Source organism: Xaviernesmea oryzae (assembly GCF_900109605.1).
GTDB lineage: Bacteria > Pseudomonadota > Alphaproteobacteria > Rhizobiales > Rhizobiaceae > Xaviernesmea > Xaviernesmea oryzae.
Map to the genome: position 1 here is coordinate 1 of NZ_FOAM01000021.1, position 57,671 is coordinate 57,671.

General features: G+C 62.3%; 49 protein-coding genes (1 of these 49 running past the window's edge). 26 read left to right on the plus strand and 23 right to left on the minus strand.

All coding sequences use genetic code 11. The features are described from left to right. The coding region (locus BMX61_RS20880; RefSeq protein ID WP_139198957.1) for a transposase at window positions 1–319 on the plus strand (319 nt) is incomplete at its 5' end. A gap of 169 nt (window positions 320–488) precedes the next feature. Here the strand turns inward: BMX61_RS20880 and BMX61_RS20885 are convergent. Together BMX61_RS20885 and BMX61_RS20890 are read right to left on the minus strand one after the other, a co-directional pair. Further along, window positions 489–1,220, minus strand: coding sequence for a CatB-related O-acetyltransferase (locus tag BMX61_RS20885; RefSeq protein WP_075625521.1), 732 nt, complete (start codon window positions 1,218–1,220; stop codon window positions 489–491). 74 nt (window positions 1,221–1,294) lie between these two features. Further along, window positions 1,295–2,674 carry a hypothetical protein gene (locus BMX61_RS20890; RefSeq protein ID WP_075625522.1) on the minus strand — a complete coding sequence of 460 codons (1,380 nt, stop codon included), beginning with the start codon at window positions 2,672–2,674 and terminating at the stop codon, window positions 1,295–1,297. A 417-nt stretch (window positions 2,675–3,091) separates the two neighbouring features. Between BMX61_RS20890 and BMX61_RS20895 the strand changes: the two genes are divergently transcribed. Then, entirely contained in the window at window positions 3,092–4,657 is a 1,566-nt protein-coding gene (locus tag BMX61_RS20895; protein WP_075625523.1) for a helicase HerA-like C-terminal domain-containing protein, read from the plus strand. Between the two features lie 526 nt (window positions 4,658–5,183). Here BMX61_RS20895 and BMX61_RS20900 read toward each other — a convergent pair. Further along, complete coding sequence (locus tag BMX61_RS20900) at window positions 5,184–5,609, minus strand: organic hydroperoxide resistance protein (RefSeq protein ID WP_075625524.1); 426 nt, start codon at window positions 5,607–5,609, stop codon at window positions 5,184–5,186. A gap of 174 nt (window positions 5,610–5,783) precedes the next feature. Here BMX61_RS20900 and BMX61_RS20905 point away from each other — a divergent pair, with 174 nt between their 5' ends. From BMX61_RS20905 to BMX61_RS20915, 3 genes are all read left to right on the plus strand, one after another. Continuing rightward, entirely contained in the window at window positions 5,784–6,221 is a 438-nt protein-coding gene (locus BMX61_RS20905; RefSeq protein ID WP_075625525.1) for a MarR family winged helix-turn-helix transcriptional regulator, read from the plus strand. 525 nt (window positions 6,222–6,746) lie between these two features. Next, window positions 6,747–8,696: a PAS domain-containing sensor histidine kinase gene (locus BMX61_RS20910; RefSeq protein WP_075625526.1), complete on the plus strand. Its 1,950-nt coding sequence runs from the start codon at window positions 6,747–6,749 to the stop codon at window positions 8,694–8,696. Then, a complete protein-coding gene (locus tag BMX61_RS20915) occupies window positions 8,693–9,094 on the plus strand; it encodes a response regulator (RefSeq protein ID WP_075625527.1) in 402 nt (133 codons plus the stop codon). The genes BMX61_RS20910 and BMX61_RS20915 overlap by 4 nt, the downstream gene beginning before the upstream one ends. Before the next feature lie 213 nt (window positions 9,095–9,307). On the opposite strand, the gene BMX61_RS20920 is transcribed toward BMX61_RS20915, so the two are convergent. The 6 genes from BMX61_RS20920 to BMX61_RS20945 form a co-directional block, all read right to left on the minus strand. Continuing rightward, entirely contained in the window at window positions 9,308–9,961 is a 654-nt protein-coding gene (locus BMX61_RS20920) for a dihydroxyacetone kinase family protein (protein ID WP_075625528.1), read from the minus strand. Window positions 9,962–9,964: 3 nt separating this feature from the next. After that, window positions 9,965–10,966, minus strand: coding sequence for a dihydroxyacetone kinase subunit DhaK (locus BMX61_RS20925; RefSeq protein ID WP_075625529.1), 1,002 nt, complete (start codon window positions 10,964–10,966; stop codon window positions 9,965–9,967). A gap of 20 nt (window positions 10,967–10,986) precedes the next feature. Next, complete coding sequence (locus BMX61_RS20930) at window positions 10,987–12,018, minus strand: ABC transporter permease (protein WP_075625530.1); 1,032 nt, start codon at window positions 12,016–12,018, stop codon at window positions 10,987–10,989. Then, window positions 12,015–13,568 carry a sugar ABC transporter ATP-binding protein gene (locus tag BMX61_RS20935; RefSeq protein WP_075625531.1) on the minus strand — a complete coding sequence of 518 codons (1,554 nt, stop codon included), beginning with the start codon at window positions 13,566–13,568 and terminating at the stop codon, window positions 12,015–12,017. The genes BMX61_RS20930 and BMX61_RS20935 overlap by 4 nt, the downstream gene beginning before the upstream one ends. A gap of 85 nt (window positions 13,569–13,653) precedes the next feature. Continuing rightward, a complete protein-coding gene (locus BMX61_RS20940; protein ID WP_075625532.1) occupies window positions 13,654–14,664 on the minus strand; it encodes a substrate-binding domain-containing protein in 1,011 nt (336 codons plus the stop codon). A 31-nt stretch (window positions 14,665–14,695) separates the two neighbouring features. Beyond that, window positions 14,696–15,715, minus strand: coding sequence for an ABC transporter permease (locus BMX61_RS20945; protein WP_075625533.1), 1,020 nt, complete (start codon window positions 15,713–15,715; stop codon window positions 14,696–14,698). Window positions 15,716–15,907: 192 nt separating this feature from the next. On the opposite strand from BMX61_RS20945, the gene BMX61_RS20950 reads away from it, so the two are divergent. Beyond that, window positions 15,908–16,987: a LacI family DNA-binding transcriptional regulator gene (locus BMX61_RS20950; RefSeq protein ID WP_075625534.1), complete on the plus strand. Its 1,080-nt coding sequence runs from the start codon at window positions 15,908–15,910 to the stop codon at window positions 16,985–16,987. Window positions 16,988–17,211: 224 nt separating this feature from the next. Beyond that, complete coding sequence (locus tag BMX61_RS20955) at window positions 17,212–17,835, plus strand: alkylhydroperoxidase domain protein (protein WP_075625535.1); 624 nt, start codon at window positions 17,212–17,214, stop codon at window positions 17,833–17,835. Between the two features lie 232 nt (window positions 17,836–18,067). Here BMX61_RS20955 and BMX61_RS20960 read toward each other — a convergent pair whose 3' ends face one another. From BMX61_RS20960 to BMX61_RS20980, 5 genes are read right to left on the minus strand one after another with little or no spacing between them, the layout of a single operon-like run. Continuing rightward, entirely contained in the window at window positions 18,068–18,973 is a 906-nt protein-coding gene (locus BMX61_RS20960; RefSeq protein ID WP_075625536.1) for a homocysteine S-methyltransferase family protein, read from the minus strand. Window positions 18,974–18,993: 20 nt separating this feature from the next. Beyond that, on the minus strand, window positions 18,994–19,683 hold the full coding sequence (locus tag BMX61_RS20965; RefSeq protein ID WP_075625537.1) for an ABC transporter permease: 690 nt from the start codon (window positions 19,681–19,683) through the stop codon (window positions 18,994–18,996). After that, complete coding sequence (locus tag BMX61_RS20970; protein ID WP_075625538.1) at window positions 19,680–20,420, minus strand: ABC transporter permease; 741 nt, start codon at window positions 20,418–20,420, stop codon at window positions 19,680–19,682. The genes BMX61_RS20965 and BMX61_RS20970 overlap by 4 nt, the downstream gene beginning before the upstream one ends. A 9-nt stretch (window positions 20,421–20,429) precedes the next feature. Beyond that, a complete protein-coding gene (locus BMX61_RS20975; protein ID WP_075625539.1) occupies window positions 20,430–21,203 on the minus strand; it encodes a transporter substrate-binding domain-containing protein in 774 nt (257 codons plus the stop codon). Between the two features lie 39 nt (window positions 21,204–21,242). Beyond that, window positions 21,243–22,022: an ABC transporter ATP-binding protein gene (locus BMX61_RS20980; RefSeq protein WP_075625540.1), complete on the minus strand. Its 780-nt coding sequence runs from the start codon at window positions 22,020–22,022 to the stop codon at window positions 21,243–21,245. A gap of 163 nt (window positions 22,023–22,185) precedes the next feature. Here BMX61_RS20980 and BMX61_RS20985 point away from each other — a divergent pair, with 163 nt between their 5' ends. The 7 genes from BMX61_RS20985 to BMX61_RS21015 all read left to right on the plus strand — a co-directional run bounded on the left by BMX61_RS20985 (window position 22,186) and on the right by BMX61_RS21015 (window position 29,163). Further along, entirely contained in the window at window positions 22,186–22,677 is a 492-nt protein-coding gene (locus tag BMX61_RS20985) for an Lrp/AsnC family transcriptional regulator (protein WP_075625541.1), read from the plus strand. 324 nt (window positions 22,678–23,001) lie between these two features. Beyond that, complete coding sequence (locus BMX61_RS20990; RefSeq protein ID WP_170854992.1) at window positions 23,002–23,721, plus strand: FadR/GntR family transcriptional regulator; 720 nt, start codon at window positions 23,002–23,004, stop codon at window positions 23,719–23,721. Continuing rightward, the gene (locus BMX61_RS20995; RefSeq protein ID WP_075625542.1) at window positions 23,718–24,893 is read left to right on the plus strand and encodes a PLP-dependent transferase; all 1,176 of its coding nucleotides are present in this window, start codon (window positions 23,718–23,720) and stop codon (window positions 24,891–24,893) included. Before BMX61_RS20990 ends, BMX61_RS20995 begins: the two co-directional genes overlap by 4 nt. 37 nt (window positions 24,894–24,930) lie before the next feature. Further along, complete coding sequence (locus BMX61_RS21000) at window positions 24,931–26,190, plus strand: ABC transporter substrate-binding protein (RefSeq protein ID WP_075625543.1); 1,260 nt, start codon at window positions 24,931–24,933, stop codon at window positions 26,188–26,190. Window positions 26,191–26,317: 127 nt separating this feature from the next. Further along, window positions 26,318–27,250, plus strand: a complete 933-nt coding sequence (locus tag BMX61_RS21005) for a carbohydrate ABC transporter permease (RefSeq protein WP_075625544.1) — start codon at window positions 26,318–26,320, stop codon at window positions 27,248–27,250. A 22-nt stretch (window positions 27,251–27,272) separates the two neighbouring features. Continuing rightward, window positions 27,273–28,085, plus strand: coding sequence for a carbohydrate ABC transporter permease (locus BMX61_RS21010; protein WP_075625545.1), 813 nt, complete (start codon window positions 27,273–27,275; stop codon window positions 28,083–28,085). 4 nt (window positions 28,086–28,089) lie between these two features. Further along, complete coding sequence (locus tag BMX61_RS21015; RefSeq protein WP_075625546.1) at window positions 28,090–29,163, plus strand: ABC transporter ATP-binding protein; 1,074 nt, start codon at window positions 28,090–28,092, stop codon at window positions 29,161–29,163. Between the two features lie 75 nt (window positions 29,164–29,238). On the opposite strand, the gene BMX61_RS21020 is transcribed toward BMX61_RS21015, so the two are convergent. After that, window positions 29,239–30,165, minus strand: a complete 927-nt coding sequence (locus BMX61_RS21020; RefSeq protein ID WP_075625547.1) for a cation diffusion facilitator family transporter — start codon at window positions 30,163–30,165, stop codon at window positions 29,239–29,241. Between the two features lie 213 nt (window positions 30,166–30,378). Further along, complete coding sequence (locus BMX61_RS21025) at window positions 30,379–31,380, minus strand: LacI family DNA-binding transcriptional regulator (RefSeq protein ID WP_075625548.1); 1,002 nt, start codon at window positions 31,378–31,380, stop codon at window positions 30,379–30,381. A 293-nt stretch (window positions 31,381–31,673) separates the two neighbouring features. Between BMX61_RS21025 and BMX61_RS21030 the strand changes: the two genes are divergently transcribed. From BMX61_RS21030 to BMX61_RS21050, 5 genes are all read left to right on the plus strand, one after another. Continuing rightward, window positions 31,674–32,930: an ABC transporter substrate-binding protein gene (locus BMX61_RS21030; protein WP_075625549.1), complete on the plus strand. Its 1,257-nt coding sequence runs from the start codon at window positions 31,674–31,676 to the stop codon at window positions 32,928–32,930. Between the two features lie 353 nt (window positions 32,931–33,283). Next, the gene (locus BMX61_RS21035; protein WP_075625588.1) at window positions 33,284–34,168 is read left to right on the plus strand and encodes a carbohydrate ABC transporter permease; all 885 of its coding nucleotides are present in this window, start codon (window positions 33,284–33,286) and stop codon (window positions 34,166–34,168) included. After that, entirely contained in the window at window positions 34,168–35,037 is an 870-nt protein-coding gene (locus BMX61_RS21040) for a carbohydrate ABC transporter permease (protein WP_075625550.1), read from the plus strand. Before BMX61_RS21035 ends, BMX61_RS21040 begins: the two co-directional genes overlap by 1 nt. 83 nt (window positions 35,038–35,120) lie before the next feature. After that, entirely contained in the window at window positions 35,121–37,052 is a 1,932-nt protein-coding gene (locus tag BMX61_RS21045) for a glycoside hydrolase family 127 protein (RefSeq protein WP_075625589.1), read from the plus strand. Window positions 37,053–37,063: 11 nt separating this feature from the next. Further along, window positions 37,064–38,161: an ABC transporter ATP-binding protein gene (locus tag BMX61_RS21050; RefSeq protein WP_075625551.1), complete on the plus strand. Its 1,098-nt coding sequence runs from the start codon at window positions 37,064–37,066 to the stop codon at window positions 38,159–38,161. A 97-nt stretch (window positions 38,162–38,258) separates the two neighbouring features. On the opposite strand, the gene BMX61_RS21055 is transcribed toward BMX61_RS21050, so the two are convergent. The 3 genes from BMX61_RS21055 to prmB all read right to left on the minus strand — a co-directional run bounded on the left by BMX61_RS21055 (window position 38,259) and on the right by prmB (window position 42,479). Continuing rightward, on the minus strand, window positions 38,259–40,193 hold the full coding sequence (locus BMX61_RS21055; RefSeq protein WP_075625552.1) for a putative bifunctional diguanylate cyclase/phosphodiesterase: 1,935 nt from the start codon (window positions 40,191–40,193) through the stop codon (window positions 38,259–38,261). Between the two features lie 489 nt (window positions 40,194–40,682). Continuing rightward, window positions 40,683–41,051 carry a hypothetical protein gene (locus BMX61_RS24915; protein ID WP_075625553.1) on the minus strand — a complete coding sequence of 123 codons (369 nt, stop codon included), beginning with the start codon at window positions 41,049–41,051 and terminating at the stop codon, window positions 40,683–40,685. Window positions 41,052–41,564: 513 nt separating this feature from the next. Then, window positions 41,565–42,479: a 50S ribosomal protein L3 N(5)-glutamine methyltransferase gene (gene prmB, locus BMX61_RS21065; RefSeq protein WP_075625554.1), complete on the minus strand. Its 915-nt coding sequence runs from the start codon at window positions 42,477–42,479 to the stop codon at window positions 41,565–41,567. A gap of 218 nt (window positions 42,480–42,697) precedes the next feature. Between prmB and BMX61_RS21070 the strand changes: the two genes are divergently transcribed. Next, entirely contained in the window at window positions 42,698–43,561 is an 864-nt protein-coding gene (locus tag BMX61_RS21070; protein ID WP_407703810.1) for a pseudouridine synthase, read from the plus strand. A 71-nt stretch (window positions 43,562–43,632) separates the two neighbouring features. Here the strand turns inward: BMX61_RS21070 and BMX61_RS21075 are convergent, their stop codons facing one another. The 4 genes from BMX61_RS21075 to BMX61_RS21090 all read right to left on the minus strand — a co-directional run bounded on the left by BMX61_RS21075 (window position 43,633) and on the right by BMX61_RS21090 (window position 48,037). Further along, window positions 43,633–44,643 carry a LacI family DNA-binding transcriptional regulator gene (locus BMX61_RS21075; RefSeq protein ID WP_075625555.1) on the minus strand — a complete coding sequence of 337 codons (1,011 nt, stop codon included), beginning with the start codon at window positions 44,641–44,643 and terminating at the stop codon, window positions 43,633–43,635. A 186-nt stretch (window positions 44,644–44,829) separates the two neighbouring features. Continuing rightward, window positions 44,830–45,840, minus strand: coding sequence for a zinc-dependent alcohol dehydrogenase family protein (locus BMX61_RS21080; RefSeq protein ID WP_075625556.1), 1,011 nt, complete (start codon window positions 45,838–45,840; stop codon window positions 44,830–44,832). Window positions 45,841–45,854: 14 nt separating this feature from the next. After that, window positions 45,855–46,625, minus strand: a complete 771-nt coding sequence (locus BMX61_RS21085) for an L-iditol 2-dehydrogenase (RefSeq protein ID WP_075625557.1) — start codon at window positions 46,623–46,625, stop codon at window positions 45,855–45,857. A gap of 98 nt (window positions 46,626–46,723) precedes the next feature. Then, entirely contained in the window at window positions 46,724–48,037 is a 1,314-nt protein-coding gene (locus tag BMX61_RS21090) for an ABC transporter substrate-binding protein (RefSeq protein WP_075625558.1), read from the minus strand. A 339-nt stretch (window positions 48,038–48,376) separates the two neighbouring features. Between BMX61_RS21090 and BMX61_RS21095 the strand changes: the two genes are divergently transcribed. The 6 genes from BMX61_RS21095 to BMX61_RS25415 form a co-directional block, all read left to right on the plus strand. Beyond that, on the plus strand, window positions 48,377–49,360 hold the full coding sequence (locus tag BMX61_RS21095; protein ID WP_075625559.1) for a tagatose kinase: 984 nt from the start codon (window positions 48,377–48,379) through the stop codon (window positions 49,358–49,360). 120 nt (window positions 49,361–49,480) lie between these two features. Further along, window positions 49,481–50,764 (plus strand): D-tagatose-bisphosphate aldolase, class II, non-catalytic subunit, encoded by a 1,284-nt coding sequence (locus BMX61_RS21100; protein ID WP_075625560.1) that lies wholly within the window; start codon window positions 49,481–49,483, stop codon window positions 50,762–50,764. Window positions 50,765–50,876: 112 nt separating this feature from the next. Continuing rightward, window positions 50,877–51,104, plus strand: coding sequence for a hypothetical protein (locus tag BMX61_RS21105; RefSeq protein ID WP_075625561.1), 228 nt, complete (start codon window positions 50,877–50,879; stop codon window positions 51,102–51,104). A 414-nt stretch (window positions 51,105–51,518) separates the two neighbouring features. After that, the gene (locus BMX61_RS21110) at window positions 51,519–55,541 is read left to right on the plus strand and encodes a Pls/PosA family non-ribosomal peptide synthetase (RefSeq protein WP_075625562.1); all 4,023 of its coding nucleotides are present in this window, start codon (window positions 51,519–51,521) and stop codon (window positions 55,539–55,541) included. Beyond that, window positions 55,538–56,185: a 4'-phosphopantetheinyl transferase superfamily protein gene (locus BMX61_RS21115; protein ID WP_075625563.1), complete on the plus strand. Its 648-nt coding sequence runs from the start codon at window positions 55,538–55,540 to the stop codon at window positions 56,183–56,185. The genes BMX61_RS21110 and BMX61_RS21115 overlap by 4 nt, the downstream gene beginning before the upstream one ends. A 269-nt stretch (window positions 56,186–56,454) precedes the next feature. Further along, a protein-coding gene (locus tag BMX61_RS25415) for a methyl-accepting chemotaxis protein (protein WP_324610599.1) crosses the window boundary here: on the plus strand, window positions 56,455–57,671 show its 5' portion. It continues 1,093 nt past the right edge of the window; only the first 1,217 of its 2,310 coding nucleotides appear in the window; it begins with the start codon at window positions 56,455–56,457; the stop codon falls past the right edge of the window.

Consider the following 57,671-nt stretch of genomic DNA (forward strand, 5'->3'; position numbering starts at 1 on the left):
TCCGGACCTGCTGGCGATACCTGTCGGCAAGCCGAGACTGTTCCTCGCCGACAAAGGATATGACGGTGATTTCCTGCGCGAGGAACTCCTGATCCATGGGATCAGGCCAGTCATTCCGCCGAAGGCCAACCGGAAGAACCCGCCTGCCTGTGACTTCCGGGCATACAAGGATCGAAACCGCATTGAGCGGATGTTCAACCGCCTCAAGCAGTTCCGTCGCGTTGCGACCCGATACGACAAGACCCGAAAATCCTTCTCAGCATTTCTCGCCCTGGCTGCCGCTAAGATATGGCTGCCATACTTTGTCAACAGGACCTAGGGCGCATGCTGCGAACAAGTCTCGGAGAGCTTCTACATGAAGTGGAATGATTTATTAAAGCAATCCGTCCTAAGGGCGCTTTCAATGCCTGAATATACGGCTTATACTGGGCGGAAACCAATTCGAATTTTGCACCGATACGCTGCTGGATCGGCTTACCTGGAACTCGTTATGTGAAGTCATCCGGAAATCGAATCTGCGGCGCAACATAAGGTTCGAATACGCCCCGTGCGACCCGCTTTTCGAATAAGTATAAAAACTTCTCTACGTGGTTTACGGCCATGCCTTTGAAGTCCAAATAAGAATATTCATGCCACTTGCTCTCTAAAAGACGTTGGATGATCTCGTCCGTAAAACGCATCTTTACGACCCGCCCGGGATTGCCGACGACTATCGCGTAGGCAGGTACATCCTTCGTTACCACGGCATTAGTGCCAATAATGCAACCGTCTCCCAAGTTTACCCCGCCTCGAATATAGGCTCTCTCGCCGATCCAGACATCGTTTCCGATTGTGATATCCTGCCGCTTTTGTTCGCTTCCATCCAGGCTGCGGATTTGAAATGCGCTATCGGACGGAATGAAACCGCCGCCCAGAAAGTGCCGGTCATACAGGGCGCCCGAAGTGCTCAGCCAATCCGTAGGATGCTCTACAGCGCCAAAGCTGACATTTGCGGCAATCGAGCAATAGCGACCGATCTTCTTGATGCGGTTGAGTGACGACCACGAATACGAGAAGGCACCGAGATGCGCGGCGTTTTCGAACGAGCAGCCAGCAAACAGGCCGAACGGCGCGTGGATCTCGAAACCTTGAGGCGCGTAAACATGCGCACCAGCGGGAACGATAACGTTCTGAGCTTTGAGTCTTGCTTCGATGTCGTCTGTTACGCGAATATATATCATGCGGCTATCTCGAAAACCTGATCCCTACCGCACATGATAAGCTGCGCGTCTATGCGGCCGATGCGGGTAATGATTCAATTCAGTCTCAGCGTCCGTTCACGAAGTTTGACCAGAGCCGACCTGCGGGAGGCGTCTTCAAGTTGTAAAAAATGCTCAAAAGCAGCGGTCGAAATGAGCGTTCGAAATTGCGTGGAAAATGCTTCTGGTAAATCCTGGCCCAGTTGTTTTCGGGCCAACGCCAGCAATTGTCCGAGAGACGCGGATTTTACAGTCATCCCTTCCACTGTCTCGTCTGCAAACCCGGCAGGATTGTCCACTGCCAACAAGTCCTCTAGGCGGACACAAAGCTTGACGACGCGTCTGGAAACCTCCCAATGCTGATCGGCATCAATCGCACGACGGCTTGCCGAGCTTAGCACGATAAGCACCAGGGCCTGTGCGACATTGCCAATTTTTCCTTCCAGCAACGCGGCACTGAAAAGCAGGCCGTCGCACTGAAGCGACTCTGACGCGCACACTTCAATGGCCTTGGCCAAGCTTTGCTCCGCCAGTGAATGTTTACCGCGGCGGATGTGGTTGATGGTCTCCAGGCTCAGCAGGGAAATTTCCTGAACACCCGTCCAGGAGTGCCCCGACGCTTGTTGTTTTTGGAGGCAGGCTATTGTCTCCACCAGTGTCAAGGTTTTGTCCGGAGTGATGTATCCATGATGACCGTAGACGCTGAAGGAAATGCTGTTTTCTTCCAAATGTCGCGCCAAGTCCCGATGAATATAATCCCAGCGAGACCGCTCGCTGATGGCGCGGCCAAAAAGGGACGCGTAGATATCGATCGCCTCGGAAGTGCCGATCGCAAGGCTGTCATCCGCCCAGAGCGTTCCCGGGATACGGCCATCGACGAAAATGTGCGTGTCTGTGCACTTTCGGCGAATGAGGTCTTCATCCAGATAGTTGAGACGGAAGTCGGACCGCATCCTGACCACATAATCGAATTTCTTACCTGTTCGAGCTTCGATTTTGCGTTTGATTTCATTGGCGCGCCATACTTTGTACAGCATCCGCAAGCTGTTCATGTCCTGGCGGACTTCGTTAAAGGAGAGATCCAGTTCGTCAGGCTGCTCGACATCAATGACAGCGTCGGGAAAGTAGCCGCGTATAAGATCGGCGACGGGCGTGCGCGCTTGAATATCCGCCTGAGCCTCCACGTAGTGGAAAATTTCAGGACTGAAGTCCGTAATCCGTCTCGACAGCCACGACCATGTCATTGCCCAGCAAACATCGATATCAAACATCCGGAATAACTGAGCCGAGGAAACAAATCCGTCAGACCGACGCCCGATTTTGGACCAAACCGAAAAGACAAAGGTGACGTCTGAGCCCTTTGTTGCCTCGAGAAGGTTTCGGAAGGACGCATCGGGAGCCCGGATCTGACCAGAGACGCAGATGCAGATCGACATGACAACTTCCTTCAAGCTTCCAGACCGCGGCGCCGGATTATAGCGCATGTGCAGCAAGGCGTTCCGCCGCGCGAGGAATAGCGGACGGATGAAGCGCTGGCAACAAGCGGCCCTTGCGGCGCTGTTTGCCGACTATCAATCCGGTAACCAGCAATCCGCCGGTGTTTTTCAGAGCCGTTGATCGTGCTGTCAAGCTTGCGCCATACCACACGCGAACCTCCCTCAATCTGGCCTGAGACCCATTGCCTGCCACCGCAGCCGGCAATTTCCCCGGCCATCCACTCTTGCCGGCATGTCCGCCACCCTCTTCGCGCGAAAGCAGTGGTCAGCAAGAGGAAATTTGCGTTAAACCTGTGCTCGGTGCCATCGGGCGCTGACGTCGGTGCGGCGTGAAAACAAGGCAGGGAGGCAGGCGGCATGCTGGAGACCGGAAAGATCTTTATCGGGACGAGCGGCATGGGGCATCAGCCGCCCGGCGGGAGCGAGGCGGGGGAGGGCGAGTATCTGGATCTCCGCTTTGCCAATCGCCACGGGCTGATCACCGGCGCGACCGGCACCGGCAAGACGGTGACGCTGCAGGTTCTGGCCGAGGGCTTTTCCAAAGCGGGCGTGCCGGTCTTCTGCGCCGATATCAAGGGCGATCTCTCGGGCATCGCGGCCGAGGGCGTGCCGAAGGATTTTCTGCTCAAGCGCGCGGCCGAGATCGGGCTGCAGCCCTATCTCTTTGAAGCCTTTCCGGCGATTTTCTGGGATCTCTACGGTGAGAAGGGCCACCGGGTGCGGGCCACCGTCTCGGAAATGGGGCCGCTGCTGCTGGCCCGGCTGATGGATGCGAGCGAGGCGCAGGAAGGCGTGCTCGCCATCGCCTTCAAGATCGCCGACGAAGGCGGCCTCCCCCTGCTCGACCTGAAGGACCTGCAGGCGCTTTTGACCTATATGGGGGAGCATGCGGGTGAGCTGTCCACGCGCTATGGGCTGATCTCCAAATCCTCGCTCGGCTCGATCCAGCGCGCGCTTCTCGTGCTGGAGGGGCAGGGCGCCGACCAGTTCTTCGGCGAGCCGGCGCTGAAGATCGCCGATCTCATGCGCACGGATGCGGAAGGGCGCGGCATCGTCTCCGTGCTCGCCGCCGACAGGCTGATGATGAATCCGCGGCTTTATGGCACTTTTCTGCTCTGGCTGCTTTCGGAGCTGTTCGAGGAACTGCCCGAGATCGGCGATCCGGAAAAGCCGCGCCTCGTGTTCTTTTTCGATGAGGCCCATCTTCTGTTCAAGGATGCGCCCCGCGTGCTTCTGGAGCGGGTGGAACAGGTGGTGCGCCTGATCCGCTCCAAGGGTGTCGGCGTCTATTTCGTCACGCAAAATCCGCTCGATGTCCCGGAAACCGTGCTCGCTCAGCTTGGCAACCGGGTTCAGCATGCCCTGCGCGCCTATACGCCGCGCGAGCAGAAGGCGGTGAAGACGGCGGCCGAAACCTTTCGCCCCAATCCGGCTTTCGACTGCGCCGAGGCGATCACGGAACTCGGCACCGGCGAGGCGCTGGTCTCCACGCTCGAAGGCAAGGGCGCGCCTTCCATGGTCCAGCGCACGCTGATCCGTCCGCCGTCCGGCCGCGTCGGGCCGATCAGCGATGACGAGCGCCGGCAGCTGCTGGCAACAAGCGTCGTCGCCGGGCTTTATGATCGCGATATCGACCGTGAGTCGGCCTATGAGATCCTGAATGCCCGTGCCGCCAAGGCACAGGAACAGGTCCAGGCAGAAAAGGCGGCCCGCGAGGCCGAGGCCGATCCGCCGCCTAGCCGTTGGACATTGCCCGGTTTCGGCCATCAGGAGGAGACGCAGGCCAAGACCTCAAAGCCTAGTCGGGCCGGCTATCAGCGCGAAACAGTAGCCGAAGCGGCCATGAAGTCCGTCGCGCGCACGGTCGCCTCTTCGCTCGGGCGCGCGCTAGTTCGCGGCATTCTCGGCAGCCTCAAGCGGTAGAAACTTGGCGCGCAAAACCCTCTCATCTTCGCCATAGCGCCGGCGGGCGCATCTTGACGAGGCCATGCGTCGACGCATGCGGCATGGTGGGGCGATTTAGGGTTTCGAGAGCGGAAGCAGTAGGCGCCTGCCAGCCGGCGCATCGGGGACGATGAGCCTCCCCGACCCAAGGCAAGGGCTTTGCTCTCGAAAGGAGTGACGCAAATGGGGTTTTTCCCTGTGAGCATCACGCTTAGCATAAGGAAAACCCGCACGGGCTGGCAAGCATACGTGCGGGTCACATTCCTCGTCTAAGCGCAGGCCACCGAGGCTCGAACTTCGGTGGCCACTCCTTGATATTACCGTCGGGCGCCGCCTTTTTCAAGCGGCGCCCATGTGGCGCATCACGCATGACACCGTTCCCTAACGCCAGGCCATCGCCGAGCTTTCGCGGAAGAGTATTCCGCAAAAACCGTCTGCCTCTCCTATCGTCGAACCCCGCCGGCATGTCTTTTAAGAGGCTGGCGGGTGGCGCGAGCACGCCGGCTCAGGCGAGCGAGACGTCGACTTCGGTAGCCGTGCGCATGGCGTGGCTGTAGGGGCAGACGATGTGGGCGGCGGCCACGAGTTCTTCGGCCTGGCTGCGTTCGACACCAGGCAGGTCCACCAGAAGCGACACCTCGATACCGAAGCCGGTGCCGTCATCACGCGGACCGATGCCGACGGTCGCCGTTACCTTGGCGTCGTCGGGAACCTTGATCTTCTTCTGGCCAGCAACGAAGCGCATGGCGCCGAGGAAGCAGGCGGAATAACCCGTGGCGAAGAGCTGTTCGGGATTGGTGCCGGTGGCGCCGTCGCCGCCCAGCGCCTTGGGCACCGTCAGCGTAACGTCGAGAACGCCGTCTTCGGTGGCGGCGTGGCCGGCGCGGCCGCCGCCGGTTGCGGTGGCCTTGGTGGTGTAAAGGATCGGCATGGTCAACTCCTGAGGTTCAACATGGATAATGATTTTCTGATAGCGCAAAATTAAATGATGCGCAATCCAATTTTGCAAATTGCCGCGATGGTCTGAATTTGCGATAAGAAACTTATGACAAAGCCAGACGCCCCTGCTGACCGACCTGACGCCGAGGACGGCGCAAGTGCGCCTATGCCCCGGCTGGCGGATCATCTCTGCTTTTCGGTCTATGCGCTGGCCCACGCCTTCAACCGCGCCTACAAGCCGCTGCTCGACAAGGTCGGGCTGACCTATCCCCAATATCTCGTACTCCTGACGCTGTTCGAGGAGGGGAAATTGACAGTCAAGGCGATCGGCGAGCGGCTGAGCCTGGATTCCGGCACGCTTTCGCCCTTGTTGAAGCGGCTGGACGCGGCTGGGCTGGTTACGCGGCTGCGCGATGCGCGCGACGAACGCCAAGTGCTGATTCAGCTGACGGAGAAGGGTGAGCGTCTCCGGCCGGACATCGGGGCGATCCATCAGGCCATCGGCGCTGCGGTCGGCTGCAGTCTCAGCGATACCGAGGCGTTGCAGCGCCAGCTTCGGGATCTGACCACGCAACTCGGCGCGGCGGCGCCATCGATATCCTGAGACGTCGCCTGCGCGTGCACGTCTCCGAACTCAACCTTAAGGATACAGCGGCTTGAAGTGCAGCCTGGCGCCCTCGACGATCACAAAGGGCTAAAACCTGCTAGACGACGTGTCCGCGCCGCCCATGCAATTCAACGTCTATTTCTGTTTTAAGTCAAAGACTTAAGTCGCCTGACACCTGGCCTGTCCGCGTTTTCCGGTCGCCTTCCCATCCTTTGCTTCGCCCTTCGTCGATCTTTCCTTCTTCAAGCCCTGCGTTACTCTCAAAGGCGGGATGATTCGGGAGGGGCACAATTCTGAGATTTAGATATGAGGCATTTGCGGCCTACGCGTTGGAGAGCGGGGCTGCGACGGACCGAACGGCATGAGGACATATGCCGACCGACCCAGCAGGATGTTATCGGGGAGAGCGCCGGGTTCCACAGCGCGCCCATCCTCACCGCGCGCGTCCTACGCCATCGCGCATAGGGGCGAGAGACGCGAGCGGATGGTGCGGAGCTCGGGTGACTTGGGGGACGGCCTCCTATGTCCGTAACCACGCTTGCCCAGACGCCCGGTTTGGGTGGGCGGTTGATGTCGATCAGTGGCCATGCTGCCGCCGTCCTCTGCATCATGCTGGGCGGCGTGGTTCTTCTGCTTTGGATTGTGCAGCCTGCCGCCGTCGTTGCTGATTATCCGGCGATCTTCGTCACCGAACTGATCTCGGCCCTTTGTTTCGTGCTTACGGGCCTTGCCCTCTGGATGATGCTTGCGGATGCCCGCAAAGCCGGAACGATATTTTGCCTGCTGTCGATCGCGATCGCCGGCGACTCGCTGATTTTCGATGTTTTCAACTGGGATCCAGGTCTCGATGCGCTTCTGCCGCGGCTCTTTGCCCACGCGGCACGGCAGCCGAAACATGTCGTCGGCGGAACGGCGCTCTGTTTCATCCTGATCGACCTGGCGATCCTGCGCACGATCTTGAAAGGCGGCCCGTCGCATTGGAGCATCGCGCTGCCGGCGCTTGTGTTCATGATCGCCGCCGGCACCATTCTGACCTACGCGCTGCATCTTGGCGTCGAGCCACGCTGGCTGCCGCTGAAAGTGGTCTCGCCCTATACGACGCTCTGTTTTCTCGCTTTGTCGCTGGCGCTGATCTTTCATCATGTGCGCCTGCTCGATTATCACCGCCAGACGGTTGCGGCGATGCTCGCTTCGGCCACCTATGTTCTCTTGCTGCTTCTCACGCTGCTGGGGCTGGAAAGCAGTGCCGAAGGCGCGGTGCCGCTGCTCTCGGGGCCGGAAACGCATGATATTCTGGCCGCCGTCCTGCTCGCATCCGGCGTCATTTTCACCGTGCTGGTGGTCTACGCCTTCCGCAACGCCCAGCGTCATGCCGATGTGGCGGCCCAGCTTTCCGAGAGCCAGCAGCGCCTTGCGGCCATCATCGAGACGGCGGTGGACGGCTTCATCACCATCGACGAGCGCGGGACGATCCTGTCGATCAACGCCGCCTGCGAGCGCATCTTCGGCTATCCCGCGCGCGACATGCTCGGCCAGAATGTCCGCATGCTGATGCCGGACCCTTACAGGCGCGACCATGACGGCTATATGCGCAACTACCACGCGACCGGCCGGGCCAAGGTGATCGGCATCGGTCGCGAGGTGGAAGGCCTGCGCCGCAACGGGACGACCTTTCCGCTCGATCTTGCCGTCACCCGCATCGAGCTGCCGCATCAGGTGATCTATAGCGGAATCGTGCGCGATATTTCCGAGCGCAAGCGCCAGGAACGCGCGCTGCTGGAGGCCAATGCCGAGATGGAGGAATTCTCCTACCGCACCTCGCATGATCTGCGCTCGCCCATCGCCTCCGCGCTGGGCCTCGCCGCCATCGCCCGCGAGATGACGCAGGATGGCGCGCCGCCCGAGGCCGTAGCGCAGGTGATCGAACGCATCGATGGCGGGCTGCGCCGGTTGGACCGGCTGATCCAGGACATCATCGCGCTGACCCGTACCAAGCTTCTGGAGGAGCCGGCGGCCGAGCTGGCGCTGGCGGATGCCGTGCGCGAAACGATCGAGCGGCTGCGCTTCATCGGCAGCGGGCGCCGCATCGCCTTTTCCGTCGAGGCGGACAAGGATCTGGTGATCGCCACGAAGATCTCCCGCGTGCAGATGATCCTCGACAATCTGATTTCCAATGCGATCAAATATTCCGATCCGCAGGAAGAGGCGCCCTATGTGCGGGTTCTCCTGCGTCTGGAGGGCGATATGATCTCCATTACCGTCAGCGACAACGGGCTCGGCATCGATTCCGAACAGCAGCGCCACCTGTTCCAGATGTTTCGCCGGTTTCACCCCGGCCACAGCCAGGGCAGTGGGCTGGGCCTTTATATCCTGCGCAAGAGCGTCGAGCATCTGGGCGGCTCCGTGGCCTATCACCCGCTCGACAAGGGCAGTGCTTTCGTCGTACGTTTTCCGGCAAGGACCTGCCCATGACGCTTGCCTCCATTCTGATGGTCGATGACGACGAGTCCGACCTTTTCATTGCCGGCTACACGATCCGCAAGTTCAACCCTGACATCGCGGTTCTCCAGGCGCGAAACGGTCGCGAGGCGCTCGACGTGGTGCAGGCCGGCAGACCCGACGTGATCCTGCTCGACGTCAACATGCCCGTGATGGACGGGTTTGAATTTCTCGAACATCTGGCCCGCCTGCTTAAGGATCGCAGCCCCATGGTGGTCATGCTCACCAGCTCCCACCTGCCGGCCGACCGAAAGCGAGCCCATAGCTATGACTTCGTGCGCGCCTATGTGGAAAAGCCGCTGAAGGGCGAGGACATGGCCATGCTGGCCGGGCTGGCAGCAGAGGGCGACGGCGAAGCCGCAACCGGCTGACGCCGCCGTGCCGTTGGCGCTGTTGAGGCGTACAAGGAGGGCATCGTCCCAAACCCGGTAAGTAAGCGCCGGGGTGCATGGGACGTCCTGTCTTCGCTCGGCCCGCATGCTGGATCCTGTATCCTGAAGTCACCCGCCTGAGCGTGTCGGCGGCCAGGAGTTTATCTGTGCGGAAGCATGGAAAACCGAGCCTCCGCACAAAAACTCCGGCAGTCAGATGCCTTGGCCCGATGCGAATGTGGCCATATGCCGGATCAGCATGACGCCGACGGTCGCGCCAGCATCCTGAAGGCCGATGGTCTTTTGCTGGAAGGCGGCGGCCTTGCCGTGCTGCGCCAGCATGGCTTTCGTTGCCTCCAGTGCTGCGTCCGCCGCATCCGCCGCCCGGTTCAGCGCCTCTGGCAGCGCAAGTCCGTTCTGCGCTGCGTCCTCGAGCGTGGTGGCGATCGGGTCGAGCACGTCGAGAAGCGTCTTGTCACCCAGCTTGGCTTTTCCGCGCTCGGCGACGCCGTCGCGATAGGCGCGCCAGAAGGCGGCCATCGCTGCGGTGTCGAGCACTTCCATTCCGTCGACTGCCTTGCTGGCCCGCAGGAAGCCGGTGGCCGTCAGCGTGCCCATGGTCGATGGTGCGGTACGGGCCATGATTGCGCCGGCGGTGCGCAGAAGCTTGCCAAGCCCGGCGGAGGCGCCTTCTGCCGCAACGGCTTCCGACGCGGCGGCGAAGGCCTTGCTCATGGTGATGCCGAGGTCGCTGTCGCCCACCTTTCCGTCAAGGGCGATGAGGACGTCACGTTGGTCGGCGAAGAGTTCCTTCCAGCGCTCGAAGAGCTCGATGAGGTCAGCGGCATTCAATGTCTCGCGCGTCATCTTTCACCCCGCGATGTGCTGGAAGAAGGGCGTGTCGGCCGGCGCGGCGATCAGCCGCTCCAGCTCCGCATCGAGATGCAGAAGGGAAATCGAGGCGCCCGCCATCTCCATCGACGTGGCGAATTCGCCGATCCAGACATGCTTTGCCGTGACGCTTCGCGCTTCGAGCAGCTGTGAAACCCGGCGGAAGAGGATGTAGAGCTCTTCCAGCGGCGTGCCGCCGAGACCGTTGACGAGCACCGCCACCTCATCGCCCGCCTGATAGTCGGTCTCGGCGAAGATGCGCTCCATCATTTCGTCGACCACGGCATCTGCGGGGGCGAGTGTCTTGCGGCTGATCCCGGGCTCGCCATGGATGCCCATGCCGATTTCCATCTCGTCCTCGCCGATCGAGAAGGTGGCATGGCCGATTTCGGGCACGACGCAGCTCGATAGTGCCACGCCCATGGTGCGGGTGCGCTGGCGGGCCTTGTCTGCCAGGCGCGTGACCTCATCGAGCGGTAGGCCCTCGGCAGCAGCTGCGCCGGCGGCTTTGTAGAGAAAGAAGATGCCGGCAACGCCGCGCCGCTTATGTTCCTCGCCGACAATAGAAGAGGCGACGTCGTCATTGCCGACGACCTGGCGAACGGTGATGCCCTCGAGATCGGCCAGTTCCGCAGCCATATCGAAATTGATGATATCGCCGGAATAATTGCCGTAGATGTAGAGAACGCCTGCACCCTGGTCGATGTGCTTGGTAACGTCCAGCATCTGCTCGGCGCTGGGCGACTGGAAGACGCCGCCGACAGCTGCGCCATCGAGCATGCCATCGCCGACGAAGCCGAGAAAGGTCGGCAGATGGCCCGAGCCGCCGCCGGTGGCAAGGCCGACCTTGCCGGATTTCACCTTTGCGGTGACGAGGCAGCGCAGATCGTCGCCGACATGGGTGACGGCCGGATGTGCCTTGTAGATGCCCTCCAGCATCTCGTCGACAAAGCTGCCGGGATCGTTCAGGAACTTCTTCATACTGTCCTCCAGATGAGATCTTACTTCTTGCGCTGGCGCGTGACGAAAAAGGCGGCGGCCAGCAGAATGAAGCTGCCGACGACGAGGCGCTGCCAGGTGCTGGGAATGCCGACGAGCACCAGCACGCTGTTGATGACGACGATCAGCAGCACGCCCAGCATCGTGCCGAGCACTGTGCCCGTGCCGCCGGTGATGCGCGCCCCGCCGAGCACGACGGCGGCAATCACGTTGATCTCCGTGCCGACGAGGTCGAACGGATTGGCCTGGCGATTGGCGCAGACATGGATGATGCCGGCGAGCCCGGCCAGCGCACCGGCATAGCCGAACAGAAAGATATGGATGGTGCGCAGGCTGTAGCCGAGGCGGCTGGCGATGTCGGCATTGCCGCCGACGGCGAAGATCGCCCGGCCCATCAATGTCCGGTTGAGGATCCACCACGTCGCCAGCGCGGCGACAGGCAGCACCAGGAAATAGAAGGGCAGCGTGATCGTGGCGCCATTGGCGGCCGAGAATTGCAGAAGCGGCATGCGCCCGAAGGCGCCCATCTGTGGCGGTAGCGACATGATCCAGACCGTTCCGATGAAGGACAGGAGGAAGCCGCGATAGAGATATTGCGTCCCGATGGTGACGATCAGCGAGGGCACTTTGAGATGGTGGACGAGCAGGCCGTTGATCACGCCGAGCCCAGCGCCGCCCAGCGTCGAGAGGAGCAGGATAACGGCGATCGGCAGGTCGGGCAGGATGCTCTGCGCCAGGACGGTCATGGAATACATCGTCAAGGCCGCAACGGCTGTAAAGGAGACGTCGATGCCGCCGGCGGCGAGAATGATGAAAACGCCGAGCGCGAACAGGCCCATGACCACGCTGGCCCGCCCGATATCGATCAGGGTCGCTGGCTGCAGGAAGGCGGGATTGACGACCGCCACCGTACCGCAGATCGCCACGAGCAGCAGCGCCGTGATGGTTTCCGGGCGGCGGCGGACAAGCGCGCCAAAGCCGGCGCGGGCCGACACGGAGGGCGCGGCCGCGAGCGTCTCTGAGGAAGGGGTCATGGCGCAATCTCCGTCCTGGTCGTCAGCATGGCTTGGTAAAGCTGATCCTCGGTCGCGCGCTCGGCCTCGACCTCCTCGACGATGCGGCCGCCATTCATCACCAGGATGCGATCGGCGTTCTGCAGAAGCTCAGGCAGATCGTCGCTGACGATCACGAGACCCATGCCGGCCTCTGCCAAGGCTTGGATGACGCGATAGATCGTGTCCTTGGAGCCGACATCGACGCCGACGGTCGGGCCGTGCAGCACCAGGAGCTTCGGGCCGATGCTGAGCCAGCGGCCAATCAGCACGCGCTGCTGGTTGCCGCCTGACAACGCGCCCACAGGCAGATCGAGATCGCTGGTGTTCAGCCGCATCTCCTGCGACAGGCGCTCGGCAAGGCGCCGGCCCTCCTGCCGATCGACGATGCCGGAAGCGCCGGCAAGGCGGCGCACGATGAGGGCGATCTCGTTGTCCAGGATCGACTTGTCGAGGAACAGGCCTTCTGCCAGCCGGTCTTCCGGAACGTAGCCGATACCGTGCCCGATCGCTTCGGCGGGCGAGCGCACGGACACGATCTTGCCATCGAGCGTGAGCCTGCCGCGTTTGGCCGGCAGCACGCCGGTCAGCGCCATGGCGAGCTCGTTGCGCCCGGAATCGGCCAGGCCGGTGATCCCGAGGATCTCGCCCCGGCCGAGCGAGAAGCTCACGTTCTCGACGCCGTCGGCGGTCAGTCCCTCCACCTGCAGCAGCGTGCCCGAAAGAGGCACGCCCGTGCGGTAGCGCTCGGCGTCGATGGCGCGTCCGGTCATCAGTTCGGCCAGCTGCCGCTTGCTGTAATCGGCGATCGGCGCCTGGGCCACGCATTGGCCGTCGCGGAAGACGATGGCATGGCCGCCGATCCGGTAGCATTCGTCCAGCTTGTGCGTGACGAAGAGCACGGCGACATTTTCGGCCCGAAGGCGCTCGACCACCTTGATCAGATTGTCGACTTCGCGACGGGTCAGCGATGTCGTCGGTTCGTCCATAATGACAAGGCGCGCGCGCGTGGCAATCGCCCGGGCGATGGCGACCAGCTGGCGCGAGGCGAGCGGCAGGTCGGAGACGATCGTGCCAAGAAAGGCGCGATCGGTCGGCAGGCCCACGGCGGCAAGTGCGCGCTCGGCCGTCTCCCGCAGGCGCTTGCGGTCGAAAAGCCGGGCGAGCCGCCCTTGCGCGCGCACGAGCTGCTCGCTCAGCGCCACATTCTCGGCAACCGTGAGATTGGGCAGCAGCGACAGGTCCTGATAGACGGTCTCGATGCCCGCCGCGAGCGACTGGATCGGGGTGAGCGCGGCATAGCTCCTGCCGTTCAGGACGATCTCGCCCGACGTCGGCGGGTGAGCACCGGAGACGATCTTGATCACCGTGCTCTTGCCGCAGCCATTCTCGCCCAGGAGATGATAGGCCTCGCCCGGCTGCAGCGTGAGATCGATGCCGCGCAGCGCATGGACGCCGCCGAACCATTTTTGAATGTTGCGCAGTTCAAGGAGCGCGGCCTGTGGCTGCGCGTTCGGTGCAAGTGCCGTCACGGAAATGTCCTCATGCTGACCGGCGCGGCTGCGCCGGGCGGGTCCGGCCGGAAGGCATGCCTCCGGCCGGATGACGATCCGATGCTTAGAACATGTGCTGCTTGTAGGTGGCCTTGTCGGCCAGCACCATGCCATTGCCCAGGATGAGCACGCCCTTGCCCGCGCCCTTCTTGACCGAGACCTTGTTGTATCCCTCGACGCCCAGATCCATGCCGTCAGTGAGCTGCTTCTTTTCCAGCAGCATCTTGGCGACCGCATTCATCGCCATGCCGGCCTTTTGCGGATCCCAGAAGCCGATGGCCGTGATGGCGCCGGACTCCAAGAGATCGGCAGAGGGGTTTGGTAGTCCGGTGCCGACGAGGCAGACCTTGCCGCTCAAGCCCGCTTCGTCGATCGCGCGGCCGACGCCGAGCACGTCATTGCCCGCCGAGGTCTGGAAACCCTTGATGTCGGGATGCTTGCGCAGGATTTCCTTGGCCTTCTCATAGGTGCCATTTGCATCGTCGAAGGATTCGTTGTTCGGATCGACCAGCTGCATGCCGGAATACTTCTTGGCGTTCTCCTCGCCCGCACCGACCCATTGCATATGGGTGCGGCTGCCGAGCGAGCCGACGAAGGTCGTCCACTTGCCTTCCTTGCCCATGCATTCGGCGAGCCGCTCGTTCAGCGCCGCGCCGTAATCGGCATTGTCGAAGGCCTCGACGTCGGCATTCGTGTTCATCTGGTTGTCGGCTTCATGCGTGACGACCACGATGCCGCGATCCATCGCCCGCTGGAACGTACCTTCGAGAACGGCCGGGTCCATGGGCACCACGGCAAGCGCATTGACGCCCTTGGCGACGAGGTCGTTGACGATCTGCAGCTGCTGGGCGGAATCGGCCGTAGCCGGGCCGCTCTGGCTGGCGACGACGTCGGGATTGGCCTTTTGATAGGCGACGATGCCGGTATTCATGCGGTCGAACCACGGAATGCCGCTGATCTTGACCACGGTGGCGATAACGGGCTTCTCCTGCGCGGCGAGAAGGCCGGCGGAGCCTGCGAGTGCGACGGCAGCAAGCGTCGTTGCGGCCAGAAGCTTTTTCGAGAAATTGGTCATAGTCTCCTCCACGAGTTTTCCCTCTTCCTCCTTACTTCGACGCCTGAGGGACGGGCGGCGAAGGAATGGCTGGGCGGCGCACGGGCGCGATGAAACCGGTAATGTCGTAGCGGCCGACGGCCAGGAAGGTGAGCAGCAGCAGGCCCCAGGCGAAGTCGCGCACGAAGTTGGACAGGCCGCCGAAATTCAGCAGGCTCGACATCAGCTGCAGGGCAATGGCGCTCAAAACCACGCAGATGACGCGGCCATAGCCGCCCTCGGGCTTCACGCCCGCCATGACGGCGATCAGGATGGCGATCAGCAGATAGGAGCTGCCATAGTCGAACTTCACATTGATATTGCGCGCAGCGATGATCACGCCGGCAAGGCCCGAAAGCGTGCCCGACAGCGCATAGGTGGCGATCAGCACGCCGTTTCGCGGGAAGCCGGCATAGATGGCCGCCTTCGGATTGGTGCCCATCAGCATCAGCCAGAGCCCGTAGGGCGTAAACTTCACGGCCGCGGCCACGAGAGCGGCGACGAGCACGAAGATCAGGAAGCTGATCGGCACCTCGGCGATCATGTCGTTGCCGATGCTCGACAGAAGCGCCGGACTGCCGACCGTCACCGCCTTGCCGCCCGACAAGACGACCGCCAGGCCCATGAAAGCCATCTGCGTGCCGAGCGTGCAGAGGATCGGCGTGATGTTCAGCCGCGCAATCAGAAGGCCGTTGATCAGCCCGCCGGCAAGCCCGACGAGAAGGGCGACGAGAATGAAGGCCAGGCTGAAGGCCGTCGCGCTCTCGGTGGATGAGAAGAGCGAGGTGACGATGACGGCGGACATCACGCCCGAGAGATTGGCGAGCGCGATGCCCGAGAGGTCGATGCCGCCATTGCCGGCGCACATGGCCAGCATGACGCCGATGGCCAGAAGGCCGATCTCCGGCACTTGGCTTGCCATGGACTGAAGGTTGAACACCGACAGGAACGAGCCGGAAATCAGGGCGCCGACAGCGAGCAAGAAAAGGTTGATCGCCACCAGCATCGCCAATTGGCCACCGGTTCTACGCATGATCTCCTCCCGTTTGTTTACTAAACAAAATCACGCTTTACTAAACGCTAGCAAGGAAGATATGGGCTGACAAGCCTATTTTCTTGGCAATTCTGTTGCGGTGCGTAGGCAAATGCCCTAGGCGTGGTCAAACAAGGCATGGTTGTTTAGTAAATTTATTCGCAGTCGCAGCATAAGGACATCAGCAGGTCCATGAAGAAGCCGGGCAAGCTCACCATCCGGGATATCGCGCAGGCGGCCGGCGTGTCGCCGGCTACGGTCTCTCTCGTGCTGAATGGCAAGGGAGAGATTTCCGGGATAACCCGTGCGCGGGTTTTGGAGGCCGTCGCTAGCCTCAACTATGTGCCGCGCGCCAGCCGAAGCAGCGCCGAGCCCGGAGAAACCCTGCGCTTCCTGAAGATCGCCAAGCACGGCCACACGGTCAATCGCGACCATAGCGTGTTCATCTCGGATTATATCGACGGCATGTCGGCCGAAGCGACGCGGCGCAACTATACGCTCGAAGTCGTGAGCTTCGACGGCCAGCCGATCAGCGCGATCGCTGAGTCCCTGGCCGGCGCGCCGATCTCAGGCGTGATTGCGCTCGGCACCGAACTGACGGAAACCGATATCCGCATGATCCAGGGCCTGGGCCTGCCGACCGTGTTCATCGATACGTTCTATGACGTCCTCGACGCCAATTTTGTCGACATGAACAATGAGGATGCCGTTCACAAGGTCGTGTCGCGCTTCCAGATGCAGGGATTCGAGCGGATCGGCTTCGTCGCATCGCATGTCGACACCACCAATTTCCGCCTGCGCCGTGAGGCCTTCTTCAAGACCATGGCCCGGCTCGGCCTTGCCGTCAGGGAAGCCGATATCCTGTCTGTCGAATCGACCTATGAGGGCGCCTATCTCGACACACGCGCCCTCCTGGCCGAGGGGCTGGACCTCGCCCCGTGCTACTTCTGCACGAATGACATCATCGCTTATGGCTTCATTCGGGCTCTTCGGGAGCATGGCCTGTCGATCCCGCAGGATGTCGCGATCATCGGCTTCGACAACCTGCCGCAAAGCACCACGATGGAACCCGGCCTGACCACGATCGACGTGTCCAAGCGCAAGATTGGCTATCTCGCGGTGACGGTGCTCGACGACCTGATCGCCGCCCCTGAGCCACAGCCGCCGGTGAAGATCCTCGTCGGCGCCGAACTGGTGCTGCGCACCAGCCATGCACCCGGCTCGACTACGCCCGCGCGTGCGCGCGCCCGGATACGTCAGCCGGCGCAATAGGCGAATCGTTTGCCGCGGGATCGACAGCCACCTCGCGCCGCGCCTTGCCGAGTTCCCCAATTGGCGAAATGCCTCGGCAAGCAGGGTGCCGGATCAGATCGTTGATCTGCCCTTCTCGGTCATGAGCTACTGGGGAGTGCAGGCGAACTCCTTGGACAGGGCAGCATCATTGCAGGAGCGGACACCGCCCCCATTCCGCCCGCCAATACCAAGCGACCGGTCGCATCGTTCCGCCCGAAGCTGCAACTGTTCTCAGCCACCCGGACAATCGTGAGCCCAATCGGTTCACGCAGGACGAACTCAATTGGCTTCCTTCTCTTGCCCCGCTCGCGGTCGAGGACTTGACGGAGCGTCATTACGAAGGGCTGACGGAGAAAAGCCGCGCCCAGTCCCCCTATTTCCGCCTGCCGGCACGCGACCCTGAAGTGCTGGGCGCCCGCATCCGCACCGACAAGGACATCTTCTACAATTCCAATGGCGGCCTACCGCGCGCCGAGCGGGAACTGGCCGCAACGGCGGTCTCGCGTGTCAACGGCTGCATCTTCTGCGCCTCCGTCCACGCCCGCTTCGCCGCGCTTCATTCCGGGCGCGGTGCAGATGTCGACCGCCTTCTGCTCGACGGCGTGTCCGCCGATCTCGACCCTCGCTGGGCTGTCATTATCAAGGCGTCCGCAAGTCTGACGAAGACGCAGGCGACTTTTGGACCAAACGAGATCCGTGACCTCAGGCAGGCGGGCCTCGCCGATGAGGAAATCGCCGACTTCATTCTCGCGGCCGCCTTCTTTAACTGGGCGAATAGATTGATGCTCTCACTCGGTGAACCAGAGGGGCCGGCGCCATCAGCTTAACGGCCGTTGCGCATGGTCGGCGATCTCGGTGCAAGCCTATTCCACTGGGCCCCGGCAGATGCCGTGGGAGCGAACCTGATCAGCCAGAAGGCTGGAATCGGGGAGGGGCGGCCAGCGTTCGAAGAGCCCACACGGCTGCGCCGACCGCTACTCGCGTCTCGTGGGTGGCATTCAGACCGATGGCCGATGTTAAAAGACAATGCTTTTCCGACCATGCGGGGGGCAGGCGCTGTTACGTCAGCGCCTGCTTCAGGCGGTGAATATGGGCGGCGCCAATTCCGCAGCAGCCGCCGACCAAAGAGGCGCCGGCATCGACCCAGTTGCAGGCGAAGCGCGAATAGGCGTCTCCGTTCAGGTCGTCGCGGGTGGCGTGCAGGCCTTCATTCGCTGCGGAATCGCCCTGCTCGCCTTCGAACGCATTGGCATAGACACCGATGCGCATGCTGGATGGTGCGGCCTTGATCACGCCACTCGCGGTTTCCACGGCGCTGCGCATGATTTCCGGCTTGCTGCAATTGAAGAGCAGCGCTTCAGCGCCTGATTGAACCGCCCATTGGGCGGCCGCTAAAACCGTTTCGCCGGAACGCAATTTCGGAACCTCGGGATGCTCCCGCTCGGCCGTGTCATCGAGCGTGAAGGAGATCCAGAAGGGTTTGTCTGTGCCGCCAACAGCCTGACGAACGGCCTCGCCCTCGGCGATCAGGCTCAAGGTCTCGCCCAGCCAGAGATCGACATGCGGCGCGAGATTGTCGACCAGAACCTTCAGGTAGTGTTGCACGGTGGAGGAATCGAAATTTTCAGGCTCGTAGGAGCCGAAGATCGGCGGCAGCGAACCGGCAACCGAGATCTTGCGGTCCTTGCAGGCGTCTGCGGCGGCACGCGCCAACCGTCCCGACAGCGCGATCAACCGCGCGCCATCCTCCCGAAATCGCTGTTCGCCGATATGGAAGGGTACAAGCGCGTAGCTGTTCGTCGTCACGACATCGGCCCCGGCCGCGATAAATTCCTCATGCACCTTCTGCACGATCTCGGGCGTGTGCATCAAGGCAAGCGCCGACCATTCCGGCTGTTTCAATTCCGCTCCAAGGCGCAAGAGCTCACGGCTCATGCCGCCATCGAGAATGGTGAGTTTGGTCATGCGATTGGGGCTCCGGACGGTTAGCGGCGCATCGGGATCTGCCGTTCCACGAGACGGAACGTGCCGGCGATGAGGGCCGTGATAACGAGATAGAAGACGGTGACGACGATCAGCGGCTCGTAGACCAGCAGCGTGTCCTGGCGAACTTTTGTCGCGACCGCATAGAGATCCATCACCGTAACGGTAAAAGCGAGCGGCGTGGCCTTCAGCTGCATGACGATTTCGCCTCCAATGGTGGGCAGCGCGATGCGGATGGCGCGCGGCAGCCAGATGCGCCGGGTGAGCCGCCAGGGGCTCATGCCGAAAGCGCGCCCGGCTTCAAGTTCGCCTTTCGGGACGGCCAGCAGCGCCCCGCGCAACACTTCCGCCTCATAGGCCGCATAGTTCAGCGTGAAGCTGACGGCAGCGAAGAAGAAGCCTTCGCGCAGGATCGGCCAAAACAAAGACTGCCGAATGCCCGGGATCATCGGCAGCAGCGAGCCGACCCCGTAATAGAGCAGCCAGAGCTGAATAAGCAGCGGCGTGCCGCGAAAGAAGGTACAATAGCCCTGGGCCAGCGCGCGGGTGAGGGGCCCGCCGCTGACCTGTGCGAAGGCAAGGCCGATGGCGATCAGAAAACCGAAGAACACGGAGATGACGAGCAGCGACACCGTCTGCCAGGCGCCGGTCAAAAGCAGCGGCCAATAAGCATCGATCCAGGAGAAGCTCATCGCGCCAGACCTCCCGCCACTTTTGGCTGACCCCGCCGCACGCGCCGTTCGAGAAGCATGAAGAGCCTGTTCGAGACCAGCGTGAGCGCCAGATAAATGAATGCCGAGGCCGTGAAGAAGAGGAAATAGTGCTTGGTGCTGGCGCCTGCCAGCCGCGTGGCGAGCGCCAGTTCCTGATAGCCGACGACGGCGATCAGGGCGCTGTCCTTCATGATCGCCATCCAGAGATTGGCAAGGCCCGGCAGGGCATTGGGGAGCAGCGCCGGAAGCACGATCCGCCGAAACCGCAAGCGCGGGCCCATGCCGAAGGCCTTGGCCGCCTCGATCTGGCCGATGGGGATGGCCAGCATCGCGCCGCGCAGCACCTCCGTCATGTAGGCGCCCTGGACGAAGCCCAGCACGGCGATCGCCACCGCAAAGCCGTTCAGCTCGAAAGCTGGCAGGTTGAGAAGCGCAAGCAGCCGGTTGAGCCCGTCCATGCCGGCATAGTAAAGGCCAACGATGAGGATCAGCTCCGGAACCGCCCGAATGGCGGTGGTGTAGAAGGCGAGCAGCAGACCGAGCGGCCTGTTGCCCGAGAGCTTGCCGAGCGCCCCGCCGGTGCCCATGACAAGGCCGATCAGAAAGGCTCCGGCGGAGATGGTGATCGTCGAGGCGGCGCCTGTCAAAAGCACGCCGCCCCATCCGGGCGGAATGGGGGAGAGCAGATCCAGAATGCCTTGCTGCGCCGTCGCCATCGGGGTCGCTTACTTCGCGCCGTAGATGTCGAAGTTGAAGTACTTCTTGGTGATCTCGTCGTACTGGCCGCTGGCGCGAACGGCGGCGATGGCGGCATTGAGCTTGGCTTTCAGCGCGGTATCATCCTTGCGCAGGCCGCCCGAAACGCCGGCGCCAAGGATCTCTTTGTCGTCAGCCACGTCGCCCATCTTGGCGCAGCAATCCTTGCCGGCCTCACTGTCGAGAAAGGCCTGGAGCGCCAGCGAGTCGCCGAAGACATAGTCGATGCGGCCGGCCTGGAGGTCCTGGAAAGCTTCATCAAGGGTCTGATAGGTCTTATCCTGCGCCACTTTGGAGAAATACTTCTTGAAGTAGTCCGACTGGACAGTCGAAACCTGGATGCCGATCGTCTTGCCGCTCACGTCAGCCGCCGCGGCGCCCGCCTTCTGGTCTTTCGGGCCAATCAGCGTGCTCGGCGTGTTGTAATATTTGTCCGTAAAGTCGATGATCTTGGAGCGTTCCGACGTGTTGGCCATGGAAGACCAGATCACGTCGAACTTCTTGCTCTGCAGCGCCGGAATGAGGCCATCCCAGGAAAGCTCGACGATCTCACATTTTTCCTTCATTTGCGCGCAGACGGCGTCCATCAGGTCGATTTCCCAACCCTGCCACTTGCCGCTCGCATCCTTGGCGAAAAAGGGCGGATAGGATTCATTCATGACGCCGAAGCGGACATCGGCCTGGGCGGAAAAGGCGGTGAGCGCGAAGGCCGCGCCTGCGATCAGCGCAGAAAACAGTTTCATCGTGGGTGTCTCCAGGGTGGTTTTGGATTTTTCGGAACGTCAGCGCGATAGCGTGGCGGTGAATTCGCGGCAGCGCGCGCTCACCGGTGCATCGAAAATCTGGTGCGGAGGGCCTTCCTCCTCGACCCGTCCTTGATGCAGGAAGAGGACGTGGCTGGAGACATCGCGGGCAAAGCGCATTTCATGGGTCACAAGCAGCATGGTGCGGCCTTCTTCGGCCAGGCCCCTGATGACCTTCAACACCTCGCCGACGAGCTCCGGGTCGAGGGCAGACGTCGGCTCGTCGAACAGCATGACCGCGGGATCGATGCAGAGCGCGCGCGCAATGGCGGCGCGCTGCTGCTGGCCGCCTGACAGGAACGCCGGATAGGCATCGCGCTTGTCGTAAAGGCCCACCTTGTTCAGGAGCGCCTCCGCCTTGTCGATCGCCTCGCGGCGGCTGAGGCCGAGAACGTGGACCGGCGCTTCGATGATGTTCTCCAGCACCGTCATATGCGCCCAGAGATTGAAGCTCTGGAAGACCATGCCGAGACCGCCGCGAATGCGCTCGACCTGCCGCCAGCTTTTCGGCTGCAGATGGCCGCCGCGTGCCGGCTTCAGACCGATCTCCTCGCCATTGACGGTGATACGCCCGCTATCCGGCATCTCCAGAAGGTTGATGCAGCGCAGAAAGGTGCTTTTGCCTGAGCCGGACGAGCCGATGATGGCGATCACATCACCCTTGCGAGCGGTGGCCGATACGCCCTTCAACACCTCCTGCGTCCCAAAACGCTTGTGCAGATTCTCAACGCAAAGTGCCTGTGGGCGCAGTTCAGCCATAGGGGGTTCCGGTCCGTCACGATCGGGACAAACTATCGCGGACAATCAGGATTTTTACCCGCAATTTTATATTGAAACGCGGAAAATATGCGAAATACTATTCCTGTCGCGGATTTTCGGTTAGTTTTACCATTTGCGATGGCTTCAAACCGGATGGCGACATATGGCAACCGACCAGCTCGACCGCTTCGACCGTGACATCCTGCAGATCGTCCAGCGCAATTGCCAGCGCACGGCTGATGCCATCGCCGAAGAAATCGGCCTGTCGACATCGGCGGTCCAGCGACGGCTCAAGCGTCTGCGCGAGGACGGGATCATCAAGTCGGAAATCGCCGTCGTCGACCGCAAGGTCACGGGAACGCCGATGGTCTTCATTGTCGGCATGGAGATCGAACGCGACAATTATGATGCGCTCGCCAAGTTTCGTGTCTGGGCGGAAAAGCAGGATCACATTCAGCAGGTCTATTATGTAACCGGAGCCGTCGATCTGATCGCCATCGTCACGGCGCAGGATGTCGAACATTATGACGACATCGCCGCCGCCATCATGGCTGAAAATCCGCAGATCCGCCGGATGCACACCAATGTCGTCCTGCGTGACGTCAAACTCGGTCTCTTCGTGCCGCTAGCAGGTGAAAATACGAACGGAAGCTAACGCATAGGACCGGGGCCAAGGCGCGGATCGCCCTTGCGACATCCGCACTTCGCGATCGCCGGCGCGTCCAAACTATCCCGTGAGAAGCGAACCTCTTTCAGCCCGGCAGAGCCGGCCCTTGGCGCGCCGCGCTCGCTCTTTCATCGTCATGATCGCAAGACCCTTCCGCACCTGATTGCTCATGCCGGATCTGGCAGCGATCCACAGCGCGTCCAGCTATCTCTCGATGATGTCGAGGCCTGCTTCGGCAAAACGCTTGAAATAGGCTTCAAACGATGCATAGGTAAGATGTCAGACCAATTTTGTATCAGGCGCTTCCCTTCAATGGCTGGACCCCTCGACAATGCCATGATCTTGCCGCTCCCCTCGATCGATCGGGTGGTGCAGGTGGAAAAGGCCTTGTCTGATTTCGTCAAGCGATCCGGCCTGGCGCCGGGCTCTCGCCTGCCGACGGAACGGGAATTGATGGTGGCGCTGAATGTCGGCCGCTCGACCATTCGCGAGGTGTTGCGTAAATTCCAGGCGCTCGGCGTGATCGAAAGCCGCAAGGGCAGCGGCACCTATCTGCTGAAGCCGATCTCGGCCGGAACGGTTCATATGCCGATTTCGATCGATGCGCAGGGCCTGCGCGATGCACTTCTCATGACGCTGGAGGTGCGCCGCGGCATCGAGATCGAGGCCTCCATGGCGGCCGCCAGACGTCGAACGGACGCGGATATCGCCATCATGGAAGCGCGGCTGGTGGAGATGGAAACGGTTCATCTTGCGGAAGGAACGTCAGGCAAGGCCGACCTGGCCTTCCATCTTTCCATCTATGATTCCACGCACAACCCGCTGTTCCGGCAGCTTTTGGAGCAGATGCGCGAGGGATTCGAGCGCTTCTGGTCAAAACCGTTCGACCGTCCCGATTTTGCCTCTCGCTCCTTCCCCTTCCACCGCACGTTGTTCAACGCGGTCGTGGCCGGGGATGCGGAGGGCGCGCGGGAAGAAACCCTCAAGATCCTGCGGATCGTCGAGGAAGATATCAAGGACATGTCCCAATGAGCCACGGCTCCGATTTCTACGATCTCGCATCGCTCATCGTCGCGCATGATGCGCCGCATGCCTTCGAGGCGGTCGTGCCACCGATCGTACAGACCTCGCTTTTCACCTTCTCCAGCTACGAGGAGATGGTGGCCACCTATCGCGGTGAGAAGGCGCGCCCCGTCTATACGCGCGGGCTCAACCCGACCGTTCGGTTTTTCGAGGAGATGCTGGCCAAGCTCGAAGGCGCGGAGGATGCGCTCGGCTTTGCCAGCGGCATGGCCGCGATTTCGGCTTCGGTTTTGTCCTTCGTCGGTCCCGGCGACCGGATTGTTGCCGTGCGCCATGTCTATCCCGATGCCTTCCGGCTGTTCGGAACGCTGTTGAAGCGGTTGCAGATCGAGGTGACCTATGTCGATGGCCGTGACGAGGCGGCGGTCGACAAGGCGATGGCCGGGGCAAAGCTGCTCTATCTCGAAAGCCCAACCAGCTGGGTGATGGAAGCACATGATGTAGGCGCGCTGGCCGCCGTGGCGCGCCGGCATGGCGCGCTCTCTGTCATCGACAATTCCTGGGCGAGCCCGATTTTCCAGAATCCGTTGTCGCTCGGTGTCGATCTCGTCTTGCATTCGGCATCGAAATATCTTGGCGGCCACAGCGACGTCGTTTCCGGCGTCGTTGCCGGCTCGAAGGCGCTGATCGACCGTCTGAGGGCGGAAGCCTATCCCTATCTCGGCGGCAAGATGTCGCCTTTCGATGCCTGGCTGCTGATCCGCGGCCTGCGCACGCTGCCTCTGCGCATGGCCGCACATCAGGCCTCCGCGCTGGAGATCGCGACCCGTCTGAAAGCTTTGGATGTGGTTGAGACCGTTTGCCACCCCGGCTTGGCCAATCAGCTGCCGCCCGGGCTCAACGGTACGTCAGGGCTGTTTTCCTTCATCTTCAAGCCTGGCGTCGATATCCGCGCCTTCGCCAATCACCTCAAGCTGTTCAAGCTCGGCGTGTCCTGGGGCGGGCATGAGAGCCTGATCGTGCCGGGCGAAGTGGTGCTGGAACAGAAGGCGCAACCCAATTCCGCGCACACCTTCGGCATCAGCGAGCGATCCGTTCGCCTTCATGTAGGCCTCGAGGGAACCGAGGCACTCTGGGCCGATCTGACTTCTGCGATTGAGGTGGCAACGACGCCTCTTTGACCGCGACGACATCACCATAACAAACTGGGAGCAGCAAATGAAAAAACTGGTAGCCACCGCAATCTTCACCGCCCTGATGGCCGGCACGGCGCTTGCCGATACCACGCTGAAGCTGGTCGAGGTCATCACCAGCCCGGAGCGGACAGAAACGCTGAAGAGCCTGACCGCGAAGTTCGAGGCCGAGAACCCGGGCACGAAGGTCGAAATCATCTCGCTTCCCTGGAGCGAGGCCTTCCAGAAATTTGCCACGATGGTCTCCGCCGGCGATGTGCCCGACGTGATGGAGATGCCGGATACCTGGCTGTCTCTTTATGCCAATAACGGCATGCTGGAGAGCCTGGAGCCTTATTTGGCCAAGTGGCAATACACCAGCGGCCTGACGCCGCGCGCGCTGGAACTCGGCCGCGACGTGAAGAACACCGCCTACATGCTGCCCTATGGCTTCTATCTGCGCGCCATGTTCTACAACAAGAAGCTTCTGCAGCAGGCGGGCGTGACCGAGCCACCGAAGACGCTCGAAGATTTCGCCGAGGCATCCAAGAAGGTTTCGGCACTCCCCGGCAAATATGGCTATTGCCTGCGCGGCGGCCCAGGCGGCCTGAACGGCTGGGTGATGTTCGGCGCGTCGATGGCTGGCTCGAACGCCTTCTTCACAGAGGATGGAAAGTCCACCTTCGACAGCCCCGGCTGGATCAAGGGGCTGACCTATGTGATCGACCTCTACAAAAACGGCTATGCGCCGAAGGACAGCGTCAACTGGGGCTTCAACGAGATCGTGGCCGGTTTCTATTCGGGCACCTGCGCCTTCCTCGACCAGGACCCGGACGCGCTGATCGCCATTGCCCAGCGCATGAAGGCTGAGGATTTCGGCGTGACCGGCATTCCGAAGGGCCCGGATGGCAAGGCATTCCCGACCATCGGCTTTGCCGGCTGGTCGATGATGGCGTCTTCGGCCAACAAGGATCTGTCTTGGAAGCTGATCGAGACGCTTGAAGGTCCGGAGGGCAACATCGCCTGGAACAAGAAGACGGGCGCGCTGCCCGTGCATCTCGCAGCGGAAAAGGATCCGTTCTACGCCAGCGAGCAGTTCAAGGGCTGGTTCGACGAGCTGGCGGACAAGAATGCCGTGCCGACCAAGATGCCGACGCATCTGGAAGAGTTCGCCTTCTTCAAGGACTCTCTTGTCATCAAGACCTCGCAGGAAGCCCTGCTCGGCGACATCACCCCGGAAGAGCTTGCCAAGCAGTGGGCGGATTACATGACCAAGGCGCAGCAGAAGTTCCTGTCGTCCAAGTAAATCCTGTCTCAAGCACATGCCCGGGGCGCCGCCTCGGGCATTCCACCCCGTATGCTGACAGACTGCCGCCGATTGCGGTGCGTGATGGCCTTTGCGCCGTCTGTCGCCCGCGCGCGAGGAGCCTTCCATGTCCCACCCCGAAGCCGTGCGATCCGGCGCCGCGAGAAAGCCCGCAATGCGCCGCTTTGCCGATGCGGCCGAGCCCTGGTTTTATGCCGCGCCGGTGCTGACGCTGATCGTCGCCGTGATGCTGGTGCCGCTTCTTCTCGGCCTGTCCTACGCGTTCCGGGACATTCAGCTGCTCAATCCCTTCTCCGGCGCCTTTATCGGCTTGGAGCATTTCAAGACGCTTGCGCGCGACGATGCCTTCTATCGCGCGCTGAAGAACACGTTGTGGTGGACCGGCGCCTCGGTCTTTCTTCAATTCGCCTTAGGTCTCGTGCTGGCGCTCTTGCTCGACAAGCCCTTTCCCGGACGTGGTCTTGCACAGGCGCTGGTTTTTCTTCCCTGGGCGGTGCCCACCTTTCTCGCCGGTCTCAACTGGGCCTGGCTCTTCAATCCGGTGATTGGCCCGCTGCCGCATTGGATGGCGGCACTGGGGATCCTTTCGGCGCCTGACAACATCCTCGCCGATCCGCATCTCGCCATGTGGGGGCCGATCATCGCCAATGTCTGGTGGGGCATTCCCTTCTTCGCCATCACCCTGCTTGCCGCGCTCCAGGCCATTCCGCGCGATATCTACGAGGCGGCGGCCATCGACGGGGCAGGACCGCTGCAGCGGTTTTTGTCGATCACCCTGCCGTTTCTCGCGCCCACCATCGCCATCACGATTCTGCTCAGAACCGTCTGGATCGCCAATTTCGCCGATCTCATCATCGTCATGACCAATGGCGGTCCGGCCGACCGCACCCAGATCGTCGCGAGCTATATTTTCACCCAGGCGTTCCGCCGGCTCGACTTCGGCTATGCCTCGGCCATCGCGCTCGTTCTCCTGGTCCTGCTGCTGGCCTATTCGATGCTGATCGTCGTGATCCGCCAGCGCCTGATCGAGAAGGATTGACCCCGTGACCGGCAGAATCCTCATGACCATCGCGCACCGCGCGGCCATTCTCGCATATATCGTCTTCGCGCTGTTTCCGCTGTTCTGGCTGTTGAAGGTATCGGTCACGCCCAACGATCTTCTCTACAGCGAAGGCGTTCGCTTGTGGCCATCGCATACGACCTTCGAACACTATCGCTTTGTCATCGAAAACAGCGCCTTTCCGACCTTCTTCAAGAACAGCCTGATTGTGGCCTGCTCCACGTCGGTTGCCGTCACGGTGCTTTCGTCGCTGGCTGGCTATGCCCTGTCCCGTTTCCGCTTTCGGGGCAAATACGCCATCGTGGCCTTGATGCTGATCACCCAAATGTTTCCACTGGTCATGCTGGTGGCGCCGATCTTCAAGATGCTGTCGCCACTCGGCCTGACCAACAGCCTGACGGGCCTTGTGATCGTCTATACCGCCTTCAACGTTCCCTTCGCGACCTTCCTGATGCAGTCCTTCTTCGACGGTATCCCTAAGGATCTGGAGGAAGCGGCGATGATCGACGGGGCGAGCCGCTTCATCGCCTTCCGGCAAATCATTCTCCCGCTGACGCTGCCCGGCATCGCCGCCACGCTCGGTTTCGTCTTCACCGCGGCCTGGAGCGAGCTTCTTTTCGCGCTGATGCTGATCTCCGGCAATACGAGCGCGACCTTCCCGGTCGGGCTGCTGACCTTCGTGTCGAAGTTCTCCGTCGATTTCGGGCAGATGATGGCGGCGGGCGTCATGGCGCTGATCCCGGCCTGCCTGTTCTTCCTGCTCATTCAACGCTATCTCGTGCAAGGCCTGACGGCCGGCGCCGTGAAAGGTTAGTCTCATGGCATCCATCGCGCTCAGCCGCGTCGGCAAATCCTTCGGCACCCATTCGGTTCTCAGCGAGGTCGATCTCGACATCAAGGACGGTGAATTCGTCGTGCTCGTCGGCCCCTCGGGTTGCGGCAAATCCACCTTGCTGCGCATGATCGCGGGGCTGGAGGACATCACCTCGGGCACGCTCACCATCGACGGGCAGCGCGTCAACGACCTGAAGCCAAAGGACCGCGACATCGCGATGGTCTTCCAGTCCTATGCGCTTTATCCGCATATGAATGTCGCCGACAACATGAGCTACAGCCTGCGCCTGCGCCGCCGCTCGAAGGAGGTCATCGCCGCCGCCGTCAGCGCCGCCTCCGGGAAGCTCGGCCTCGATCCCTATCTGGAGCGCCGGCCTAAGGCGCTGTCCGGCGGACAACGCCAGCGCGTCGCCATGGGGCGCGCCATCGTGCGCAAGCCGAAGGCCTTTCTCTTCGACGAGCCGCTCTCCAATCTCGACGCCCGGCTGCGCGAGCAGATGCGCGCCGAGATCAAGCGCCTGCATGCCGAACTCGGCGCGACCTCGGTCTATGTGACCCATGATCAGATCGAAGCCATGACGCTCGCCTCGCGGATCGTGGCGATGAATGCCGGCTCCGTGCAGCAGATTGGTGCGCCGCTCGACCTCTACGACCGACCCGCAAACCTGTTCGTGGCCGGCTTCATCGGTTCGCCAGGCATGAATTTCCTGGAGGGACGCTGCGAGCAGGGACCTGAGAACAGCACGGTGGTTCTCTCCAGGGGCTACAGGCTTCCGCTCTCGGTCCGCATTCCCGCAGCCGATGGTGAGACCGTAACACTCGGCATTCGCCCTGAGCATGTGACGGTCGCGCCAGACGGCCAGATCGACGCCGCGGTCGAGCTGGTGGAGCCGACCGGCCTTGGCATCATTCTCCATCTCATCGTTCACGGCGAAAGTTTCAAACTGTTCACGACCGACCGCGCGCTCCTCCAGCCTCAAGCCACGCTACGGATCAATCTGCCCAAAGAGCGGCTGCATGTCTTCGACCAGAGCGGAAACCGACTGGCGGTCATGTAAGTCAGGAGGCCGGAACAAACGGCAGTCTAGTCGCAAACGCGGACCATGTCAGCGGCTCACCATCTGAGCCGTCGGTCACTCGGCCCATTCCGGGTCGGTGGTAAAGGCAATTGTGAGCCAGCGATCGGGGCTCGCCTCGCCCAGCGCATCGCCGATTTCGTCGCGCAGGGCGTCCCATTCTTCCAGACGCTTGGCTGGCCAGTCTTTCGGTACGATGAAATAGAGCTCGATCTGCCGGCCGCGGCCGACCTTGGCGACATAGGCGCGGTAGGAGAGGAAGCCGTGGCGCTGGACCACCGCGCTCGCCACCTCGTCCACATGGCGCTTGAGGTCCAGCGGCGTGACCAGCAAGATGTCAGCCAAGGCCTGGCGGACAGTGGAAAAGGGCATGGGCAGGATGACGAGGCTGACCAGGCCGAGGGCCACTGGGTCGATATAGGGCGCGATCCAGGCGCGGTCGCTGCCTTCGACCAGCGCGCCGATGATGAAGGCCAGGAGGAAGGCGGCCGTGAGCGCCGCCGACATGATCCAGGCCTTGACATCGAGCGCCACCAGGTCTGACCGGATGGTGCGATTGGCCCGCTGTGCGAAAAAGGCCATGACAAGCGTGATCGCCAGGGTCGCGACGGCATAGATGATCGCCTGCCCGAAGGCGAGCTCCCGTCCACCGGTCATCACGCTGCCCACGGCATTGATCAGCCCATAGATCGCCGCCGTCATCAGCATCAGCCCATTCAGCGCCAGCACCATCGGCTCCAGATGCCAGAAACCGACGGTGAAGCGATCCGCCAGCTTGCCGGTGGCGGGGCCGCTGACGGCGGCGGCGGCAATCAGCCGGGAAACAAGCAGGGCAACGAGGGTCATGGTCGCGTCGGTGAGCGCGTAAATGCCGTCGAAGACGATGGCGAAAGAGCCGGACAGCAGGCCGAAGACGATGCCAACGGCGGCGACCAGCACCGTCATCGCCACCGACATCCGCAACACCGCCTGCTCCGTCTGCACATCAGCCTCCTATCGCCGCTCGCGCACGCTCCCGTCTTGCGCATGTAGCGCATCCGGCCGCCAGAGTGAAACCGGGATTGAATAAGGCGTTTGACAGGAAGCGTGACAGACGCGCGACCCAGGTTTCCTGCCGCCTCTAGGGAGGTCAGGGAAGCATTGGTCGAGACATGGGCATCGATCTTCCAGCCGCCCCATTGAAAGCCGATTTCTCGATCAGGCGCCGCAGGATCGTCTGACTACCAGGCTGCAGGGCAGGCGGGTGATGCCGGGTTCGACCGGCAGCCCGCGCGTCAGATCGAGCATGGCCAGGCCGGCGCGGCGGCCCAGTTCCTTCAGTTCCATGTCGATGGTCGTCAGGGGCGGGCGGGTCTGCGTGGCGATCACCCGCCAATTGTCGAAGCCGACAACGGCCACGTCCTCGGGCACTTTCAGCCCGCGATCGCGCAGGGCATCGATGACGCCGCGTGCGATTTCGTCGCTGCCGCAGAAGATCGCCTCCGGCAGGTCCCCTCCGCGCTCCATCACCAGGCGCACGGCCTCGTGGCCCCATTCCTCCGTCCATTCGCCGAACAGCACATCCAGTTCAGCGCCTGCGAGATCGCGATAGGTCTCGGCGCGAAGCTGGGCGGCCAGGTAGTCTTCGAGCCCGGTGATGTGGAGGATGCGGCGGTAGCCGCGATCCAGGAGATGCTGAACGGCCAGCCGGGCGCCCTGTGCATCGTCTGGAATAAAGGTAGGAGCCGTCGGTGGTCCGATTGCGAAGGCGTAGACCACCGGTATCGCCAGCCGGGTGAGGTCGATGGGCGGCGTCAGGTCCGCCCGTGTGGCGGTGAAGATAATGCCATCCACCTGCTTGTCGAGCAGCGCTTCGAGATGCAATTGCGCCAGGCGCGGATCGTTATTGGTGGCGCAGAGAAAGGCGGATACGCCATGGTCGACCAGCGCTTCCGAGACGCCTGCCGTCATGGGCAGGGTCAGGCGGCCATAGGTGTCGTTGGTGATGATGCCGATCGAATGGCTGCGCTTGGTCAAAAGGCTGCGCGCCAGCGCATTCGGGCGAAAGCCGATCTGCTCCGCAATGCGGCGCACCTTCTCCCGTGTCTCGGGATTGGTCCGTCCGATGCCGTTCAGCGCGTTGGACGCCGTGGAAATACTAACCCCGGCCGCCTTGGCGACATCGCGGATCGTGCGTCTGCGGGGCGGTTCCTCGCTCACAGTCTTGCTCTCCGGCTCCGTTTCGCTGTGCGCATTTGCTCTGCTCGATGACGCGTCAATGAAGGTGTTGCGCAGGCGTGAGGCTTCGGCGTCCCTTGCTGCATCTGCGTCTTCATAACCTGGTTTTACCAGTTGATAAAAGCTTTTAGCAAAAAATATCCGTGTTGATAAAAGGTTTTAGCAGAATCTGTGTTTCTGTGTGTGTCCATCATGTCGACAGCTGGAAATTTCTCGATTACCGTTGCTTTACGTCATTCGCAGCCGACTGACGGCAATCAAAAGAGGGAACGATTATGCTCAAGATCCGCTGGGCGCTTGCCGCGCTTTCGCTTGCCGCCAGCACGGCGCTCGCATCCACCTCTGCCCATGCCACGGATGTGACGCTGTGGGTGCGCACCTCCTCCGGCGCCGTCCTGCAGGGGCTGGCCGACCACTACAACGCCAAGCACAGCGACAAGATCACGGTGACGCAGATCACCGCCGAGCAGATGGTGCCGAAGCTGGGCGCCGCCATTGCCGGCGGCGAGCCGCCGGATGGCGCGGTGCTGGACCTGATCTATCTGCCCACCTTTGCCGCCGCCGAAGGCCTTGAGGACATCACCGAGTTTGCCAAGAGCCGGTCCTATTTCCAGGCCATGAGCCCCTCGCACATCCGTCTTGCCACCTATGGCGACAAGATCTACGGCGTGCCGGCGCTGCCCGATGCCTCGATCATTGCCTACAACACCGACCTTTTCCAGAAGGCCGGGCTCGACCCCAACAAGGCCCCCGCATCGCTCGAAGAAATCGCCGCCGATGCCAAGAAGATCACCGCGCTGGGCAATGAGACCTACGGCTTCTATTTCGTCGCCAATTCCGGCAGCTGGCTGATCTACGACTTCCTGCCGCATCTCTGGGCCGCCGGCGCCGATATTCTCAGCGAGGATGGCCGCACGGCAACGGTCGATACGCCGGCTTTCCGCGAGACGGTTGCCGCCTATCGCGACATGCAGAAGGCTGGCGCCATCCATCCCACCTCGCGCTCCGGCAATGGCAACAATGCCGTGGAAGCCTTCGCCTCCGGCAAGGTCGGCGTGCTGATGACCGGCTCCTACATCGTCAATCTTCTGACCAGCAAATATCCTGATGTGAAATTCGCGGTCGCGCCGATCCCCGGCCCGAAGGGAGGCGTTTCGTCCTTTGCCGGTGGCGACACGCTGGCCGTAATGAAGGGCATCAGCGAGGAGAAGAAGAAAGTTCTTCTCGATTTCGTCGACTTCTACATGTCGCCGGAAGAGCAGGTCTACATCACCAAGGAATCCGGCATGCCCTCGCGCACGGATCTCGCGGCCGATGCCTATGCCAGCTTCGACAAGCGCAATCTCGTTGCCTATGACGTCTTGTCCAAGGCCCGCACGCCCTACACCTTCTCCTCGGACGAACTCTTCGTCAGCCGCACCGGCCCCTTCCTCAACCTGATCCAGGGCACGATCTTCGGCGACGATGTCGATGGCGCGATCAAGAAGGCGCAGGAGGACTTCACCAAGATCCTTGAGCGGACCAACCCGTAAGGTTTCGAGGATCTCGCCATGCTCGGGTCGGTCTCGAGCATGGCGGAGGCTTATTGCGGACGTGGTGTCTTCAGCCGTCTCGGCGGTTGTTGACGGCGCGCGGGGGCGATGTCGCTTCGCTTGCCGTCTCCGCTTCCGCAAAACCGACCCCGCGACGTCATCCTCGGGCCTGATCCGAGGATTCACCTTGAATGTGGCACGCGCGACGGCAGTGACCGTCGCGGCAAGCAGCCTTTGCCGCCCATCCGCCGGACCCGCGATGAGGGACCGCCTGTTCATGCCCATGAAGGAGCCGGATCTTGGCCTTTCCCACCTCTCCAGCACCTGCGGCGCCAACGCCGGCAGCGCGGCCTCTGGCTCAGCCGGCCGAGCCGAAAGGCTGGCTCGGCCTCCTCTTCATGGCGCCAAGCCTGGTCTTCATCACCGGCCTTTTCCTGATCCCGCTCGGCATGACGCTGTGGATGAGCCTGCACAATTGGCCGCTGCTCGGCCGGGTGAAATTCATTGGGCTCGCTAATTATGCAGAGCTTGCCCATGACATGCAGCTCTGGCATTCGCTCGGCTTCACCCTGCTCTATACCGTGCTGGTCACGGCCGCGATCATGGCCGTCGCGTTGCCGCTGGCGCTGCTGGTCGACCGGCCGCTCAGGCTCGCTGGCCTGTTTCGCACGGTCTATTTCATGCCTGTGGTCATCGGCTTCGGAGCAGCGTCCACGCTCTGGATGTGGCTCTTGAACCCCGATAGCGGCGTCTTCGCGCAATTGCTGCGCGGCGCCGGCCTGGTCGATAGCGCGCCGCGTCCGCTGGAAAGCTTCTGGCCGGCGCTTGGTGTCATCATCCTCATGGTTGTCTGGAAGACCGCTGGCTTCACCATGGTGATCCTGCTCACCGGTCTGCAGGCCATTCCGGCCGACGTGATCGAGGCCGCCAAGATCGACGGCGCCAGCGTCTTCTCGCGCTTTCGCCGGATCACCCTGCCGCTGATGCGCAATTCGCTGCTGCTTGCGCTGGTGCTGAACGTCACCTCGTCGATGCTCGCCTTTGACCAATTCTTCATCATCACCCAGGGCGGCCCGTCCAACAGCACGATCTCGGCGGTGTTCTCGATCTATCTCGCCTCCTTCTCCTCCTATCGACTGGGCTATGGCGCGGCCATGTCCTTCGTCCTTCTGGTCGTGCTGGTGGCAATCAGCTCGGTTCAGCTCGCCTTCCTGCGCCAGCGTCCGGAGGAATCGTGATGGAGCGCATTCGCCGCATCCCTGCGCAGCAGCCCTTGTCCGAGCGCCTGTCCTTCTGGGGCTTCGCTCTGGCCGGTCTCGTTGCCGCCCTAATCTTCCTGATGCCGGTCGTCTGGTCGCTCGCCAATTCGTTCAAGCCGGCGGCTGAGGCGCTTGCCCATCCCGCCGCCTTGTTTTCCAAGAGCTTTTCGCTAGAGAATTATCGCCGGCTGGAGGGTGTGGGCGCGGGCTGGTATGTCTATGCCACCAATTCCGTGCTGATCGCACTCGGCACGGTGGCCCTGACCATCCTCGTCGCCGTTCCCGCCGGCTATGGCTTTTCCAAGTTCCGCTTTCCCGGCCAGTCGGCGCTGTTCATGATCGTCATGGCGACCATGATGATCCCGTTCCAGTCGATCCTCACGCCGCTGTTCCTGATCTTGAAATTCCTGAAGCTGCAAAACAGCCTGACCGGGCTGGTGCTGATCTATGTCACCTTCCAGCTGCCCTTCTCGATCTTTATGATGCGCAATGCCTTCGATGCGGTGCCGCGTGCGCTGATCGAGGCGGCGAGGATCGATGGTGCCTCTCAGGCGACCATCCTGCGGCGGATCATGCTGCCGATCGCCCTGCCGGGGGTCGCCACCGTCGCCATGTTCGCCTTCCTCAATTCCTGGAACGAGTTCCTGGCGGCGCTGATCTTCCTCTCCGACCAGAACAAGTTCACCCTGCCGATCATGCTGGTGAACGTCTCCTCCGGCATTTACGGCATCATCGACTGGGGCGCGCTGCAAGCGGGCATCGCGGTGACGATGCTGCCCTGCATCCTGCTCTTCCTCGCCCTCCAGCGCTATTACGTGCGCGGGCTGACGGCCGGCGCCGTCAAATGAGCGCCTCCACCCATTCCGTTCCCAAAGCTTCCATGTCCGGGAAGGCGGCTGCATGCGCCGCCAGTCCCGCAGAAGGTGTCTTCATGTCTGCTTCCGATCCGACCCCATCCTCGCTTAAGACGCGCTTTGTTCCCGCCGATCACAGCCGCGTCACCTTCACCGGCGGTTTCTGGGAAAGCTGGACGCGCACCGTGCGCGAGGTGACGATCCCTACCCAGCACATGCGGCTGAAGGAGGAGGGCTTTCTGGAGGTTCTCGATTTCGGCAAGCCGCCGGCGCCGCTCGCCCGGCCAATCCAGCCGAGCGGCCTGTCGATGCAGCATTTTTTCGACAGCGACTTCGGCAAGTGGATCGAGGCGGCAAGCTATACGCTGAAGACGCATCCCAACCCGGATATCGAGGCGAAGATCGACTCCATCGTCGAAAAGCTCGAACAGGGGCAGATGGCGGACGGCTATCTCAACAGCTGGTTCATTCGCCGCGAACCGGAAAAGCGCTGGACCAATCTGCGCGACCTGCATGAAATGTATTCCATGGGCCATCTCTTGGAAGGCGCCGTCGCCTATTTTCAGGCGACCGGTAAGCGCCGCTTCCTCGACGTGATGATCCGCGCCGTCGACCATATCATCGACACCTTCGGTCCCGAGCCGGGCAAGTTGCGCGGCTACGATGCGCATGAAGAAATCGAGCTGGCGCTGGTCAAGCTCTATCGCGTCACCCGCGATCCCCGGCATCTGTCGCTCGCTACCTTCTTTGTCGACGAGCGCGGGCAGATGCCCTCCTATTACGACGAGGAGGCCCGCAAGCGCGGCGAAGACCCGGCCGATTACGTCTACACCACCTATGCCTATAGCCAGGCCCATATGCCGGTGCGCGAGCAGACGCAGGTCGTCGGCCATGCCGTGCGCGCCATGTATCTGCTCTCCGCCATGGTCGACCTCGCCCATGAGAATGACGATCCGACGCTCAAAGCCGCCTGCGACCGGCTGTTCAACAACCTCGTGGAGCGTCAGCTTTATGTAACGGGCGGCCTCGGCCCCTCGGCCTCGAACGAGGGCTTTACCCGCGAATTCGATCTGCCGAACGAAACCGCCTATGCCGAAACCTGCGCGGCCGTGGCGCTCGGCTTTTTCAGCCACCGCATGGCGCAGCTCGATCTCGACGCCCAATATACCGATCGGCTGGAAACCGTGCTCTATAACGGCGCGCTCTCCGGCATTGCCCGCGACGGCGAGCATTATTTCTACGAGAACGTGCTGGAAAGTCACGGCCAGAACCGTCGCTGGAAGTGGCATTATTGCCCCTGCTGCCCGACCAACATTGCGCGGATGATCACCTCGCTCGGCCAATATGTCTATTCCGCCAAAGACGACGCGCTGGCCGTGCATCTCTATGCCGCCGGGACTGGCGAACTCGATCTCGGCGGCAAGCTCGTCCGCCTGTCACAGGAGACGCACTATCCCTGGGACGGCGATGTCGCGATCCGGCTCACTCTTGAGGCCGACGCGGAGTTCACGCTCCACCTGCGCGTTCCCGGCTGGTGCCGCGGGGCTCGCCTCAGCATCGATGGTAAGGCGGTCGATATGGCCGCTTGCACGGTAAAAGGCTATGCGGCGATCCGCCGGGTCTGGCGCAATGGCGACGAGATCCGCCTGTCTTTCGATATGCCCGTCGACCGCCTTTATGCCCATCCGGCTGTCAGCGAGGATGCCGGCCGCGTGGCGCTGCGCCGGGGGCCGGTGGTTTACTGCGTGGAGGAAACGGACATCGGCACCGAGCCGCAGCGGCTGCGCCTGCCGGCCGATGCGGCTCTGGAGGTTCATTTCGAACCCGATCTTTTGGGTGGCGCCACCGTGCTGTCGGGCGAAGCGCTGGAGGCGGAGACGCAGGATTGGGGCGGGCTCTACCGCACGGCGCCACCGCACCTCAAGACACGCGCCTTCAAGGCCATTCCCTATCACCTCTGGGCCAATCGCGAGGCCGGGGCCATGCTTGTCTGGCTCAACGAGAAGTAGGGGAGGCGAAGATGGCAAGACTGGAACTGAGAGACGTCGTCAAGTCCTACGGTATCTACGAGGCCGTGCGCGGTATCGATCTGGAGATCGAGGACAAGGAATTCGTGGTCTTCGTTGGCCCCTCCGGCTGCGGCAAGTCCACCACGCTGCGAATGATCGCGGGGCTGGAGCACATCACCGCTGGCGAGATCGTCATCGGCGGCCAGGTGGTCAACCGCCTTGGCCCAGGCAAGCGCGATATCGCCATGGTCTTCCAGAACTATGCGCTCTATCCGCATATGTCGGTGCGGGAAAACATCTCCTTCTGTCTGGAGCAGCAGCGTCTGTCGAAGAGCGAGATCGCCAGCCGCATCGTACGCGCGGCGGAAACGCTGCATATTGAAGAGCTGCTCGACCGCCGGCCGGGCCAGCTGTCCGGCGGCCAGCGCCAGCGCGTGGCGATGGGCCGGGCGATCGTTCGCAATCCCAAGGTCTTTCTCTTCGATGAGCCGCTGTCGAACCTCGATGCCAAGCTGCGCGTGCAGATGCGCACGGAGATCAAACGGCTCCATCAGATCCTGCCGACGACCACCGTCTATGTCACCCATGATCAGGTCGAGGCGATGACCATGGCCGACCGCGTCGTCGTGATGAAGGACGGGCTGATCGAGCAGGCAGGCCCGCCGCAGGTGCTCTATCATCGCCCTGCCAGCCGCTTTGTCGCCGGCTTCATCGGCTCGCCGGCCATGAATTTTCTCGATGCCAGGCTGGAGGCCGAGGCCGACGGGCTCTCCGTCAGGCTGGCGGATGGCCGCAGCCTGCCTGTTCCGCCCGGCAGGCTCTGCGCCTACGCGTCCCATGCCGGCCGAGCCGTCACGCTCGGGCTTCGTCCGGAAGCGCTTTCGGTACGCCAGGATCGCCTCGGTTTCGCCAAGCTCGACGCCGATGTCGAACTCGTCGAGCCGCTTGGCCCCGCCACGATGATCTATTTCACCCTGGCCGGTGCCGCGCTCTGCGCCAGCATCGATCCCGAAGCGGCGCCGAAGGCCGGCCAAAGCCTGCCGCTCTCGGTGAACATGAACCAGATGCATCTTTTCGATGCCGACACGGGTCTGTCCTTGCTGAAATGATGGGTCGATCCGGCCTAGCTGTATGGCCCATGACCACGCTGCGAAACTTTGGTCCCGGCGTCGCCAGCAGCTCTTACGCCCTGTCAGGCGAACTGTGTCAGGCGATGCGCCGCTCGGGATAGTGGACCAGGAAGCTTGAGACCTCCGCCTCCGCCAGAGGCGGGGAGAAGAGATAGCCCTGGACGAAGACAGCGCCCAATCGCTGGAGAACGGCCAGTTCCTCGCCGGTCTCCACGCCTTCCACCACGCATTCCAGCTCCATGTCACGGCTGAGCGCGAGAACCGATTTGACGATCTTGAAGCTTGCCGGCCGCTGATGCAGCGCACTGACGAAGCTGCGGTCGATCTTGATCTTGGTCAGCGGCAGCGCATGCAGCCGCGTCAAGCTGGAATAGCCGATACCGAAATCATCAAGCGAAATGCCGCAGCCAAGCGCGCGCAACATGTCGACCGAGCGCTCCACCTGATCGAAATCATGGGTGAAAGCCGTTTCGGTGATTTCGAAATCCAGGCGATGCGGATCGAAGCCGCTGGCATTGACGATCGACACCAGCGCCAGAACACTCTCGGCCGATGTGAGGTCCTGCGCCGAGAGGTTGAAGGACAGGCGCATTCCGCCTTCCCAGCCGCGCGCAATGGCGAGCGCTTTTTGCAGGAGCGGACGTGTCAGCATGCCAACGATGCCCGCCCGTTCTGCAATCGGGAAGAAGCGCGACGGCGGCACGCGGCCAAGGGTGGGACTCTCCCAGCGCGCCAGGCTCTCAAAGCCCATGATGGCGCCATCGCGCAGGTCGATGATCGGCTGAAAGACGATCGATAGCTCTTGCGCCGGGTCACATTGCTTCAGTGCCTGTTCGATGCGCGTTTCGATATTGATGCGCCGCTCGTGATCACTGGTAAAAAGAACGGCGCCGCCGCGGCGCGCCTTCTTGGCGTGGTAGAGGGCATAATCGGCGCGGTCGAAAAGCTGCTCGGCCGTACCGGCAAGATCGGGATAGACGGCGATGCCGATCGATGCGGAGACCCGGACGGTCGCTTCGGGCATCTGGATCGGCAGATGCAGCCGCTCGGTCAGTACGTTGCCGCCATCGATTAGCTGCTGGTCGCTCGATGCCTCGGTGACGACCACCGCGAACTCATCGCCACCCAGCCGGAAGGCCAGGACATTCGGCGGCTGCTGGGCAAGCCGCCGGCCGATTTCGATCAGCAGCCGATCGCCGACGGAGTGGCCGTAGAGATCGTTGATCGGCTTGAATCCGTCGAGATCGATGATCCCCAGAGCGAGCCGCTTGCCGCCGTGCTCGGCGTCCTGCAGCATGCTTTCCAGATGCGAAAAGAAGGCGCGCCGGTTGGGCAGGTCGGTCAGCCGGTCGACATTGGCCAGCCGCAGATTTTCATTGCTGAGCGCCTGGGTCTGCTGCTGCGAGACCACCATCTGCTCGAAATGCCGGTAATTGGTGAAGACGATCGACATCATCCCGAAGCAGACCAGCGCCACATTGATGGTAATGGCAGCAAAGGTCGCCTGACCCAAGGACAGGAAGAAGACGATAAAGGCGCCGTTGACGATCAGTGTGACGATCAAGGCAGCCGAGCGCACATGCGTCAGGCAGAAGATGCAGGAAATGACGGTGATCGCCATGTAAAAGGCGACATGGCTCTGCGCATAGGCATCCCCATAGGGCACCAACAGGAAGGACCAGGCGGTGAAGGCAACGGCGATGCCCACGGAAAGCGCGTTGGTGCGACGCAGGACCAGATAGGCCCGTTCCGGTGTGGGCTCCGCATGTCGTGTCCGCCACCAGAAGAAGATTCTGGTGACACAGCCGATGGTCAGCACCATCGGGATGCCGATCGTCAGCCAGCCGGGCGTGGAGCTCATATGGGTCGCGGCGAGCGCCCAGGTGCTCGACAGGAGAATCAAATACATCATCGGCATCTGCCGGGTGAAGGCACGATGCTGCGCCTTCAAGAGGTCGGGATTATCCGAACTCACCGTAAAAAGCTGACGAATTGCCGCAATGACCGCCAAATTTCTCTCCCTGCCTGACCATTGAGCGCATCGCGCCTGTTCAGCAAGAGCGAATTTATCAGTGACGCATGCAAAAAATCGTAAAGTTCGCCTAGCAAATCCCGAGTTATTTGCGGTTACGGCAGCTATATCCTGGGATGGACGTGCGGACGGGCAATTTTAGACATCGAAAAATATGGATCACTCGATAATTGATCAATCAAATCTAATAATGTCATTTCATTCGCGCGTAGGTAGCGCTTTCAAAGAACGCCGTGATCTTGATAAGGCGGATCTTTTCGAAAGACACTTCTCATTCGTTGGCGAGGCGGGTGGGTGGACGCATGGCGCAAAATGCCCAGGGTCAACGCTCTTCAACTTGAAGGTCAGCGGTTTCCAACGACTGCTCAAGGAAGTGTGTTGTCTGGCCAAATCTATTTCCGGTGCGAGGAGCACCGGAAATAGTCTCTCGTCTGGGGAGGCAAGATAGATGGGTCGGATGATGACCCGTCAGCAATCCTTCTTCACACCGTCGTCACTGGTGTTGCCTTCGACGCAGTTGCCACCAGGGTTGGTTGTGGTGTTGCTGTGATTGCCGGTGGTGCCGGGGCTGGTGCTTGCGGGCGCGCCGGTCCCAGTCGTGTTGGTCCCTGTCGTGGTGCCTGCACCGGAGTTCATGTCGGTGCCCGTCGTGCCACCGGTGCCACTGCCCGTGCCTGTACCGCTGGCGCCGCCCGTGCCGGTGCCCATCGTATCCGTGGTGCCGCTGCCCGTTGTGCCGGTGCCGGTGCTGCCACCGGTGCTGCCACCGGACTGCGCAACGGCTGCCGTTGCCAGACCGCAGGTCATCAGCGTGACTGCAAGCAATTTGAGTCGCATGGGTATTCCTCCAATGAATGTGTATGATCGCGACGAGCCGCATGGATGGACGGCCATCCGATAAAGCGCCTGCTGGCGATCCCGTGGCGCACCCCGCTGGAAGCGGTCCGTCCGTTGGTGCGCCCCCTGCTAACCCTGAGATGGGAAAGAAGTTTCAGGGTCTTTCAATAATATTGATGCCTGTGTGAAATTAGTAACTAGAAAAACTAAAGTATTTTGTAATATATACGCCTATATTTCTATATGACGTTTGCAATATTCCGGAAGCGCTAAGTCAGCATGCATCGGCGAGCAAGCGTACACGATGATGTTGAGGTTGATGCTTAGGGGCTTAGGCGGGAAGGCGGCCGGAGGTGGTCTAGGCTTGACCTCCGGCGTTGTTGCGACGCTTGGACGATGCGGCAGCATCGCCCTGCGCCTCGCGCCTAGCCGGCGGTCAAGCCTGGATCATCCTATGGATTCCTTTCAACGAGAATGCGTATAAGTCCGTTCGGGAGCGCCTTCCATGCGGTATCAATCCGCAAAGGCCTCAGCGCTGATCCAGAAGACCGCATCCTGCGATTCTGCCGTTTCCAGCCAGACGAAATCGAGATGCGGATAGTCTTCTTCCAGGATTTCCCGGCCGGAACCGATCTCGCAGAGCAGGCCACCGTCCGGATTGAGAAAGGCTCCGGCCTGGTCGAGGATCTGCCGCACGAGATCCAGCCCATCTTCGCCGCCATCATGCGCCATAGCCGGCTCGGCCTGGAATTCCGGCGGATAGCCGGCCAGGGCGGCGTGATCGACATAGGGCGGATTGGTGATGATCAGGTCGTAGGTCTTGCCCTTGAGCGGCGCGAAAAGATCGCCTTGGTGGAGCGTCACCTGATTTTCCACTTCATGCTCGCGCAGATTGATCCGCGCCACATCCAGTGCATCAGCCGACAGATCGACCGCATCGACCTTTGCATTCGGCATGAATTTGGCCGCCAGGACCGCGAGGCAGCCGGAGCCGGTGCACAGATCCAATGCGCTTTCCACCGATGTGGGATCGGGCAGGAACGAGGAGCCTTCGGGATTGAGATATTCGCTGAACAGCAATTCGCCTAAATGCGAGCGCGGGACGATAACGCGCTCATCGACGTAAAACCGAACACCTTGAATATAGGAGCGGCCGGTGAGATAGGCGGAGGGCTTGCGGGTCGTCACCCGGGCTTCGATCCGCTCGACAAGGAGTCGGCGCTCATCCGCCAGGAGGCGCGCATCGAGGAACGGGTCCAGACGGTCGATCGGCAGGTCGAGCGAGTCGAGCAGGAGAAAGGCCGCGTCGTCCCCGGCCGTGGTCGTGCCATGGCCATAGCTCAGATCGGCGGCGTTGAAGCGGGAGATGGCATAGCGCCAATAGTCGCGCAGCGTAACGAGTTCACGAGCAATATAATCGATGTTCACAGGCGCATTCCCTTCCAAAGATAAGCCCTGTCCAGTAAGGCCGAGGCCGGGCATGGTGGAAAAGCCGCGATGCGCGCGAGGACCCACCTCGAAAGATCCGGGCAGGGCCGGCGCCATCGCAACATGCCGGTTTCGGCCCTTTGCTCCGGCTCCATGGCTCCCTTAGGATAGCAGGGCCCCGCCGGTCAACCGAGCAGGGCGCGCTTGAGGATACAGTGATGAAAAGCGGACGCAAACGGCAGGTGCCGGCATCCACCAGGCGTGGCGGCACACCCGCTCCAGCCACGGCGAACCGCATGTCTCGTCCCATCGCCGAAGAGGGAAAGCGCGTGACCCTGCCGCGCGCGCTTTCGAAACTCGGCTTCTGTTCGCGCACGCAAGCCGAGCTGCTGATCGCCGATGGCCGGGTGCGTGTCGATGGGCAGGTCGTGCAGGATGCCACGCATTGGGTCGATCTCGACAAAGTACGCCTCAGCGTCGATGGCGCGCCGGTGGAGGCGGAAGCGCCGCTTTATCTCATGCTGAACAAGCCGCGCGGCCTGGTGACCACGCGCCACGACCCGCAGGGCAGGGCAACCGTGTTCGACTGCCTGAAAGATGTCGCGGCCACACATGTCTCGCCCGTGGGGCGGCTGGACAAGGCGAGCGAAGGGCTGCTGCTGTTCACCAACGATACGGAATTTGCGCAGGCGCTGCTCGATCCCGAGACTCATGTGCCCAAAACCTACCATGTGCAGATCGATCGGCTGGCCGATGCCGACCTCGTCAAGACGCTTGCTGCCGGCGTGCTGCATGAGGGGGAGCGGCTGAGCGCCCGCTCGGTTACCATTCTGCGTCAGGGCGAAAAGCATGCCTGGCTGGAGGTGGTGCTGGAAGAAGGACGCAACCGCCAGATCCGACGCATGCTCGAAGCGCTTGACGTCGGCTGCCTGCGGCTGGTGCGGGTGGCGATCGGCCCCCTGCGTCTCGGCGATCTGGAAAAGGGAGCTGTTCGGCCTCTGTCTGGCGCGGAACGCGACACGCTGCGCCGGTTGGTGGATGAAGCACGCAGACGCGAAGCAAGAGGCCTTTCGCGCCCGTAGAGGGAGGTAGCTTTAGTAGGCTGGCGAGGAGCGTCCGCGAATCTTGCTTTAAATGCCGCTCGCTCTCTCATTCAGGCCGAGCGGCGCAGCATCAACTCGCTCTTCAACAGGATACGGTCCGCGTGCTGCGGCCTGCCTTCGCCATCGCCGAGCTTCTGCAGAAGCAGTTCGATCGCCAGTCTGCCGATCTCATTATAATTCTGAGCGACGGTGGTGATTGGCGGGCAGGCATATTGCGACAGGGGATGGTCGTCATGCCCCGCCACGCGCAGATCGCAATCGCTGCCATGACCGACCTTCAAACCGCGCTGATAGGCGGCAGCGATCACGCCGAAGGCGATGCGGTCATTGGCGCAGAGAATGGTGCGGCTCGGAAGCCGTTCGGGCGCGGAGAGCAGCCGCGTGGCTTCATCGAAGCCGAAACGCTCGAAATCCCAGCTCGCACGATCGGTGACAGGCAGCACATGCGGCGCAAGGTCCAGCCGCTCCATCGCCTCCCGATAGGCCTGCAGGCGCGTATGGGCGTTGGTGTTGACCTTCGGCATCTCGAAATAGGCCGGCGGCTCGCCGGAGCGGCAGAGGTAATCGACAATCAGGCCAAAGCTCTGGCGGTTATCGGTGCCGACAAAGGCGGCGGTCTCATCCGGTGGCGAGTCGACATAGACGAGCGGAATGTCACGGTGAAAGTCCGCCAGTGACGAGCGCCGCCCGTGCAGATCCAGCGGCGCGACGATGGCGCCGGCGACATTCATCGAGCGGAAGGTGCGGATTGCCCGGTCCTGCAGTTCCGCCCGGCCGTCCGAGGTCAGAACGACCGCGAGGAAGCCTGCCTCGCTGGCGATCAGCTCGATGCGACGTGTCAACGCCATGTAAAAAGGGTCGGTGGAATTGGGGATCACCACGCCGATGATATTGGAGCGGCGACGGTTGAGGTTCACGGCGAAGATGTTCGGCCGGAAGCCGGACTTCTTCAGCGCCTCCTCGATCGTGTCGCGCGTTTTCTTGCGCACGGAGCTCGGATCGTTGAAATATTTGGAGACGGTGGGGCGCGAGAGGCCGACGAATTCGGAAAACTCCTCCATGGTCCTGATCGACTTCGCCAAACCGCATGCTCCCCGGGGCACTCCCCCATGAACCGTGCCAACTCCATGGCCCATCACTTGCTAAAATGCCGGAAACGGCCGTGCAAGAAAAGGGCTGCCGCGCTGCGCGCGTCATCCCCAATTCGATTTCATCAGCCCAGAGGAGGATCGCCTGATCCTGACGGGTCAGGCGGCGACGTACTGCACCTTCATGGTCGCGGGGTCCGTTGGCTTGCGCGTAAAGAAGGGCAGCATCTCGGCCAGCGGCAGCTGATGCGACACGAGCTTTGCCATCGCGCCTGTGTCCTGAGCCAGGATGCGCAGCGCTTCTGGAATATTCCGGTTGAGGGAATGCGAGCCGACGAGCTTCAGCTGCCGGCGGAAGATCTCGAAGGGCGAAACCGCAATCCGCGCATCGGGCGCGGCCACGCCGAAGACCAGTGCCGTACCGCCATCGGCAACCAGCGCAATCATGTCTTCCACCACCTTGGCGATGCCGGTTGCGTCGGCCACGAGGTCGAAACCCTTGGCCTGCCGGGTCAGCGCCTCCGATCCCGAGACCGCGCCTTGCAAGCCGAGATGTTCGGCAAAGCCCAGCCGGCTTTCATTGATGTCGGCAACGGTCACGGTTTCCACGCCGCGCGCCTTGAGCGACAGCGCGAGAAGCAGGCCGATGGGGCCGGCGCCAAAGACCAAAGCGTTTTCATGCGGCCGCATACCTTCGGTGATCCCGGCGATCTGCAGCCCATTGAGAACGCAGGCCAGTGGCTCAGCAAGCGCGGCAGTTGGATAGGGCATGTCGCCGATGGTGTGCAGATGCCCGGCCTTGACGAGGCTCATTTCGGCAAAGCCGCCATTGTGGGAGACGCCATAGGCCTTGAGATCGCGGCAAAGATTGGTCAGTCCCTTGCGGCAGGCGGGGCAGGTGCCGCAAGGAAGGTTCGGATCGACGGCTACGCGGTCGCCGGGCTTGAACCCGGTCACATCCGCCGCGACAGCTTCGATCTCGCCGGCATATTCATGGCCGGGGATGACGGGGAAGGCCCCATCGCCGTAGCGGGCATGCAGCACGTCGATATCGGTGTGGCAGAGGCCTGCGGCCTTCACCCGCAGCAGCACATGGCCCGCCGGCAGCGGGCCGAGATCGAGGCGGCCAAGCTCGGCCTTGCCCTTTTCGAGGAAACGGATCGCCTGCATGGCGAGAACCTTTCTCAGCTCATCCAATTGCCGCCGTCGACATTGTATGTCTGGGCGAGGATGTAATCGCTGTCGGAGGAGGCGAGGAAAACGGCGAGGCCCTTGATATCGGCGGGTGTAGCGAAGCGGCCGATCGGTACGGACTGGGCAACAGCCGCCTTCTTCTCGCCAGGCTTCAGGCCTTCCCATTTGGCGAAATGCGCGTCGACCACATCCCAATGCTCGCCATCGACCACGCCGGGCGCGATCGCGTTGACATTGATGCCATGCTTGACGAGCGCGAGTGCGGCCGACTGCGTGGCCGAGATGATCGCCGCCTTGGAGGCGCAATAAAGGGTGACCAGCGCTTCGCCGCGCCGGCCGGCCTGGCTCGCCATATTGATGATCTTGCCGCCGCGCTTGCGCGCGATCATGACGTTGGACACGGCTTTCATCATGAAGAGCGGCCCCTTCAGATTGACGTCGAAAACCTTCTGATAGCTCTCTTCGGAAATGTCGTTGATTGGTGCCATGTCGAAGATCGCGGCATTGTTGACGAGAATGTCGATGCCGCCGAAATCGGTGTCGACCGCCTTCACGCAGGCCTCGATATCGGCCACGCTCGTGACGTCGAGCTTGACTGCGGTCGCAGCCGGGCCAATGCCGGCAGCCGCTTCGCTGGCGCGCTCGATGTTAATGTCGGCAATCACCACCTTGGCGCCTTCGGCGACGAATGCTTCGGCAAAGCCAAGCCCGATACCGCGCGCGCCGCCCGTGATCAGGGCCACCTTGTCCTTCAGTCTCATCTCGGTCTCCCGTGCTGCGGCGTCTTGCGCCGCGCTTCATGCTGTTGGGTAGGCAGGCGCGCCCAGCAAAGATTCGCCGGGCGCGCCGCGTAGGCCCCTTACTTCATATAGCCGGCGCGCATGACTTCGCGCTCGACCTGCGACTGGGCGGCCTCAAGCGCCGCGTCCACCGTCTGCTGTCCGGCAAGCGCTGCGCCGATCTGCTGACCGACAACGGTGCCGATCGACTGGAACTCCGGAATGGCAACGAACTGAACGCCGGTGTAGGGCACCGGGTCCTTGGTCGGCTTCGACGGATCGGCCGACATGATTGCCTGCAGAACGGTGGCGGCAAACGGTGCGGCCTTCTGATATTCCGGCAGGGCATAGGTAGATTTGCGCGTGCCCGGCGGCACGGCAACCCAGCCTTCGCTGGCGCCGACCATCTTCACATAGTCCTTGGACGTCGCCCATTTCAGGAAGGACTTGGCGGTGGCGGCCTTCTGCGTGGTGGCGGGAATCGCCAGGTTCCACGACCAGGACCAGCTGGAGCCGTTCGGCGTGACGTTCACAGGTGCCCGGGTGAAGGCGATCTTGTCGGCCACCTGGCTCTGCTTGGGGTCGTAGACGCGGCCGGCAGCCGAGGTGGCGTCGATCCACATGGCGCAATGGCCGGTGGCGAACAGCGACTGGTTCTCGTTGAAGCCATTGGCGGTGGCGCCCGGAGGGCCGTTTTCCTGCATCAGCTTCACATAGTCGCCGATCGCCTTCTTCCAGGGCTCGGTGGTGAGCTGCGGCTTCCAGTCCATGTCGAACCAGCGGCCGCCATAGGTGTTCACCATGGTGCCGAGGAAGGCCATGTTCTCGCCCCAGCCCGGCTTACCGCGCAGGCAGATGCCATATTGCTGCTTGGACTTGTCGGTGAGCTTGGCGGCGAATTCCTTGACCTGGTCATAGGTCGGCTGATCCGGCATCTTCAGGCCGGCCGCATCGAACAGGTCCTTGCGGTAGAGCGTGAACGAGCTTTCCGTATAGAAGGGCACAGCATAGAGCTTGCCGTCGACCGTCAGGCCGGTCTTGATCGGATCCAGCAGGTCGCCGTAGTCATAATCGTCGCCGAGATCGTCAACCGAGGTCAGCCAGCCGGCTTTGCCCCAGATCGGCGCTTCGTAGCCGCCGATGGTCATGACGTCGAACTGGCCGCCCTTGGTGGCGATGTCGGTCGTGACACGCTCGCGCAGAACGTTTTCTTCCAGAACGATCCAGTTGATCTTGTTGCCGGTTTCCTTCTCCCAGGCACTGGACAGTTTCTGCATGATGATCATGTCGCCATTGTTCACGGTGGCAACGGTGATCTCTTCGGCCTGCGCGAGGCCGGCCAGAAGGCCGAAACCGAGCGCGGACGCCGACAGCAATTGGATGGACTTCTTCATGGGATCCGTCTCCTCCTTTACGGATGTTCACGCACAAGTCTACATGCGTAAAGATTTTATTCAACAGGCGCGGCGTCCCTGTCAAGCCAGCTTCGCCCTTGTTGAGCAGACACCGGCGTGCATTCGAACTAATTATCTGAGAAATAACGATATTGTTCTTTATCTGCTGTGCAGTGCCGCATTGAGCTCTCGCAGCGCCAAAATTTTTTGCGTCGCAAGATTAATTGACGCGCGTAAAAAATAATGTTGAAGTTCCTCTCCAGCGGGTCTATCTGCCCGATCCAGCGCTGGCGCGTTGCCGGCTCGCAGAAGTGCGCTCAGGCGCCACGGGAGGCAAACATGGCGGCAGCGCGCGCAATCGCGCCGGAAGCGCTCGGTCCGACGATCACCGTCGGCGAAATCCTGGTCGAGATCATGGCGACGAGCATCGGCAACGGCTTTCTGACGCCGCAGCCGCTGATCGGTCCCTTCGCCAGCGGTGCGCCGGCCATCTTCATCTCCCAGGTGGCCCGCTGCGGCGGCGCGGCTGGCATCGTGGCCGCGGTCGGAGACGATGATTTCGGCCGACTCAATGTCGAACGGCTTGCCGGCGACGGCGTCGATGTCTCCGCCATTGCCGTGATCCCGGACAAGCCCACGGGGAGCGCCTTCGTGCGCTACCGCGCCGATGGCGCGCGCGATTTCGTCTTCAACATCGCTCACTCCGCCGCTGGCGAGACGGCCATGACCGACAAGGCGCAAGCCCTGATCGCCCGAGCCGGCCATGTTCATGTCATGGGCTCGGCCTTCGCCATACCGGGGGTCGGGCGGATCCTGATCGATGCGATCGGCAGCGTGAAGGCGCGGGGCGGCTCGGTCTCCTTCGATCCGAACCTGCGCAAGGAACTGGTGCGAGGGGCCGAGGGCCGCCGGCTGGTCGATGACATGCTGGCGGTCTGCGATCTCCTGCTGCCTTCAGGCGAGGAACTGTTTGTCGCCTCCGGACAGGAGACCGAAGAGGCGGCCGTAGCGGCGCTGTTGGAGGGTGGCGTCGGCGAGGTGGTGCTGAAGCGCGGTGCGGCCGGTTCCACTCATTTCAGCCATGCGCACGGCCGCATCGATGCAGCGGGCCTTGTGGTCGAGGAGATCGACCCGACCGGTGCCGGCGACTGTTTCGGCGCCGCCTACCTGACCTGCCGTCGCCTCGGCATGACACCGGCGCAGGCGCTCGCCTACGGCAACGCCGCCGGCGCGCGCAATGTCACCCGCCAGGGGCCGATGGAAGGCGTCGGCAGCCTGGCCGAACTCGATCAGTTGATGTCCGCATCCGCCGCCACGGCTTGAAACGCAGCGCGGCCCTTGTGGCCCGCACATCTGTTTCAAGCGCCTGTTCGTCGCATGTCGTCTCCGTAAGCCACACACTGGCACTGGCGCGACATGCTTTTACCCGCAAAGCGAAGCCCGATGTCCTCCCTACTTTCCGATCTCGCGAGTGCCCGCAGCGCCGGCATGCCCTTCGGTATCACCTCCGTCTGCTCGGCTCATCCCGTGGTGCTGCGCGCCGCCATCCGCCGTGCCCGTCTCGATGGCCAGCCGGTACTGATTGAGGCAACCTGCAATCAGGTCAATCATCTCGGCGGCTATACGGGCATGACGCCGGCCGATTTCGTACGGTTCGTCGAAACGATCGCCGAGGAAGAAGGGCTTGGCCGCGATCGCATCCTGTTTGGTGGCGATCATCTCGGCCCCAATCCCTGGCGCAAGGAGCCGGCAGACAGCGCGCTTCAAAAGGCGGCGGCCATGGTCGAGGCCTATGTGAAGGCCGGCTTTTCCAAGATCCACCTCGATGCCTCCATGGGCTGCGCTGGCGAACCCGCCGCGCTTGACGATGACACGATAGCGCGCCGCGCGGCGGCGCTGGCGGCGATTGCCGAGAAGGCTGCCAGAGAGGCCGGCCTGCCGATGCCGCTCTATATTCTGGGAACCGAAGTGCCCGTGCCCGGGGGCGCCGACCATGTGCTGGATGTGGTCGAGCCGACGGCGCCCGAGGCCGCCGAAGCCACCATCGCCATTCATAAGACCATCTTCGAGGAAGCCGGCTTGGCAGAGGCCTTCGCCCGCGTGATCGCCTTCGTCGTTCAGCCGGGCGTTGAGTTCGGCAGCGACAATGTCGTGGCCTATCAGCCGGACAAGGCCGCAGCGCTCAGCGCCGTTCTCACCCGCCAGCCGCAACTCGTCTTCGAGGCCCATTCCACCGACTACCAGACAGACGCCGCGCTCGCAGCCCTGGTCCGTGACGGCTATCCCATTCTCAAGGTCGGCCCCGGCCTGACTTTCGCCTATCGGGAGGCGCTCTACGCCTTGGACATGATTGCCGGCGAGCTTGTTCGAGATTATGGCGACAGGCCTCTTGCCAGTGCCATGGAGGCGCTGATGTGCGCGGAGCCTGCGGATTGGCAGGCGCATTATCACGGCACGGACGCCCAGCTTCGGCTGCAGCGTCATTACAGCTACAGCGACCGCATCCGCTATTACTGGAACAGGCCGGATGCCGAAAGCGCCGTTGCGCGGCTGATCGGCGCGCTCAATGGGGTCGTGATTCCCGAACCGCTGCTCCGGCAATATCTCGGAGGCCTGCCGCTTGCCGCGATCGCAGGCCAGCCGGCGAAGGAGATTCTGATCACAGCGGTCGACCAGGTTCTCGCAAGCTATGCCAGAGCCACGGCGGCTCATAGCATATCTCGCTAAGCGCCAGTCCACTGCAATCCAGCATCGTTGACTGTCTAAGCCGATGCAGAATTCGGAACCGGCTTTCCTTTCTTGCGTTGTTCCGCCGCATGAGGCGCGGAAGGGAACGACCATGGACATAGGCGGCAACATCGATAGCCCTGCGGCAGACGCAGTCCGTGAGGCGGTCGAGACGCTTGTTCAGCGCTTGACGGCGGAGGGCACATCGCGCCCGGAAGTCCTGGCGCTGATCGCTGCTGAAGTCTCGCGTCAACAGGGTGGTCGCCCGCCAGCGGATGCGCCGCCATCGCCCGATGCGCCGATGCGCGACGAGCCCGCCAATGACTGGCCATCCGCGTGATAAAACGTGATCGATGGCGTGTTTTTCACTGAGCTGAGGCGCCTTTGAGCATCGCGGCCGTTAGCGGTCTGCTCTCATCGGGCTGGGCGACCAAGGCTGTCCGTCCCATACGCCGATTGCCTATAAAACATGCCGTGACCCATTTCGATCACCTCTCGCCGTCAGCGGCAACCTTGCATTTTTTTAATGATTCCGACCGCTTGAGCGCCTAGGAAAAGCCGCCTTTGGCGCGTTAGCGTATGCTCAAGCTCTTGCCGCTATGCGCAAAAAATATTCACTCTCCCGGCGAATATTGCATCAATCCTACACAAACTGCGAGTAGAGGGCTGCTAATATTGATTCTCACGCGCGCGTGATCGGCCTGTCAGCAGGCAGGCCGCGCGTACGCGTGGATGGCACAGCTGGAACTTCTTGATGCAGACGATCACGGCGACCGCAAACGGTCAGGCGCTTTCACCTTCTCACGCCCCTCAACAGATCCTTCACGGCGCCAATGCGGACTGGCCCCGCCGGCCCGGCGAGCGTCTCAGCGGCCTTTTCGAGCGGCTCGCCGAAAGCTACGGCGCGTCGACCGCCGTCATCGATGGCGGCCGCAGCTGGAGCTATCGCGAACTCGATGCCCAGGCCAACCGCTTCGCCAGACGTTTGCGCGCCGAGGGCGTGCGGCCGGGAAGCCGCGTCGCGCTGCTGCTTGATCGTTCGGCGCAGACCTATATCGCCATCCTCGCGGTGATGAAGGCTGGCGCCGCCTATGTGCCGCTCGCCCCCGCCTTTCCGCGCGAGCGGATGACCCTGATCGTCGAGGATGCCGGCGTCGGCTTCGTCGTCACCACGGCCGATTATGCCGACCGGGCCGAAGGCCTGGGTGTCCCGCATCTGGTGATCGAGGCCGAAAGCGCGGCCTTGGCCGGCCAGGACGACGGCCCGCTCGATGTCGCGGCCATCGGTGACGACATTTGCTATATTCTCTACACATCGGGCACCACCGGCCGGCCGAAGGGCGTGGCGGTGCGCCATGAGAGCATCTGCAATTTCGTGCGTGTCGCCGCCAAGGCCTATGGCTACCGAACGAGCGACCGCGTCTATCAGGGCATGACGATTGCCTTCGATTTCTCGACGGAGGAGATCTGGGTCCCCTTCGTTGCCGGCGCCACCGTGGTTCCAGCCCCGGGCAAGATGACGCTGGTGGGCGAGGAACTCAGCGATTTCCTGCGTGCCAATGCCATCACCTGCATGGCATCGTCACCGACGCTGCTTTCCTCGATCGAAAGCGATGTGCCGACGCTTCGCACCATTCTGGTTGGTGGCGAGGCTTGCCCGCAGAGCCTCGTGGCGCGCTGGTCGCGGCCGGGCAGGCAAATCCTCAACACCTATGGCCCGACGGAAGCGACGGTGACGGCCACCATGGGGCCGCTGTTGCCGGAACGGCCGGTCACAATCGGTACGCCGTTGCCAACCTATTCCATCGTCATTCTCGACCCCGAGGCGCCGCGACTGGCCGCGCCGGGCGAGATGGGCGAAATCGGCATTGCTGGTATCGGTCTGGCGGCTGGCTATCTCAACCGGCCGGACCTGACCGCCGAGAAGTTCATCCCCGATTTCATCGGTCTGTCGAACAATCCATCTCAGCGCATCTATCGCACGGGCGATCTCGGTCACATCAATGGCGATGGCGAGATCGAATATCACGGCCGCACCGACATGCAGGTGAAGATCCGCGGCTATCGCATCGAGCTCGGCGAGATCGAGGCCGCGCTGCTCGACCAGCCGGGCATTGCCCAGGCCGCCGTCACGACGTGGGAAATCGAGCCGGGGCGGGTCGAACTCGTGGGCTATTATGCACTGAAGTCGGGCGTGCTGCCGCTCTCGCGCGCCGATCTGGCGCAGGCGCTGCGCGGTCGCTTGCCGGACTATATGGTGCCCTCCTTCCTGGAGGAACTGCCGGCCCTGCCGATGACGGTGTCCGACAAGATCGACCTGCGCAAGCTGCCCAAGCCGTCGAGCCACCGCGTGGAGACCGCGCGGCGCGAAATCCTGCCCTCCACCGATGACGAACGCTTCATGGCCGAGGCGCTGCGCGATGTTCTGAAGATGGATGTCTATGTCGAGGATCATTTCTTCGACGATCTCGGTGCCAATTCGCTGCTAATGGCGCGCTTCTGCGCCCGCCTGCGTACGCGCAAGGGCTGGGCCACCACCTCGATGCGCGACATCTATCTGCATCCGACCATCGCGGGCCTTGCCCTGCACCTGCGCGGGCCGGAAGACGCCGTGGCCGCGGCGGAAGAGCCTTGCCTTACCCATCGCGCCTCCAATCTGGCTTACTGGAGCTGCGGCGCCGGGCAGCTCGCCTTTTATGGCGTCTATGCCTATGCCGCGCTCTGGCTGATCAACAACGGGCTCAACTGGGTCTATGATGCGCTGGACAATCCGTTGCAGCTCTATCTGCGCTGTGCCGGCCTGTCGGCGGCTGTCTTCTTCGGCATGTCCGGCTTCGCGGTGGCGATGAAATGGCTGCTGATCGGCCGCTGGCAGGCCGGCAGCTTCCCCATCTGGGGTCTGCGCTATTATCGCTTCTGGCTGGTGAAAACCTTGATCCGCTCCGCGCCGGTGGTGCTTTTCCGCGGCAGCCCGCTCTACAGCCTCTATCTTCGCCTGCTCGGTGCACGTCTTGGCCGCAGCGTGGCCATCGAGTGCCGCGCCGTGCCCGTCTGCACTGATATGATCACCGTCGGCGATCACTCGATCCTGCGCAAGGAATCGCTGATCCTCGGCTATCACGCCCGCGCCGGGATGATCCACGTCGGCCCGATCACGATCGGCCGCGATGCCTTTGTCGGCGTCGGCAGCGTGGTGGATATCGACACCTCAATGGGCGATCGTGCCCAGCTTGGCCATGCGTCCTCGCTGCAGCGCGGCCAGTCGATCCCGACCGACGCGCACTGGCATGGTTCGCCCGCCGTGCCGACTACGGCAAACTACACCAACGTGCCTGACGTGACGCTCTCGAAGGCGCGGCGGGTTCTTTACGAAAGCCTGCAACTGGTCGTTCTTTTCGCGCTGGTCGCGCCCTTGCCGCTGCTCTTCCATACCTATTGGCAGAATGTCAGCGACGATTATGAAGAGACGATCGGCCTGGTCGCTATCGGCACCACGGTCACCCTCCTGGTGCTGATCCTCGGCGCACTTGCCGCCGCGCTCGGCCTGCCGCGCCTCTTCCGGATGGTGCTGAAGCCGGGGCGCACCTACAGGCTCTACGGGCTGCACTACTGGCTGCAGACGATCGTCGAGGCTTGCACCAATATCCGCATGCTCAACGTGCTCTTCGGCGACAGCTCGGCTGTCGTCCACTATATCCGCGCGCTTGGCTGGAACCTGAACACGGTGGTGCAGACCGGATCGAATTTCGGCAGCAACCAGCAGCAGGACAATCCGCTTCTGTGCGAGATCGGCTCGGGCACCATGGTGTCCGACGGCCTCTACATGATCAATATCGACAAGACCGCCTCCACCTTCCGGCTGGAGCATACCAAGGTCGGCGAGCGCAATTACTTCGGCAACAACATCTTCTATCCGCCGGGCGGCCGCACCGGCGATAACGTCCTGCTCGGCACGAAGGTGATGGTGCCGATCGATGGTCCAATGCGCGAAAATGTCGGCCTGCTCGGCTCTCCGCCGTTTGAAATCCCGCGCATGGTCAAGCGGGACAAGGAGCTGATCCAGGGCGTCAGCGACGAAGACCGCCGCGCCCAGTTGCCGCACAAGAATGTGCATAATCTGCTGACCGTCGTCATGTTCCTGGCGGTCCAGTGGCTGGCCTTGTTCACCGCCATCGCCATCCTCGATCGGGCGCTGAACTATTATACGGAATGGGGTGCCACCGCGCTGTTTGTCGAGTTCCTGCTGACGGCGGCGCTGACCATCCCGCTCTTCATCCTAGTGGAACGCGCCAGCCTTGGCTTCCGCCCGCTCAAGCCGCTGACGACGACGATCTATCATATCGATTTCTGGCGGCATGAGCGGCATTGGAAGCTGGCGGATTCGCCCATTGTCCAGCTCTTCGGCGGCACGCCCTTCCGGCCGATGATTCTGCGCGCGCTTGGTGTCAAGGTCGGCCGCAGGGTCTTCGACGATGGCGCCAATCTGACGGAGCGCTCGCTGGTCGAGATCGGCGATGATGCGACGCTCAACGAAGGCTGTGTGATCCAGGCGCATTCGCTGGAAGAGGGCGCCTTCAAGTCCGACTACATCCGTATCGGCAAGGGCTGCACGCTGAGCCCCGCCGCCTTCGTCCATTACGGCGTGGTGATGGGTGAGGGCTCGATCGCGGAGACGGACAGCTTCGTCATGAAGGGCGAGATCCTGGAGCCGAATTCGGTCTGGGGCGGCAACCCCGCCAAGCTCAATGGCTTCGTCAAGCCGGTGCCGGTGGCGTGAGCGAGACGGACGGCGCGGCCGAGGAGGCCGCGCTTCGGCAGGCGCTGGGCCTGTTTGCACCACCCGGCATAAGGCTCGGCTGCCGGATGATCCGCAGCGACGATGCGCGGCTGCTCACCGCTGAGGAAGCCGAGGCCTTCGCAGCCCGGCCTCTTGCGGCACGCCGGGCAAGCGGAGCGGCGCGCGCGACGGCCCGCGCCCTTCTGGCGGCAGAGGGGCTGGGAGAGGCCTTCATCGGCCGCGCGCCCACTGGTGCGCCGGTCTGGCCGGAGGGCTTTGTCGGCTCGCTTGCCCATGACGAGGCCATGGCCGTGGCAGCGATCGCGCCAAAGGCGCGCGTGCGCTCCCTTGGAATTGATGTCGAGCCTGCGGCGCCGCTGGAGGCGGAGGTCGCCGCGCTTGTGCACATAGCTGAGGATGTGATCGACGGTGTTGAGGCTGGCCTTGCTGCACGTGTGCTCTTCAGTGCCAAAGAGGCCGTCTACAAGGCGTGCTTTCCGCTTGATGGCATCATGCTAGATTACGCCGATATTACCGTCGATCTTCGACAGACCTGCGCCATCACCAGCACAGGTCGGCACACCCAGCTCTTCGTCTGCCTGGCGCCGCGCCTTGTCGTCCTAGCGGTGATCGAGCCTGCGTAAGAGCCGATTACGCTGATGCGTGCCTGAAGTGGAAGGCCGCGCATCGCGTCAGCACTAGGGCGCAGCATTTGAAAGGCAAGATCCCGCGCGCGCCATTTGCAAGAATTTGCACAGATAATCATCATGTCGGTATGAGACTGGTGAAATTCTAGGCATATTTATAAAGTATCAATAGATTTCACTTACATAAGCGTCCGATGTTTACGCAATATTGGACGCGGACCGATGCTCCGCCTTCAGACCGCTAGCGGAGCAAAGCCTTGATCAACATGATCGGCAATATGAAAATTGGCAGCCGCATCGTCATTGTGGCCGCTATTCCGACCTTGGCTTTGCTGGGCATGGCAGTGGACAAGACCATCTCGATGTACCGGGTTTCGTCCGAAGCCGGGGCAGTAGCCGAGATCTCGTCCTTCGCGCCGGTGATCAGCGCCATGGTGCATGAGATCCAGAAGGAGCGCGGCGCCTCTGCCGGCTTCATCGGCGCCAAGGGGCAGGGGGAATTTCGCGCCCTTGTCGATCAGCAGCGCCAGCTGACCGACGCGGCGATTGCCCGCTATCAGGCATTGGGTCTTGAAAAGGAATATCAGGATGGGCCGCTCGGCGACATGGCGCGCGTTGCCCAGAGCCACCTCGATGCGCTGGCCACGATGCGTCAAGATATTTCGAGCCTGAAAGCTGGCGTGCCCGATGTCGCCAAATACTTCGCAGGCACGATTGCCAGCCTGATTGGCATGATCGACTCGATGAGCACGCTGACCAGCAACAGCCAGATCTCCAACCGCATTCTCGCTTTTACCGCCTTGCTTCAGGGCAAGGAGCGGGCAGGCCAGGAGCGAACGGCGGGCACCGCCGGCTTCGCTTCGGGACATTTCACGCCGGATGGCTACCAGAATTTCGTCCGCTTCGGCGCCATGCAGTCGGTCTATTTCGCGCAGTTCAACGCCTATGCCGACCAAGCCGGCCGTGCGGCGTTGGATGACGCGCTGAAAGGCGAGGCCGCCCAGACGGTGGACAGCCAACGCGCCGTCGCCCTGCAGGAACCCTTCGGCGGATCGATGAGCAGCGTGCGGGGGGAGGACTGGTACAAGGCGTCGACCAACCGCATCAACGCCTTGAAGACCGTGGAAGACCAGGTGGGAGCCGAGCTGACCCGCTTTGCTTCCGAAACGGCCGCGACGCAGAACAACGGCCTCCTCATGTCCGTCCTCACTTCGCTCGGGCTCCTGGCGCTTGTCGCTCTGCTGGCCACGGTGGTGACGCGCTCCATTACCCGCCCGGTCACCCGCATTGTGCGCAGCATGCGGGAACTGGCTTCGGGCCAAGCCGATGCCGTGCTCGATGTCGCGCCCGACCGTAGCGAGATCGGCGACATGGTGCGCTCGGTTTCGGTCTTCAAAGCCAATGCCCAGGAACGCCTGCGGCTGGAAGCGGAGGTCGAGACCAACAGATCGCGCTCCGAACAGGAACGGCTGGAGCGCGAACG

Bases quoted from the DNA above. Each gene is read 5' to 3' on its own strand.
- BMX61_RS20965 (WP_075625537.1), bottom strand. From the start codon at position 19,683: ATGAGCTTCTCCTGGATCGATGCTTATTGGCCGCTGCTTTTGACCGGC.
- BMX61_RS21000 (WP_075625543.1), top strand. From the start codon at position 24,931: ATGAAAAAACTGGTAGCCACCGCAATCTTCACCGCCCTGATGGCCGGC.
- BMX61_RS20915 (WP_075625527.1), top strand. From the start codon at position 8,693: ATGACGCTTGCCTCCATTCTGATGGTCGATGACGACGAGTCCGACCTT.
- BMX61_RS20895 (WP_075625523.1), top strand. From the start codon at position 3,092: ATGCTGGAGACCGGAAAGATCTTTATCGGGACGAGCGGCATGGGGCAT.
- BMX61_RS21050 (WP_075625551.1), top strand. From the start codon at position 37,064: ATGGCAAGACTGGAACTGAGAGACGTCGTCAAGTCCTACGGTATCTAC.
- BMX61_RS24915 (WP_075625553.1), bottom strand. From the start codon at position 41,051: ATGCGACTCAAATTGCTTGCAGTCACGCTGATGACCTGCGGTCTGGCA.
- BMX61_RS21105 (WP_075625561.1), top strand. From the start codon at position 50,877: ATGGACATAGGCGGCAACATCGATAGCCCTGCGGCAGACGCAGTCCGT.
- BMX61_RS21080 (WP_075625556.1), bottom strand. From the start codon at position 45,840: ATGCAGGCGATCCGTTTCCTCGAAAAGGGCAAGGCCGAGCTTGGCCGC.
- BMX61_RS20905 (WP_075625525.1), top strand. From the start codon at position 5,784: ATGCCCCGGCTGGCGGATCATCTCTGCTTTTCGGTCTATGCGCTGGCC.
- BMX61_RS20920 (WP_075625528.1), bottom strand. From the start codon at position 9,961: ATGACGCGCGAGACATTGAATGCCGCTGACCTCATCGAGCTCTTCGAG.
- BMX61_RS21075 (WP_075625555.1), bottom strand. From the start codon at position 44,643: ATGGAGGAGTTTTCCGAATTCGTCGGCCTCTCGCGCCCCACCGTCTCC.
- BMX61_RS20945 (WP_075625533.1), bottom strand. From the start codon at position 15,715: ATGCGTAGAACCGGTGGCCAATTGGCGATGCTGGTGGCGATCAACCTT.
- BMX61_RS20980 (WP_075625540.1), bottom strand. From the start codon at position 22,022: ATGGCTGAACTGCGCCCACAGGCACTTTGCGTTGAGAATCTGCACAAG.
- BMX61_RS21090 (WP_075625558.1), bottom strand. From the start codon at position 48,037: ATGAAGAAGTCCATCCAATTGCTGTCGGCGTCCGCGCTCGGTTTCGGC.
- BMX61_RS20970 (WP_075625538.1), bottom strand. From the start codon at position 20,420: ATGGCGACGGCGCAGCAAGGCATTCTGGATCTGCTCTCCCCCATTCCG.
- BMX61_RS21005 (WP_075625544.1), top strand. From the start codon at position 26,318: ATGTCCCACCCCGAAGCCGTGCGATCCGGCGCCGCGAGAAAGCCCGCA.
- BMX61_RS20890 (WP_075625522.1), bottom strand. From the start codon at position 2,674: ATGTCGATCTGCATCTGCGTCTCTGGTCAGATCCGGGCTCCCGATGCG.
- BMX61_RS21085 (WP_075625557.1), bottom strand. From the start codon at position 46,625: ATGAGACTGAAGGACAAGGTGGCCCTGATCACGGGCGGCGCGCGCGGT.
- BMX61_RS20960 (WP_075625536.1), bottom strand. From the start codon at position 18,973: ATGACCAAACTCACCATTCTCGATGGCGGCATGAGCCGTGAGCTCTTG.
- BMX61_RS20940 (WP_075625532.1), bottom strand. From the start codon at position 14,664: ATGACCAATTTCTCGAAAAAGCTTCTGGCCGCAACGACGCTTGCTGCC.
- BMX61_RS20985 (WP_075625541.1), top strand. From the start codon at position 22,186: ATGGCAACCGACCAGCTCGACCGCTTCGACCGTGACATCCTGCAGATC.
- BMX61_RS21110 (WP_075625562.1), top strand. From the start codon at position 51,519: ATGCAGACGATCACGGCGACCGCAAACGGTCAGGCGCTTTCACCTTCT.
- BMX61_RS20900 (WP_075625524.1), bottom strand. From the start codon at position 5,609: ATGCCGATCCTTTACACCACCAAGGCCACCGCAACCGGCGGCGGCCGC.
- BMX61_RS21040 (WP_075625550.1), top strand. From the start codon at position 34,168: ATGGAGCGCATTCGCCGCATCCCTGCGCAGCAGCCCTTGTCCGAGCGC.
- BMX61_RS21030 (WP_075625549.1), top strand. From the start codon at position 31,674: ATGCTCAAGATCCGCTGGGCGCTTGCCGCGCTTTCGCTTGCCGCCAGC.
- BMX61_RS21100 (WP_075625560.1), top strand. From the start codon at position 49,481: ATGTCCTCCCTACTTTCCGATCTCGCGAGTGCCCGCAGCGCCGGCATG.
- BMX61_RS20950 (WP_075625534.1), top strand. From the start codon at position 15,908: ATGAAGAAGCCGGGCAAGCTCACCATCCGGGATATCGCGCAGGCGGCC.
- BMX61_RS20930 (WP_075625530.1), bottom strand. From the start codon at position 12,018: ATGACCCCTTCCTCAGAGACGCTCGCGGCCGCGCCCTCCGTGTCGGCC.
- BMX61_RS21015 (WP_075625546.1), top strand. From the start codon at position 28,090: ATGGCATCCATCGCGCTCAGCCGCGTCGGCAAATCCTTCGGCACCCAT.
- BMX61_RS20975 (WP_075625539.1), bottom strand. From the start codon at position 21,203: ATGAAACTGTTTTCTGCGCTGATCGCAGGCGCGGCCTTCGCGCTCACC.
- BMX61_RS20990 (WP_170854992.1), top strand. From the start codon at position 23,002: ATGGCTGGACCCCTCGACAATGCCATGATCTTGCCGCTCCCCTCGATC.
- BMX61_RS21010 (WP_075625545.1), top strand. From the start codon at position 27,273: ATGACCATCGCGCACCGCGCGGCCATTCTCGCATATATCGTCTTCGCG.
- BMX61_RS20885 (WP_075625521.1), bottom strand. From the start codon at position 1,220: ATGATATATATTCGCGTAACAGACGACATCGAAGCAAGACTCAAAGCT.
- BMX61_RS21070 (WP_407703810.1), top strand. From the start codon at position 42,698: ATGAAAAGCGGACGCAAACGGCAGGTGCCGGCATCCACCAGGCGTGGC.
- BMX61_RS21045 (WP_075625589.1), top strand. From the start codon at position 35,121: ATGTCTGCTTCCGATCCGACCCCATCCTCGCTTAAGACGCGCTTTGTT.
- BMX61_RS21095 (WP_075625559.1), top strand. From the start codon at position 48,377: ATGGCGGCAGCGCGCGCAATCGCGCCGGAAGCGCTCGGTCCGACGATC.
- BMX61_RS20995 (WP_075625542.1), top strand. From the start codon at position 23,718: ATGAGCCACGGCTCCGATTTCTACGATCTCGCATCGCTCATCGTCGCG.
- BMX61_RS20925 (WP_075625529.1), bottom strand. From the start codon at position 10,966: ATGAAGAAGTTCCTGAACGATCCCGGCAGCTTTGTCGACGAGATGCTG.
- BMX61_RS20910 (WP_075625526.1), top strand. From the start codon at position 6,747: ATGTCCGTAACCACGCTTGCCCAGACGCCCGGTTTGGGTGGGCGGTTG.